Raw genomic sequence first — 57,671 nt, forward strand, 5'->3', positions numbered from 1 at the left:
GAGCAGGTGTGTTCCTCGTATCCTGGTCGTCCAGAACGTCCACCCGTGCGCACCGGGCCGCGAGGAGCGGACGGGGGGGCGGGGGCGGCGGGGGCGGGGGCGGGCGGGCGCTGGTCAGTCGGACACGGATTCGGCGTGCTGGATCTGGGCGGGCGGGATCTCTGTCGGCGGGATCTCTGCGGGCGGTCGGGGGCCGACGTAGCGCGCGACCGGTCGGATGATCTTCGGGTCGGCCGCCTGTTCCAGCACGTTGGCACTCCAGCCGACCACCCTGGCCGCGGCGAACGTGGGCGTGAACATCTCCCTCGGCAGCCCGCACAGCTCCATGACGACGCCCGCGTAGAACTCGACGTTGGTGTGCAGTTCCCGGCCGGGCTTCAACTCGGCCAGGATCGCGGTGACCTGACGTTCGACCTCGACGGCGAAGGCGACCCTCGGGCCGCCGAACCCCTCGGCGATCCCGCGCAGCATCCGGGAGCGGGGGTCCTCGGTGCGGTAGACGGCGTGCCCGAAGCCCATGATGCGTTCACCGGCCAGCACGCGTTCCCGGATCCACGGGTCGATGCGGTCGGGGGTGCCGATGGCGTCCAGCGTGTCGAGAGCGCGGCTCGGGGCTCCGCCGTGCAGCGGCCCCGACAGGGCACCGACGGCGCCGGAGAGGCAGGCGGCGACATCGGCTCCGGTGGAGGCGATGACGCGGGCGGTGAAGGTTGACGCGTTGAATCCGTGGTCAATGGTCGCAATCAAGTATTGCTCGACCGCACGGGCCTTGCGGGGGTCCGGCACCTCCCCCGTCAACATGTACAGATAGTTGGCCGCGTACGACAGATCAACCCTCGGCTCGACCGGGTCAAGTCCCTGCCCCAGCCGGTACAACGCGGTCAACAACGTCGGCACCGCAGCGCAGACGGCGACGGTGTCGGCCCGGCGCCGCCCGGCGTCGATGTCGTACACAGGCTGGAGCCCCTCGGCCGCACCGAGCAGCGACAGCGCGGTGCGCAGACCGGACAGCGGCCCGGAGACCCGGCTCGCCGCGGCGATCGCGGGCAGCGCCGCTCGGACCTCGTCGGGCAGGGCGCGCCGCGCGGCGGTCACGGCGGTGAACGCGGCCAGGCCGCGGGCGTCCGGGAGCGCGCCGTGCACGAGCAGGTGCCACACGTCCTCGAAGCCGCGGGTGCGGGCCAGGTCCACGGCGGAGTACTGCCGGTAGTGGTAGAAGCCCTCGGTCCCGCGGACATCACCGATCTCGGTGTCGGTGACGACGACCCCGGCGAGTCCTCGCGGTACGTCGATACGTGGTGCGGTCCTGTTGACAGTCATGGTGTGCCTCCTCGAACGTGACTCGACTGTCCATGATTGACTATTCCCGCGTCAATATTGATTGGATCAACTAACACGTTCAACGTGTACAGATGCCACTACGGTGACCCCCATGCGTGATCACGAGTCCTCTCCCGAACGTCCCGGACGCCCCGGCCAACGCCTGACCACCAGGGAGACCGCCGAACTGCTCGGTGTGAAACCGGAGACGGTGTACGCCTACGTCAGCCGGGGCCTGCTCGGCAGCAGACGCGAGCCCGGCGCCCGCAGCAGCAGCTTCGACGCCGGTGAGGTCGAGGCCCTCGCCCGCCGCAACCGCCGCGAGGCGGCGGGGGCTTCCGGCTCCGGCGGCGAACTCTCCGTCCGCACCCGCATCACCCTCATCGAGGACGACCGCTGCTACTTCCGCGGCGTCGATGCCACGGAACTCGCCGCACGCCACTCCTACGAGGAGGTCGCGGAGTGGCTGTGGACCGGCCGGATGACACCGGGCACGACCTTCACCGCCCCGGAGGCCACCGTCGAGGCCGCGCGGTACGCCGTGCACGCCCTGCCCGAGCACACCGCGCCCACCGACCGGCTGCGGGTCGCGGCGATCGCGGCAGCCGCCGGTGACCCGCTGCGCTTCGACCTCTCCGAGGAGGCGGTCCTGAACACCGGGCGGGCACTCATCCCCACGCTGGTCGCGGCCCTCCCCCCGGTGCTGCACGCACCGGAGGACGACGGCCCGCTGGCCCACCGGCTGTGGGGCAGGCTGACCGCCGCGCCGGAGGACGAGAAGGCGCTGCGCGTGCTGGACGCGGCGCTCGCCCTGCTGGTGGATCACGACCTGGCCGCCTCCACCCTCGCGGTCCGCGTCGCCGCCTCGGCCCGCGCGCACGCCTACGCCGCCGTCTCGGCCGGTCTGGGCGTCCTGGAGGGCCCGCTGCACGGTGCCGCCAGCGGCCTGGCGCACAGGATGCTGGCCGACGTGCTGGAAGAGGGCACCGCCGCCCCTGTGATCGCCGACGAACTGCGCGCCGGGCGCCGGGTCCCCGGCCTCGGCCACCGGATCTACACCGGCGAGGACCCGCGCGCCACCGCGCTGTTCGCGCTGCTGGAAGGGGTCCCCCGCGCCGAACCCGCCCTGCTCGCCGCGCGCGACATCGTCGCCACGACGGCCCGGCACACCCCGCTGCACGCCAACGTGGACCTGGCCCTCGCTGTGCTCACCGTGTCCTGCGGAATGCCGACGACGGCCGGTGAGACCGTGTTCGCGGTGGCCCGTACGGCGGGCTGGATCGCCCACGTCCTGGAGGAGTACGGCGAACGCCCCCTCCGCATGCGCCCCTCCGGCCATTACGTCGGCCCGCGTCCCCCGCAGCCGCTCCCGGCATAGGACACGGGACGGCCGGAAGTCGTCGCGGCCGGAGTCAGGTTAGGCTCACCTCTGTGAGTGCGTGCGCGACCGTCTCCAGCAGCCTTGACGAGCCCGTTTCCGGAACGGCGGCCAAGGCGCGGACATGGCTGCTGTTGGAACAGCCCGGCCCCTGGGGCGTCAAGGCGCTCACATCCAGCCACCTGGACCGGGCACTGGGCCGGGCCCTGGAGGCGGCGGCCGGGAACACCGGGGTGCGTGTCGCGCTGATCCGCCGCCCCGGCCCGCACGCGGACTCCCGTACGCCCGCCGAGCGCCAGGTGTACGTGGCCCACACCGTTCCCGGAAACGCGTGGCTGCACAGCACCGCCGTGGACGACCCCCGCCGCCTGCTCGACCTGGACTTCGCCGCGCTCGGTGCGGGCGACCCCCGTTCCTTCGCCTCGGCGCTCGGCGGCCGACCGCACACCGGCGACCCGCTCGCTCTGGTGTGCACCAACGGCAAACGCGATCGCTGCTGCGCTCTGCTGGGCCGCCCCCTCGCCACCGAACTGGTCGCGTCGGGGGAACAGGGCATCTGGGAGGTCACCCATCTGGGTGGTCATCGCTTCTCCCCCACCGTGCTCGTCCTGCCGTACGGCTACGCCTACGGCCGCGCGGACGCCCGCACGGTGCGGGAAGCCCTGCGCGGAGCGCGAGAGGGGCGGGTCGCGGTCGGGGGGTGCCGGGGCCGCTCGGCCTGGGACCGGCCGGGTCAGGCGGCGGAGCTGGCCATCCGCGACGCGGTGCGCGAGTACCGCGCGGACTCGCTGCGGGTCATCGCCACCGAGAGCCGGGGGCCGCGCTGGGAGGTCACGGTGGCGCACACCGACGGACGCCGCTGGCGCGTGACGGTGGCGCAGGGCGCCTCCCTGCCGCCCCGCCCGGAGAGCTGCGGCGCCTCGGTGCTCGGCGCCCCGGCCCGGATGGACGTGGTGGCGGTACGTGAGGACCGGACCCCGGCGCTGGCGGGCTGAACGGAGCGCGGCGCACCGGTGCCGCGGTACCGCTCGTGGCCGGGCACGGATCGTGGCGCGGCCGGAACAGCCGCGCCACGATCGGGCATTGACCCTCAGACCGCCCCGGCGCCGGTCAGCGACCGCACCTCGGTCTCCGCGTGCCGGGCCTCGTCGGCGGGTTCCGCCGAGGTGACCGTACCGAGCCACCCGGCGAGGAAGCCGAGCGGGATGGAGACGATGCCGGGGTTCTCCAGCGGGAAGTACTGGAAGTCGATCCCCGGGAAGAGCGAGCCGGGGCTGCCGGACACCACCGGGGAGAGCAGCACCAGGCCGATCGCCGGAACCAGTCCGCCGTACACGGCCCACACCGCGCCCCGTGTCGTGAACGAGCTCCAGAACAGCGAGTAGACCAGCGCGGGCAGGTTCGCCGACGCGGCCACCGCGAACGCGAGCCCGACCAGGAAGGCGACGTTCATGTCACGGGCGAGCAGCCCGAGTCCGATGGCGACGACACCGATCCCGACGGCGGCGACCCGCGCCACGGCGACCTCGCTGCGCGTCTTGCCGCCCGGCCGCCGCAGCGAGGCGTACAGGTCGTGCGCCACGGACGCCGACGAGGCCAGGGTGATCCCGGCGACGACGGCGAGGATGGTGGCGAACGCGATCGCCGCCACCACGGCGAAGAGCACGGTCCCGCCCGCGGAACCGGCTCCGCCGCCCAGGTCGAGGGCGAGCAGCGGTACGGCGGTGTTCCCGGCCGCGTTGGAGCGGCGTACCTCGTCGGGCCCGACCACGGCGGCGGCGCCGAAGCCGAGGACGATGGTCATCAGGTAGAAGCCGCCGATCAGGCCGATGGACCAGACCGTGGAGCGGCGGGCCGCCCGCGCGGTGGGCACGGTGTAGAAGCGGGACAGGATGTGCGGCAGGCCCGCCGTACCGAGGACGAGCGCGATGCCCAGGCTGATGAAGTCCAGCCGGGCCGTCCAGTCGCCGCCGTACTTCAGCCCCGGTGCGAGGAAGGCGTTCCCGTGCACGCTGCGCTCGGCGGCGGTGACCAGCAGTTGGTCGAAGTCGCCGTGGAAGCGCACCAGCACCATCACGGTCAGCGCGATCGTTCCCGCCAGCAGCAGGACCGCCTTGACGATCTGGATCCAGGTGGTGGCCCGCATGCCGCCCAGCGACACGTAGATCACCATCAGGGCGCCGACGCCGATGACCGTCCACGCCTGCGCCGCCCCGCTGGTCCCGCCGAGCAGCAGCGCGACCAGGCTGCCCGCGCCCACCATCTGCGCCACCAGGTACAGCACCGACACGGTGACGGAGGAGGTACCGGCGGCGATCCGCACCGGCCGCTCGCTCATCCGCGCGGCCACCACGTCGGCCAGTGTGAACCGCCCGCAGTTGCGGACGAGTTCCGCGACCAGCAGCAGCACCAGCAGCCAGGCTACGAGGAAGCCCACGGTGTAGAGCAGGCCGTCGTAGCCGAACAGGGAGATCAGTCCGGCGATACCCAGGAAGGACGCCGCCGACATGTAGTCACCGGCGATGGCGAAGCCGTTCTCCATCGGGGAGAACAGACGGCCGCCCGCGTAGAACTCCTCGGCGGAACCCTGCCGCTTGCGGCTCACCCAGGTGGTGATGCCGAGCGTGACGGCGAGGAAGGCGCTGAACAGCAGCACCGCCAGCATCTGGTGGTCGCCGCTCATGAGGCACCTCCCTGCGCACCGCGCGTCAGTTCCTGTGTGTCCCAGCGGAGTTGCAGCGCGGCACGGTCACGGCGCAGCCGCGCGTGCCGGGCGTAGGCCCAGGTGAGCAGGAAGGTGGTGAGGAACTGTCCGAGCCCGGCCACCATGCCCACGTTCACCGCGCCGCTCACCGGCCGCGCCATGAACCCCGGCGCGGTGGTCGCGGTGACCACGTACGCCACGTACCAGGCGAGGAATCCGATGACACCGGGGACCACGAACCTCCGGTACCTGCTGCGCACTTCCTGGAACGCGGCGCTGCGCTGGACCTCGACGTAGACGTTCCGCGCGCGGATCTCGGCACCGGTGGGACCGGTGCGTGCGGCCGGGACCGTGGTCCGCGCGGGCCCGCCGGGTCCGTCCGCCTCTCCCCAGCCCGTGGCCAGTGCGTCGTACCAGGGATCCTCGTACTTCATGTCGCGGGAGACCGTGCCGGCTTCCGACCGGTCCACGGAAGAACTCCCGGTTGCGTTCCCGGCGCCTTGGGAACGACCGTTGCTTGACTGCATGCTCCAGGATGGACAGATGTCAGGGGCTCCGGGCCCCATTCCGGGGGTCCTTCACTCCATTAAGTGACCTATTCCGTACGCAGCGTGACGAGACCTTTCGCGTAGGCGTAACGCACCGCCTGCGCGCGGTCCTTGAGCCCGGTCTTGGCGAAGAGGTTGTTGATGTGGGTCTTCACGGTCGCGGTGGAGACGTGCAGCCGCCGGGCGATCTCCTGGTTGCTCATCCCCTCGGCGATCAGGACCAGCACCTCCGTCTCGCGCAGGGTCAGCCCGTCGGGCGGCTCGGCCGGTCCGGTGCCCGGCGGGGGTGGTGAGGCGGCCGGTGCGGGCTCCGACAGCCGCTCCAGCAGTCTGCGCTGGATACTGGGCGAGAATCCCGCCTCTCCCGAGAGCACGCTGTGCACGGCCCGGACGATCTCCTCGCCGCCCGCGTCCTTGGTGAGGTAGCCGCGAGCGCCCGCGTGCAGCGCCGGGAACAGCGAGTCGTCGTCCGCGTAGGTGGTGAGCACCACGACCTGGGTCGCCGGGTACCGCTCACGGATGCGCCGGGTGGCCTCCACTCCGTCGCAGCGGGGCATCCGCAGGTCCATCAGGACCACGTCCGGGGCGAGTTCACCGGCGAGCCGGACGGCCTCCTCGCCGTCGCCCGCCGCGCCCACGACCTCCACACCGGGCAGCAGTCCGAGCAGCATCACGATGCCCTCCCGCACCACGGTCTGGTCGTCGGCGACGACCACGCGCGCGATTCTGCTCATCCCCTCCGTACCGTTCATACCGGCACCTTCAGTGTCACCGCGAACCCCTTCTCGTCCGGTCCGGCGTCGAGCGAACCGCCCAGCAGCTCGGCACGCTCCCGCATTCCCAGCAGACCGTATCCACCGCCGCTGCCCGTCAGTTCGCCCGGCGCGCCACCCGAGTCCCTCACGTCCAGGGTGACTTCGTGCGGCCCGTAGTCGAGCCGGACGCTCACCGCGGCGCCGGGCGCGTGCTTGCGCACGTTGGTGAGCGCCTCCTGGGCGACCCGGCGGACCGCCTGGGAGGCCTCGGCCGACAGCGGTCTGCGGTCGCCCGTCACCGCGATCTCGGCGCTGTGGGCCTCGCCGACCAGCCCGGCCAGGAAGTCCTCCAATGGGGTCATCTCGCCGCGCAGCGCGGAGAGCGCCTGCCGGGTCTCCGCGAGACCGTCGCGGGCCATGCCCCGGGCGGCGACCACCCGCTCCAGGATCTGCTCGCGCTCGGCACCGCGTTCGATCAGCAGCCGGGCCGCCTCCAGGTGGACGAGCTGCGCGGAGAGGCTGTGCGCGAGGACGTCGTGGATCTCCCGCGCGATCCTCGTCCGCTCGGCCAGTGCCGCCGACTCCGCCTCGGCGGCGTGGGCGGCCCGCTCCTGGGCGAGCAGCCGCTGCGCGCTGCCGCGCGCCTCGGCGTCCAGCCGCATCACGTATCCGGCGAGAGCCATTCCGGCCGCGGTGGCCGCAGTGGTCAGCCAGACGTCGTTGTTGAACGCCGCGAACGAGGCCAGCGCCACGGAGGTGGCCGGGACGGCCGCACCGAGGGGTAGCCGCTCCAGCGCCGAGATCCCGCAGCCGCACCAGAGGACCAAGGCGGGTCCGTCGAACCCGGTGGTCCGGGCGAGGACGGCGATACCGAGCAGCAGCGCCATCAGCGCGAGGGAGGGGATCAGCCGGTGGGCGTAGGTGGTGCGGTAGAAGCCCCAGGCGACCACGCCGGTGACCAGGACGACCGCGACGGCGGTGAGCGCGCCCGGCACCCCGAGGTGGTTGCGGTTCAGACCGGCCCACAGGAGCAGGACGACTGCCGCGCCCCGGACGGTCCAGGCGAGAACGCGCCGGGGCCGTGAGGTTCCCGTGCGACCGAGTGCCTCCCGCGAGGGCCAGCGTGTCCACGCGTTCTCGGTCATACGCTCTCCCCCTTCCGTACCGCTCGCATGCCGTCACCGTACGCCGGGACGCGGTTGGCCGCGGAGCCTGTGGATTGTGCCCTCAGGGCCAGCACTCCGGCGCGGACGAGCAGGGTGCAGGCGAGGCCGAGGATGAGGGCGCCGCTGTCCTGGTGCACCCCGGCCAGCGCGCCGAGGGCGTAGAGCCCGACGCGCAGGACTATGCCGCCGATCCAGACGAACGCGCTGGTCCGGCCGCTCCTCGTCCATACGACGCCGTCGGCCTCCGTCCACATGCGGCTGGTCCAGGCCCAACCGGCGCCGGTGGCGAGGGCCACGACCAGTTCGGCGGCGATCAGCGCGACGGACGCGGTGTGGTGGTGCGGGTCCACCAGGCCGCCTCCGCGCAGGGCGACGAACCCGAGGATCAGGGGCAGCAGCCACCAGCGCCGGTCGTTGGTGACCGGCCGGGCGCGGAACTGCCGCACGACCACCAGGACGACGACGGCGACGATCACCAGCGCGTTGACCAGCCCGGACATCAGAGCCTCCGTGTGTGGAGCGAAGCCGGGGGCGGGCGCCCGCCGACCCTTTCGAAGGTACGGAGACCGGCGGGCGGAAAGATCGGAGCAGGGGTGGATCAGGGGTGGATTCCGGAGCCGGGGCTTCTCCACCCACGGGTGGAGAAAGCCGCGTGGCCCGGCCGAACCCGCCCACCCGAGGGTGAAGCGAGGACGGTCGGGCCACGCGGCGCGGCCGGCGTTGGTCAGGCGTCGATGCGCGACCGGTCCAGCGTGGCGGCCGAGCTGGAGATGAACTCCTTGCGCGGCGCCACGTCGTTGCCCATCAGGAGGTCGAAGACCTGCTCGGCGGCCTCCAGGTCGGCGAGGTTGATCCGGCGCAGGGTGCGGTGGCGCGGGTCCATCGTGGTCTCGGCCAGCTGGTCGGCGTCCATCTCGCCGAGGCCCTTGTAGCGCTGGATGGACTCCTTGTAGCGGACGCCCTTGCTCTGGAACTCCATGAGCGTGTCCCGGAGTTCGCGGTCCGAGTACGTGTAGACGTACTTGTCCTGACCCTTCTTCGGCTGGGTCAGCTCGATGCGGTGCAGCGGCGGGACGGCGGCGAAGACCCGGCCGGCCTCGACCATCGGGCGCATGTAGCGCTGGAAGAGGGTGAGGAGGAGGCAGCGGATGTGGGAGCCGTCCACGTCGGCGTCCGTCATCATGATGATCTTGCCGTAGCGGGCCGCGTCGATGTCGAACGTACGACCCGATCCGGCTCCTATGACCTGGATGATCGCGCCGCACTCGGCGTTCTTGAGCATGTCGGTCACCGAGGACCGCTGCACGTTGAGGATCTTGCCGCGGATGGGCAGCAGCGCCTGGAACTCGGAGTTCCGGGCCAGCTTCGCCGTACCGAGCGCGGAGTCGCCCTCGACGATGAAGAGTTCGCTGCGGTCCACGTCGTCGCTGCGGCAGTCGGCCAGCTTGGCGGGCAACGACGAGGACTCCAGGGCCGTCTTGCGGCGCTGGGCGTCCTTGTGCTGGCGGGCGGCGACGCGGGTGCGGGCCGCCGCGACGACCTTCTCCATGACGACCCGCGCCTGGGCGGCGGCGTCGCGCTTGGCGCTGGTGAGGAACGCCTTGAGTTCCTTGGCGACCACGTTGTTCACGATGCGCCGGGCCGCCGAGGTGCCGAGGACCTCCTTGGTCTGGCCCTCGAACTGCGGTTCCGCCAGCCGCACGGTGACGACGGCCGTCAGACCCTCCAGGGCGTCGTCCTTGACGATGTTGTCCTCGGCGACGCGGAGCATCTTCTTGGCCCGCAGGACGTCGTTCAGGGTCTGTACGACGGCCTGCTCGTAGCCGGTGACATGGGTGCCGCCCTTGGGGGTGGCGATGATGTTGACGAAGGAGCGCAGCGTGGTGTCGTACCCGGTGCCCCAGCGCAGCGCGATGTCCACGCCGAGTTCGCGGGTGACCTCGGTCGGGGTCATCTGGCCGTGCTCGTCGAGGACCGGGACGGTCTCCTTGAAGGTGCCCTGGCCGGAGAAGCGGAGGGTGTCGCAGACGGGCCTGTCGCTCGCCAGGTACTCGCAGAACTCGCTGATGCCGCCGTCGAAGCGGAACGACTCCTCGCCCTTGCTGCCGCCCTCGCCGAGACCGAGTTCGTCGCGGACGACGATGGTCAGGCCGGGGACGAGGAAGGCGGTCTGCCGGGCGCGCTGGTGCAGGGTCTCCAGGGCGAGCTTGGCGTCCTTGAGGAAGATCTGCCGGTCGGCCCAGTAGCGCACGCGGGTGCCGGTGCGGTTCTTGGGGATCTTCTTGGCCCTGGTGAGTCTGCTGCCCGGCTCGAACCCGGCGTCCGGCCCGTTGCCCCGGAAGGCGCCGGGCACACCGCGCCGGAAACTGATGGCGTGGACGCTGCCGCCCCGGTCCACCTCGACGTCGAGGCGGGCGGAGAGGGCGTTCACCACGGAGGCGCCGACGCCGTGCAGACCGCCGGAGGCCGCGTAGGAGCCGCCGCCGAACTTGCCGCCCGCGTGCAGCTTGGTCATGACGACCTCGACGCCGGAGAGTCCGGTCTTGGGCTCGACGTCCACGGGGATGCCGCGTCCGTTGTCGCGGACCTCGACGGAGCCGTCGTCGTGCAGGACGACGTCGATGTGGTCGCAGTAGCCGCCGAGGGCCTCGTCCACGGCGTTGTCGATGATCTCCCACAGGCAGTGCATCAGGCCGCGGCTGTCGGTGGAGCCGATGTACATGCCGGGACGCTTGCGCACGGCTTCGAGGCCCTCAAGGACGAGCAGGTGCCGCGCGGTGTAGTTGGAGCCGTCCCGGTCTGCTCCTGCCAGCAGCGCTGTGGACGGCACGGACGTATCGGCGGTCACGCGGTTCGCTCCTCGCTGAATTTCAGATGACCCCCTTGTGGGTAAGGGGGCGGCTTCGGTCGCCGCTCAGAGGGTACCGAGGCCTGGTAGAGCCGTTGTAACGCCACCCTCGTCGGGAAAACAGCCTAGTCCAGACTCGTATACGCGTTCGATCACTCGATGGAGTGAAGCACACATCACGTTCCATTGGAGGCATGAACCATTTAGGCTCCGGGCACGTCCTCAACAACAAACCGGCAACCCGGCCGGCAGGACGTGAACCGAGACAGCGCGAACCCGTACGCACCAAGACGCACTACGGCACCTTCGCCGCCAACCGGCAGCAGACAGCCGCCCCGGAAAAATTCCTTCGAGGAAAAGCCACGAGCGGGAACGTTTTCGGACTGGTTGGATGTTGACCCTGGTACGACAGCTCGTCGAGCTAGAGAAGAGGCGACGTGACTACTGTTCTGACCCCCGCGAGCCCGCTGACGGCCGCCGACCGCTGCGACCGCTGCGGCGCCCAGGCATACCTGCGTGTCGTGCTGCTCAGCGGCGGAGAACTGCTCTTCTGCGCCCACCACGGTCGCAAGTTCGAGCCGGAACTCAAGAAGATCGCCGCTGAGATACAGGACGAGACCGAGCGGCTCACCGCCGTTCCGGACACGACGTCCGAAGATGAGCGCTGAACCTCGCACACACGACGAGCCAGCCCCGGCACAGGCCGGTGAACGGGCGGTCGCTCCCTTCTCGGGAGCGACCGCCCGTGCTCATGTCCGGGGCCCGCTCCGGGCCCCCTCGGGTCAGCCCTGCGGCACGTCCAGTGCGTGCAGCGCGTCGGAGACGCGGGTGTAGACGCCGGGGCTGCCCGCCCGGCCGCAGCCGCTGCCCCAGGACACCAGCCCGATGAGCTTCCCGGCGGCCACCAGCGGGCCCCCGCTGTCGCCCTGACAGGCGTCGGGGCCGCCCTGCTCCTCCCCGGCGCACAGCATGGAGGAGGCGCGGTAGGTGCCCTCGGGGCCGCCCGGGTAGGCGCGGGCGCACTCGTCGTCCGGCAGGACGTGCACATCGGCCGCGTGCAGGCGGCGCGCGTAGTCGCCGCCGCCCGTGAGGTCGCCCCAGCCGGAGACGCGGGCCTTGGTGCCCGGCGCGTAGGCGGGGTCGCCCGCCGCGGCCACCGGGACCACCGTGTCCTTCGGCAGCTCCCCCGCGAGGGTGAGCACGGCCCAGTCACCGGCGTTGGTGCCGGGGTCGTAGGCCGGGTTGACCTTGATGCTCCTGACGGCGATCTCGTGGCCGCCGCTGCCCAGCAGGTCCGTGCGGCCCGTGACGGCCTTGAGGTCGCGGGCCTGGTTCGGCGGCTTGCCGAGCACGTCGTCGCCCATGCAGTGGGCGGCGGTGAGCACGGTGGTCCGGGAGACCGCCACGCCACCGCAGAATTGCCCGGCCCGGGTACCCCCGAACCGGTCACGGCTGGTGAGCGCGACGGTCCAGGGGGCCTCGGAGATGTCGATCGGGAAGCCTCCGACCACCACGCTGTCGGCGGTCGCGGGCGCCGCTCCCACCAGGGGTATGGCGGACAGCGCGGCCGTCAGGACAAGCGGTGCGGCCACTGCGCGGACAGGGATGCGGCGCATGCGTACTCCTCACTCCGGGTCGTATCGGAACACCCACAGTGATCCAGGGCCGCGAGGCGCGCAGCGCGAAGGCCCGGCCCCGCGCGGGGTTCCGGGCCTTCGTGTCACTCGAACGGACTAGTCGAGGTAGTCGCGCAGGACCTGCGAACGCGACGGGTGGCGCAGCTTCGACATCGTCTTGGACTCGATCTGGCGAATCCGCTCACGCGTGACGCCGTAGACCTTGCCGATCTCGTCCAGGGTCTTCGGCTGGCCGTCGGTCAGGCCGAAGCGCATGGAGACCACGCCCGCCTCACGCTCGGACAGGGTGTCCAGGACGGAGTGGAGCTGCTCCTGCAGCAGCGTGAAGCTGACCGCGTCGGCGGGCACGACGGCCTCGGAGTCCTCGATGAGGTCACCGAACTCGCTGTCACCGTCCTCGCCCAGCGGGGTGTGCAGCGAGATGGGCTCGCGGCCGTACTTCTGGACCTCGATGACCTTCTCCGGGGTCATGTCGAGTTCCTTGGCCAGCTCCTCCGGGGTGGGCTCGCGGCCCAGGTCCTGGAGCATCTGGCGCTGCACGCGGGCGAGCTTGTTGATGACCTCGACCATGTGCACCGGGATACGGATGGTGCGGGCCTGGTCGGCCATCGCGCGGGTGATCGCCTGCCGGATCCACCAGGTGGCGTACGTGGAGAACTTGTAGCCCTTGGTGTAGTCGAACTTCTCGACGGCGCGGATCAGACCGAGGTTGCCCTCCTGGATGAGGTCCAGGAACAGCATGCCGCGGCCGGTGTAGCGCTTGGCCAGCGAGACCACGAGGCGGAGGTTGGCCTCCAGCAGGTGGTTCTTGGCACGGCGGCCGTCCTCGGCGATGATCTCCAGCTCGCGCTTGAGCTTGGGGGCAAGCTTGTCCTCGGTGGACAGCTTGTCCTCGGCGAAGAGACCGGCCTCGATGCGCTTGGCGAGTTCGACCTCCTGCTCGGCGTTGAGGAGGGGGACCTTGCCGATCTGCTTCAGGTAGTCCTTGACCGGGTCGGCGGTGGCACCGGCCGCGGCGACCTGCTGCGCGGGCGCGTCGTCCTCGTCCTCGTCGGACAGGACGAAGCCCGCGTTCTCGGTGGTGCCCTCCGGCTCGTCGGAGGCCTTGGTGTCCTCGAGGACCTCTTCCTCAAGGACCTCGGCGTCGTCCTTCTTGCCGGTGGTCTTCTTGGCCGCCGTCTTCTTGGCGACGGTCTTCTTCGCGACCGTCTTCTTCGCGGCGGTCTTCTTGGCCGCTGCCGCCTTCTTGGCGGGGGTGGCCTCGTCGGTGGCGTCGTCGTCGGCCAGGTCGGCGGAGACGGACGGGGCCGCCGTGGTGGCGGTGGCCTTCCGGGTCGTCACCGTCTTGGCCGCGACCGTCTTGGTGGCGGTGCGCTTGGCGGGACTCTTCGCTGCGACGCTCTTGCGGGTGCGCTTGGGCTCTGCTGCACTGACCATCAGCGTCACACCCTCTTCCTCGAGGATCTGGTTGAGGCTGCGCAGTACGTTCTTCCACTGAGTGGCCGGAATCTGGTCAGCTTCGAAGGCCCGACGCACGTCGTCGCCGGCGATCTGCCCCTCAGCCTTTCCCCGCTCAATGAGCGCCATGACAGAGACGGACTCGGCGATCTCAGGCGGGAGCGTACGGGATGTGCTGGCCGACACGAACAACCTCTCGGAACGTTGGAAAGCGGCTTCCGGCCCCGTCCACAGTGGACCGGAGCCGACCACCGGCCTGGGGATGGGCCGACGGAGCGGGCGGGAGCCGGGAGGATGCACAGCGCCTGTGACGGCGTCCGTATTCCCTCCGCGACTGTCACCTCTTAGGTCATCGCACTGCTTCCGGGAGCGTTACGCCCAATCTGCGTGGCCCGAGTCACACCGCGTAGGCGATCAAAAAAGAGCAGACACGGACAAAGAGCCATCGCCGCACTGTCGATCATGATCGTCCGGCATACGGCCCCAGCCACCGCCGGACCGATCACCCCACACGGGACCGATCACCGCGGGGGCCGATCGGCGCGGGGCCAATCACCGCGGGGCCGGTCGCCACCGGGGCGGCCACCGCCGGGCCGATCGCCGCGCCGCCGGACCCGTCGGACTCCCCCGCTGCCCGACGCCGCCCGGCGGCGGCCGGTTCCCTCTCCCGCCGCCACCGGAGGACCGGGGCCGCGGGGTACCGGCGACCGCTCCGCCCGCCGCGGGTGTCAGTGCTCGCGCGGGGCGGGGACGACGCGCTCCACCTCGGGGTGGACGATCAGCAGCTGGCGCATCGCGGTCTCGGCGGCGGTACCGTCGCCGGTGCCGAGCGCGTCCACGATCCGCGCGTGCACCGCGAGGCAGGACTCGTTGGGGCGGTCGCACGCGGTGACCGGGCCGCCGGAGACCTGCAGCGCGGCGGAGACGATGCCCGACAGGTGCTCCAGCATGCGGTTGCCCGCGACCTGGATGAGCAGCCCGTGGAACTCGTTGTCGGCACGGGAGAAGGTGAGGGCGTCGCCCTGCGCCATCGCGTGGCCCATGATCTCCACCATGTCGGACAGGCGCTGCTGCACCTCCTCGCGGCCGTGGCCCGCGGCGAGACGCGCGGCGAGCGGCTCGATCGTCAGGCGCAGCTCACTCAGCTCACGGCGCTGGTCGTCGCGCTGCGGCCCGAACGCCCGCCATTCGATGATGTCCGGGTCGAGCAGATTCCAGTCGCTGACCGGGCGCACCCGGGTGCCGACGTTGGGGCGAGCGCTGACCAGCCCCTTCGCCTCCAGCACGCGGAGGGACTCGCGGACGACGGTCCGGGACACCTCGAAACGCTGGCCGATCTCCTCGGGGACCAGCGGGCGGTCGGCCCCGAGGTCGCCCGAGACGATCATCTGACCGAGCTGCTGGACGAGCTGGCCGTGCAGGCCGCGGCCACGGCTCCCGGCGGTACGGCGGCCGACACGGCCCAGTTCGGTGTCGCCCCCGTCCCACACGGGTGCGGCGACGCGGTCGGCCATCGCGGCGTCGGCGTAGGGGTAGCGGTCGAGTTCGCCCGGTCCGGTCAGACCCGAGTCTGCGGAGCGGGCGGCGGTCATCATGGTGTGCGCAAGGGTACTCACGGAACCTTTGTCGGCTCCGGTTCCAACTCCCTTGAGGTCTTTGGTGAAAAGCACACGAAAGGGTGATCGCTCACCCCGTCGTAATTGACGCCTTATCGGAAAGAAGCGTGCGTTCTCCGGGGAGTTGTGCGCAGACCCGGGCGGGAAGCGACCGACGGGCGGTCACCCGACCCTGGTGCGCAGCGTGCCGAACAGGTACGCGCCGAGCAGTCCGGCGAGCGACAACGACATGGCCCAGCCGACGGGTTGGGCGACGACGCGGAGCAGCGCGAGCAGGTAGCGCTCGCCGCCGAAGGGCCACTGGAGCAGCATGAGTTCGCGCATGCGTTCCGGCAGTCCGGCGGCCATCCGCACCGCCGGTTCGCGCAGCGTCCAGTGCACGGCGGGAACGACGACCACGGGTACGGCGAGCACGGCGGCGAGTCCGGCGGTGGTGGAGCGGAAGACCCCGGCGGCGAGGACACCGGCCCAGGCGCAGCCGGTCACCAGCGCGAACCAACTCGTGGTCGCGGAGAGCCAGTCGGCGGGGATACGGGTCATCTCGCCGCCGTGCAGGAGGTAGAGCACCTCGGCGTCGCAGCCGAGGGTGAGGAACGCGAGCAGGACGGCGGTGGCGCCGGAGACCAGGAGTTTCGCGGCGAGCAGTCCGAGGCGCCGGGGCACGGTGCCCCGGTCGGCGGCGAGCGCCGGGTGCCGGAACTCGTCGCCGAAGGCCAGCGCGCCGAGCAGTCCGGCGGCGAACGCGGCGGGCGGCAGCGGGAACCCGGCGGGCCAGGCCGCGAACAGCCGCGCCTGCGGGGTGTGTCCGAGCCGGGCGAGCAGAACGGCGGTGAGCACGGAGGCGATCAGCGCGGCGCCGCAGACCAGGAAGCCGGTGCCGATGCCGGAGACGCGCCGCAGCTCGTAGCGCAGGGGGCGCAGCGGGCTGCGCGCGGGGCGGACGTCGATCGGGGGCGGGAGCGGGGAGGCGGGGTCGAGGGCGAAGGCGGCCACGGCGGGCGCGGGGGGCCGCGGCGCTTCCCCGTCCGGGGCGCCGTCGCCGTCGCCCCGCGCGTTCTGGTCGGCGGGCGCGGGGGGTGCGGTGGTGCCTCCGGTGGCGCGGTTGCGGGCACCGGGGACCGTCGCAGGGGCGGGCAGGGTGTCCACGGCGGTGGTGCTCCGGGGAGCGGTCCCGGTGCCGGGTTCGGGTGCGGTGGTAGGTGCGGAGGCGGCCCGGTCGGTCTCGGGGCGGGTGATCCTGCCCGCGCCGGTGTCCGCGGTGTCGGTCGCGCCGACGACCCCGGCCTCGGCCTCGGCTTCGATTCCGGCGGTGTGGCGCTCGGCGTCCGCGGAAGATCGTTTCGCTTCCGGCGCGAGTGCTCCGGCTCCGGTGGTCGTTCGCGCCTGGTCGTCGCGGGGGTGTTCACCGCTGCCGGTCCGGGGGTCCCGCCGGTCGCGGGAGCCCGCGTCGCCCACCTCGTCCGCGAGCTGGTGTACGAGGATGCCGTGCCGGTACGCGGTGTCGCCCACGTCGGCGGTCGTACTGCCGTACACCGAGAGGCGGTTGCCGCCCTCGCTGATCACCTCGACGGAACGGCGGCCGACGCGCGCCTCCTTGGTGAGCAGTGCGGCGAGCCGGGCGGCGTGCGGGCTGCGGACGGCGACGCGGGGGCGCAGCCGGGTGCGCGCGAAGTCCCCCGCCTCCTGGTCGGCGACCAGCCGACCGGCGTCGAGGCTGACGACCCGGTCGGCGTTGCGCGCGGCCTCCTTGGAGTCGGCGGTCGTGCAGAGCACGGTGCCGCCCTGGGCGGCATGGGCGCGCAACATGCCGTGCAGCCAGCGGGCCTCTCGGGGGGACAGCCCCTCGGTGGGGGCGTCCAGGACGAGTGTGTGCGGGTCGGTGAGCAGGGCGCAGGCCAGTCCGAGGCGGCGGTCCAGGCCGCGCGCGAGGGTGCCGAGCCGCTCCTCGCGGAAGCTGACCAGCCCGACCGCTTCGAGCATCTCGTCCGCGCGCCGGGCGGACACTCCGGCCGCCGCGCACAGCATCCGCAGATGGCCCCGGACCGAGCGGGCGGGGTGTCCGGGCACGTCACCGAGGAGTACGCCGACCTCGTGGGCGGGGTGGGGCATGTGGTGCAGGGGGCGGCCCCTGAAGTGCGTGACACCCCGGCCCTGCTGGAGTTCGAGCATCAGCCGGAGCGCGGTCGTCTTGCCCGCGCCGGACGCCCCGAGCAGTACGGTCACCTGGCCCGCGCGCGCCTCGAAGGAGAGGTCGTCCAGGGCGGACAGGTGCGCCTTGCGGGGGATGCTGGTCAGTCCGAAGGCCTCGATCACCTTCAGGAAGATAGTGCCCTTTGTCCTGTTTTCCGGGTATCGCCCGATCTGTTGTTTCGGTGGCGCGCAAGTCGGGGGGCCGTCACCTGCGCCGGACGGGTGAACGGGCGTGGGCCCACACCCGCCGTTCGGGTTTCGGGCCCCTCAGACCTCGGGACGGAGCATCGGCGGGTTGAGCAGGGTGGCCCCGCCCGCCCGGAACAGCTGCGCAGGACGGCCGCCCTGGCGGGTGGTCGTACCGCCCGTCGGGACGAGGAAGCCAGGGGTGCCGGTCACCTTGCGGTGGAAGTTGCGCGGGTCGAGGGCCACGCCCCAGACCGCTTCGTAGACGCGGCGCAGCTCGCCGACCGTGAACTCGGGCGGGCAGAACGCCGTGGCCAGCGACGAGTATTCAATCTTGGAGCGGGCCCGCTCCACGCCGTCCGCGAGGATGCGGGCGTGGTCGAAGGCGAGCGGGGCCGCCGGTTCGCCGTCCCGGCCGTAACCGGCCCGGTCGAGCAGTTCCTCGACCGGCGCCCACCGGGCGTTGCTCGCGTCTCCGCCCGCCCGGGGTGCGGGCAGGTCGGGCGCGAGGGCGAGGTGGGCGACGCTGACGACCCGCATCCGGGGGTCACGGTCCGGGTCGCCGTAGGTGGCGAGCTGTTCCAGGTGCGCGCCGTTGTCCTGGGCCTCGGCCTCCGGATCGTGGGCGCACAGCCCGGTCTCCTCGGCCAGCTCGCGGGCCGCCGCCTGGGCCAGATCCTCGTCGTCCCGCACGAAACCGCCGGGCAGCGCCCAGCGCCCCTGGAAGGGAGCCTCCCCCCTGCGTACCGCCAGCGCGCACAGCGCGTGACGGCGCACGGTCAGTACGACCAGATCCACGGTGACGGCGAAGGGCGGGAAGGCTGACGGGTCGTAGGACATGCGGCGATCATAGTCGTCTTCCTGACGATAAACACTCCGTTCGTCGGGCTCTCACCTGGGCGCCGCCCTGCGGACTTCGGGGCGGGGGCGAGGGGGCGGGCGCCGGGGCGCGGGCAGGGCGGCGGGTCCGAGAGGGCAGGGGGCCGCGGGGGCGCGGGCAGGGCGGCGGGTCCGAGAAGGCAGGGGGGCTGCGACGGCGCGGGCAGGGCCGACAGCAGGGTGACAGACCGGCAGGCGGGTCCGGGCGGGCCTCGGGGCGCCTACAGGGCGGCGGAACTCGGCGCGTCAAGGCGGTCGCACCTCCGCGTGTTTCGGTGACTCCGCCGCCCCCGCTCTCAGCTCTCCGTGCACGCCTCCTCCGTGCCGTCCGCCTTCGCCCCGGCCTCCGGGTCCGCCTTGGCCATAGTCGGGCGGGAACGGGCGCTCCCTTCGCTCTGGGGGCGCGGGTGCGGGGGTCGGCGGCGGGCGGTCTCGGTGCGCGGGGCGCTGTCGCCGGACTCCAGGGTCCGGGGGCGACGGCGGCGCCGGGTGCTGGTGGACGGGGGCCGGGATTCGGTGGTGGCGTTGGTCGGCATCGGGGGCGTCTCGGGCGCCGTGGACGCCTGGAGTGCCGTGGGCTGGCGGGGAATGGAAACGTGTTCCGGCACGGCTGTCCGGGCGGCGTGTGCCAGGCCGTCTCCGCGCGGCCCCGAGGGACGTCGCCCGCCCTTCGGGTCGGCGCGTTCGGCGCGCAGGCAGCGGCGGACGGACTCCGGGTCGAGACCCTCGTTGCAGGCTTGGTGGAGCAGGCGGGCGAAGAGGTAGTCCGGGTCGGCGCCCAGGGCCATCGCCAGGGCTTCGCGGGCCTCCAGTTCGTCGCCGCTGGACCAGGCGACCCAGCCCGCGAGGGTGAGCGGCGCGGCGGCGTGTTCGCGGTACGGGCCGACGCAGCGGCGGGCCAGAGCACGCCAGAGCCTGAGCGCGGGGGCGGCCTCGTCGCCCTCCATCCAGCCTGCCGCGCGGTCGCGGGTGGTGCGGTCCTGGAGGCCGAGGATGAGCGTGGCGGCCTCGTCGTGGGCGAGGATCTCGTCGTCGCGCCGGTCGGCCGCGAGGGTGCCGGGCACCGGTGTAGCGGCGGCGAACCTGCGGATGACGCGTTCGGCGAGGCCGAGGGTCTGCTCGGCCACCTCCTCGCGGGCGGCGTCGTCCAGGATGCGCGGCACCAGGGACATCCCGGCCGCGTCGAGCGCCACCTCCTGGGCGAGGGCGGCGCTCGTCTCCCAGGGCTGGAGCCGGGCGCGCAGTTCGCTCAGAGTGCCGCGCACCTGGATACCGGCGTAGGTGGCCGCCGCCGCGAGCACCGAGGTGCCGGGCAGGCCCATCGGGGTGCCCTCGCCGGGGCAGCAGCTCTCGTTGACGCAGCAGTACGACCAGAAGCGGCCGTCGGAGACGCAGAGCGCCTCGATCACCGGGACGCCGAGCTCGCCGCACTCGGTGCGCAGCAGGCCGATCAGCGGCTCCAGCCGGAGCTTGATGTCCCGGCCGGTCTCGGCGGGGCCGGGCTCCCGGCAGACGTAGGCCACCATGCGCTGCGGGCGGCGGCCCCGGCGTTCGCTGCCCCGGATCAGCCCGCGGGCCAGTTGCCGCGCGGCCTCCGGCCAGTCGTCCGGGCCCGCCGGAATGCCGAGGCGTGCCCGTCCGCCGAACCGGCCGCGTCCGTCCCGGTCGCTCAGGGCGACCAGTACGACGCTGTCCTCCGGGCGGTATCCGAGGAGGTAGGGCAGCGCGTCGGCCAGTTCGGCCGGGGTGCGCAGGGTGACCTGGGTGTCGTGCGCGGCCGTCTCGTCCAGCGGGTCCGGGAGCGGACCGGCGTCCACTCCCGTGGTCACGCCCGCGCCCGCGTTCCCTCCTCCGCCCTCCGGTCCGTCCGGCCCCTCCGGGCGGTCGTTCCCCGGTGGCTGGTGGAGGCCGTAGAAGTCGTCTGGGAAGGGCGAGTTGTGCGGGTTCTCGGAGTTGTCGAACGGTTCGGTCGTTTCGCTGTGATTCGTCATGCCCAGACGATCTCGCAGATCAAGAAATCCTGCTCGACCCTGTGGATAACTCAGGTCAGGCACACGACAAGCGACCTCCGAGGCCGACTCGCCACGACCCCGGCCCAGGCACTTCGCCCCACCTGACCAGGCGCTTCACTCCACCCGGCCGAACGCGTCCCTTCCCCTGCCTGGGCGCCCTACCCCGCCGCCGCCAGCACCAGCGGAAGCACCTCCCCGCTCCCCGCCCGCCGCAGCAACCGTGCCGCGACCGCCAGCGTCCAGCCCGAGTCGGTCCGGTCGTCCACCAGCAGCACCGGCCCCGGCGTCCTGGCCAGTTCCCCCGTCAGCCCTGCGGGCACGGTGAACGTGTCGGCCAGCGCCCGCAGCCGCTGGGCCGAGTTGCTGCGCCGGGCCGCGAGGGCGCCGTCCGGCGCGGTGTACTCCAGCGCGCCGAGATAGGGAAGGCGGCCGACGGAGGCGACGCCGCGGGCCAGCGAGTCCACCAGGGCGGGCCGGGTCAGGGACGGCACCGCGACCACACCCACCGGGCGGGGTCCCGCGTCCGGCACGCTCGGCGCCCAGCCGCCCGGCGAGCGGGCCCAGTCCGCGAGGACGGCCACGGCCGCGCGCAGCACGTCGTCCGGCACCGGTCCGTCCGGGGCGTTGTCGGCGAGCAGCGGACGCAGCCGGTTGCCCCAGCCGATGTCCGAGAGGCGGCCGAGCGCCCGCCCGGTCGCGCACAGCTCACCGGCGGGGATGCGGCCCTTGAGGTCGAGACCGAGCGCGGGCAGCCCGGTCGGCCACATCCGGCGGGGCTCGACCTCGACACCCGGCCGGTCCAGTTCCTTCGCGGCGCCGGTCAGGACGTCCTCCGAGACCGAGGAGTCGGCCCAGGCACCGGCGCAGTTGTCGCACCGGCCGCACCGGACCGCGCCCTCGTCGTCCAGGCGGCGGCGCAGGAACTCCATACGGCAGTCGCCGGTGTTCACGTAGTCCCGCATGGCCTGCTGCTCGGCCGCGCGCTGGCGGGCGACCCAGGCGTACCGCTCGGCGTCGTACGTCCAGGGTTCGCCGGTGGCGGTCCAGCCGCCCTTGACGCGGCGGACCGCGCCGTCCACGTCGAGGACCTTGAGCATGCTCTCCAGCCGGGTGCGCCGCAGATCGACCAGCGCCTCCAGCGCGGGTACGGACAGTGGCCGTCCGGCGTCCGCGAGGGCGGCGAGGGTCTGGCGGACCTGCGCCTCGGGCGGGAAGGCGGTGTCCGCGAAGTAGCGCCAGATCGCCTCGTCCTCCTGGCCCGGCAGGAGCAGCACGTCGGCGTGGGCGACCCCGCGTCCGGCGCGTCCCACCTGCTGGTAGTAGGCGATCGGGGAGGACGGCGAGCCGAGGTGGACGACGAATCCGAGGTCGGGCTTGTCGAAGCCCATGCCGAGCGCCGAGGTGGCGACGAGCGCCTTGACCCGGTTGCCGAGCAGGTCGGACTCGGCCTGCAGCCGGTCGGCGTTCTCGGTGCGGCCGGTGTAGGAGGCGACCCGGAAGCCGCGCCCGCGCAGGAAGGCGGTGGCCTCCTCGGCGGCGGCGACGGTGAGGGCGTAGACGATGCCGGAACCCGGCAGTTCGTCGAGGTGTTCGGCGAGCCAGGCCAGCCGGTGCGCGGCGTCGGGGAGCCGGACCACGCCGAGCCTGAGGCTCTCCCGGTCCAGCGGGCCGCGCAGCACCAGGGCCTCGCCGGTGCCGGTGCCGAGTTGTTCGGCCACATCGGCGGTGACGCGGGCGTTGGCGGTGGCGGTGGTCGCCAGCACGGGGACTCCAGCGGGGAGTTCGGCCAGCATGGAACGGAGACGGCGGTAGTCGGGGCGGAAGTCGTGGCCCCAGTCGGAGATGCAGTGCGCCTCGTCCACCACGAGCAGTCCGGTGGTGGCGGCGAGCCGGGGCAGCAGGTTCTCCCGGAAATCGACCGAGTTGAGGCGCTCGGGGCTGACCAAAAGGACATCGGTCTCGCCCCGGCCGACCTCCTCGTGGATGGTCTGCCACTCCTCCGGATTGGCCGAGTTGATGGTGCGCGCGCGGATACCGGCCCGCTCGGCGGCCTCGACCTGGTTGCGCATGAGGGCGAGCAGCGGCGAGACGATCACTGTGGGCCCGGAGCCCCGGCGGCGCAGCAGCGCGGTCGCAACGAAGTAGACCGCCGACTTGCCCCAGCCGGTGCGCTGCACCACGAGCGCCCGCCGGTGGTCGCGCACCAGTGCGGCCACCGCCTGCCACTGGTCCTCGCGCAGCCGGGCCGTGCCACCCGGATCACCGACCAGCTCGGCGAGGATGGCATCGGCCTCGGTACGCAGTTCCGGATCGTCCATGTCCCCATGCAACCCGATGGCACTGACAATCGGCCATCTCACGCAGCGTGACCGCCGCAGGTCGGGATGGTACGGGGGCGCTCGCCGGGTACGCGGTACGCGCCCCTGTCAGGGCTGTTCCAGGGCTGTCCCGGGGTCGCTCAGGCGTCGAACGGCGAGCTCGGGGTAGGGATATAAGCCTCGCACCACCTGATAAGCACCGGTGGTCCCAATTGCTCGTTGCCGCATCCGAGTTCGACAGGAAGAATTGGAGTCCGCTCCCCGCACGGTCGATCCGTGATCCGGTTGGGCCCTGCTGTGGTGCGCCCCCCGAATCCGACCCTGCCCGCAGTGTGGGCGCGTAGCCGAAGGGAGGAACGTGACCTTCGGATTCGCCTCGTCCTCGGCGGCCCCGGTGCCGGCCTCCGCCTCCGACGCCTCCGCCGGCCGTCTGCTCGAACCCGCGGAATGGGCGGCTGCCGGAATTCCCCTGCTGAGCAACCCCCGTGAGGTCGTCAGCGGGCTGCACGCCCGGCATGTGCCACGTCCGTCCACGGCGGTCGTGGCGGTGCTCGACCATGAGGAACGGCTCTGCGCCAGCGCCTCGTTCACCCGGCGCGCGGCGACCGCCGACGGCTGGATGTTCCGCAACGCCCTGCTCGACCAGTTGCGCCGGATCATCCCGCACGACCTGCGGCGCCGTACCCCGGTCCGTACCGCCGTCCTGCTCTACTGCCGTGACGGCCAGTCGGGTTGGACGGCGGAGGACGGTGCCTGGATGTGGGGGCTGCGGGACGCCTGCACGCTGCATGGGCTGCGCTGTGGGGCGTACATCACCCTCACGGAGGACGGCTGGCAGGTGCTGGGCGAGGGGCGTGGCGGGCGCCGCCCGAACGCGCACTCCCGGCCGGAGCCGTTCGCTTTGTCGGAGGCCCCGCCACTGGCACCCCGCACCGGCGGACCGGTCTCGGAAGTGCTGCGGCGGGCCGCCGCACGGTGAACCGCCGTGGCGGCCGGGCGCGTTCGACGGCCCCGCGCAGCCCGGTCCGGGCCGGTCGGTACGGGGCGGCACGCGCGGTACGCCCCCGGGGCACACCGCGCGAACGGCCTCCGGCGACGGGAACTCCGCCGCCGCATGGTTCGTTCACCCTCCGGACGAACGATTGACCAGCCCGATAGAGCAACCCGGTCGGCCGACCTGTCGGCCAACCCCGCCGACCATCAGTCGAACCAACCGAACACCGGCCGGAGGACCGACCGGCCACCGATCAACGAACCAGACGGACACCGACCGACGTACCCGCCGGGGACCGACCGTGGACCGGCCGGTCAACCGGCCGGTGTGCCGGGCCGGGGACCGTTCAGACCCCGGCGCCCAGCACCGAGTTGATGATCTGCGGGTCGCCGCAGACGATCAGCAGGGCACCGGCCCGCGTGTGGGCCGCCGAGAGGGCGGTCACGGCGGCCTCGGCCGGGCCGCCGTTGACGGCGACGACGACCACCGGGCGGGTCGCGGCACGGGAGGCGACGGCGGCGTCCGCGTAGAAGACGTCGTCACCGCCGTCGTGCTGCGCCCAGTAGGACGCGTCACCGAAGGACAGCTCGTGCTCGGCCCACGGGTGCAGGGCGCCGGTGGTGATCACCAGCACCTCTCCGGGGGCGCGACCGGTGTCGAGCAGCAGGTCGAGCGCCTCCTCGGCGGCGTCGAGGGCACCCTCGGCCGACGCGGGGACGAGCTGGATCTGCGGGGCCGCCGGGGCGGCGACGGCCGGACCCGAGGGGCCCGGCTGGGCCGGGACCGTGTCGCGCTGCGCACGCTGCGCCGGAGGCGTCGGCCGGGCGGGGCCGGGGCGTCCGGGGCGCGGCGGAGCCGCGGGACGGGGACCGGGTACGGGGCGAGGGGTCGGTGCGGTGCGGCCGTTGGACGGCGCGGTGCGGGGACCCTGGGCACTCTCGTGAATCTGAGGCTCCTCGGGAATGAGAGGCATGAGCTGATTTTTATCAAACATTGGTGCGGTACGGATGACCGGGTGGCACATCAGTCCGAACGGGACGGTCAGAAATCGAAGCCGAGTTGGCCCTCGATCACCGGAACGTTTCCCTCCGCCGGATCACGGACCTTCTTGAGATGCCGCCACCGGGGCAGCGCATCAAGATACGCCCATGACAGGCGGTGGTAGGGGGTGGGGCCCCGCTCCAGGAGCGCGGCCTTGTGCACGGGCGACGGATACCCGGCGTTGTCGGCGAATCCGAAGTCGGTGTGGTCGGCGCCCAGTTCGGCCATCATCCCGTCGCGGTGGACCTTGGCGATCACCGAGGCGGCGGCCACGGCCACGCACGACTGGTCGCCCTTGATGACCGTGCGGACCTGCCAGGGGGCGCCGAGGTAGTCGTGCTTGCCGTCGAGGATCACCGCGTCGGGCCGCTCAGGCAGCGCCTCCAGGGCGCGTACGGCGGCGAGCCGCAGGGCGGCGGTCATGCCCAGGGCGTCGATCTCCTCGTGCGAGGCGTGCCCCAGGGCGTAGGCCGTCACCCATGAGCGCAGTGTTCCCGCGAGTTGGGTACGCCGCTTGACGGTGATGAGTTTCGAGTCGGTGAGGCCCTCGGGGGGCCGACGCAGTCCGGTGACGGCCGCGCAGACGGTGACGGGTCCGGCCCAGGCTCCCCGCCCCACCTCGTCAACACCGGCAATTATCTTCGCCCCGGTCGTGGCGCGCAGGGAGCGCTCCACGGTGTGGGTGGGTGGTTCGTACGGCATGGCGGGTCTAGGTTACGCCGCTCGGACGGCCGCGCGACACCCCGGTCCGGGATGTTTGCCGCGGCACGGCCGCAGAAGGCGCGTGTCGGCTCGCGGAGGGCGCTTCCGGCACGGTCGGAGGCGCCTCGGCGGAGGTCAGCGCGGGGTGTCCGGGAGCGTCCAGTCCGGCAGCGCCTCGGTGCGCGCGGTCCAGGACTGCGGGGGTGCTCCGGCCGGGCTCCCCGCGAGGATGCCGCCGACGATGGCGCAGGTGGTGTCCACGTCGCCGCCCGCCCGCGCGGTCGTCCAGAACGCCGTCTCGTAGTCGCCGAGGGAGCGCGCGGCGGACCACAGGGCGAAGGGGACGGTGTCGTGGGCGCTGGTGCGGCGGCCGTTGCCGAGGACGGCGGCGACAGTGCTGGTGTCGTCGTAGTCGAGCATGTCGCGGGCGCGGCGCAGGCCCGCGCCGACGGCGCTCCTGGGGACGAGGGCGACGACGCCGTCGAGCAGCGCCCGCGGGGTGGGCGGTCCGCCGGGTGCGGCGGCGAGCGCGGCAGCGGCGGCGACGGCCATCGCGCCGACCACGGCCTCGCGGTGCTGGTGGGTGGGGTAGGCGGAGATCTCGGCCTGGTGGGTGGCCTGTTCGGGGTCGTCGGCGTACCAGGCGCCGAGCGGGGCGATGCGCATGGCGGCGCCGTTGCCCCAGGAGCCCTGGCCGTGGAACAGGGCTGCGGAGAGTTCGCGCCAGTCGCCGCCCTCGCGGACCAGGCGGAGCAGCCGGTTGACCGCCGGGCCGTAGCCCCGGTCGAAGTCGTGGCGCACGGCGAAGGAGCGGGCCAGCGCGTCCTGGTCGATCCGGTGGTGCGTGGCGAGGACGGCCACGACCGAGCAGGCCATCTCGGTGTCGTCGGTCCACTGCCAGGTGCCCTCGGGCAGTTCGCGGCGCCTGAGCAGCGGGAGGTTGGCGGGGACGAAGAACTGGGAGCCGAGGGCGTCCCCGACGGAGAGGCCGCGAAGGGCGGCGAGGGCGCGCTCCAGGCGGCCGGTGAGGGCCCCGGAGGAGGGGCCGGAGGAAGCGGGATCGGTGGTCATCGCGGGCAGCCTATCCACCCGTCCAGTGCGGAACCGGGTCCCGCCAGCTGGCGAAGGGCCGGTCCAGGGTGTATCGGTCGTCGTCGCCGAGGACGAGCATCCGCATCTCGGCGTTGTCCGGGTTGGACAGCGACTCGAACTCCGCGACCGTCCAGTGGAACCAGCGCATGCAGAACAGGCGCATGGCGAGGCCGTGGGTGACGATCAGGACGTTCGGCGGGTGGTCGGGGTCCTCGAAGCTGCGGAACAGGCTCTCCAGGAAGCCCCCGACGCGGTCGTACACATCGGCGCCCGACTCGCCCTGCGGGAAGCGGAAGAAGAAGTGCCCGTACGCGTCCCGGTACGCCTTCTGGAGCCGTACGTCGTCGCGGTCCTGCCAGTTGCCCCAGTCCTGCTCGCGCAGCCGGGGTTCCTCACGGACCCGTATCCGGTCGGCGTCGAGCCCGAAGGCGTCCAGGGTCTCGTGGGTGCGCCGGTACGGGGAGACGTAGACGCTGACCCGTTCCCGGCCGAAGACCTCGCGGAGTGTCTTCCCGGTCTCCTCGGCCTGCCTCCGCCCGAGGTCGGTGAGGGCGAGAGCGTGGTCGGGCTCCCGTTCGTACACGGTGTCGTCGATGTTTCCCGTGGATTCGCCGTGCCGGACGAGGACGATGCGCCGAGGTCGTGCCATGCCGAAACCCTAGATCGAGCGGGGCCGGATCGAGCACTCGTACGGGCCCCATACGGCGTAGGTCACACAAATCCGCCACCGGAAGGCCCCGGCGGGACTGCCGGGCCGGTCGCGGTCGCCGCGCCGACCGGGGTGCCTTCTCAGACGGTCCAGGAGGGCTCCAGCTCCACGATGTCCCCGGAGAGGGCGGCGACGTCCGCCTCGGTCTGGGCGCGCAGCGCGAGCCGTTCTATCCGCTCGGTGCGGTATTTGCCGTGTTCGGCGGCCGAGCGCCACATGGACAGCACCATGAACTCGTGCGCGGGCGCCTCGGCGAACATGCCCCGGATCATGCCGGGCGACCCGGCCATCGCGGGGTTCCAGACCTTCTCCTGCATGAGGGTGAAGTGCTCGACGCGCTCCTCGTGCACCCGGCACAGGGCGACGCGGACGAGGTCGGAGTCGGTGAACCTCGGTTCGAATCCGGTCTTCACGTCGAAGCGGTACTCGAACAGCTTGACCTGCGCGTCCTTGAACGTACCGGCCTGGGTGGCGGCGAGCCGGTCGTGCGAGCGGGCCATGAAGGAGTCGTAGAAGGCGCGGCTCTCCCAGAAGGCGAAGACGTGCGCGACACCGGGGCGCTGTCGGCTCCAGCCGCCGCCCTGCCCCCGGAATCCGGGCTCCCCCGGAAGCCCCGCCCATTTCCGCTGCCCCCGCTCGAAACCGCGGCGGTCCACCACGGTGCAGCGAATCCACTTGACCAGCACCGCGCCATCGTAAGGCCCCGCGACGCGGCGGGGTCACGCTCGGCGCCGACGGCCCGCGCATGCGCACACCTGTACGTGACACGATGGCCAAGGAGGGCCAGCTCACACGGAGTTGGGCGTTCACTAGGGGTAAGGGGAAAGCCCGGTGGCCGGTGTCAGCAAGGGAATACGCAAGGTCGAGGCGTCCCTGAAGTGGGACCCGAGTCCGGTGGGCGGTCCGCCCACCGACCTCGATCTGGTGGCGGGCACGTACCTGGCGTCCGATCCGTACGGCGCCCCGGACTATCTGGTGCACTTCGACAGCCGTTCCCCGGACGGCACGATCTTCCTCAACCGGGACAGCACCGACGGCAAGGGCTTCGGCTGGGACGAGGTGATGACGCTGGAGCTGGAGCGGCTCGCGGAGCGGTACGCACGTGTGGTGGTCGGTGCGGTGATCCAGCAGCAGTCGGCGCCGCGTACGTTCTCCGGAGTGCTGAATCCGGCCATGCGGGTCCGCGAGGGCTACACGGTGCTGGCCGAGGACGAGTTCGCCCAGGTCGCCGGTGCCACGGCAGCCGTACTCGCCCGCTTCGACCGCGACTCCACCGGTGCCTGGACGTTCCGGCCCGGAGTGCTGGGTTTCCAGGACGATCCGGCCACGTTCACGCGGGTGATGGGCGGGCTCGGCCGGGACTGACGCGCGGGGCCCGCCGCACCCGGGCGCGTGCCACCGGAACAGCGCGCCTCCGGAGCAGAGGGACGGGTGCATAGGGACAGGTAAGGGGCGTCGGCCATTGCCGACGCCCCTTACCTCACTTCAGCGTGCGATCAGCTGCAGCCGCTGGTGGAGCCGCAGCCCTCGCAGATGTAGCAGGAACCGGCCCGCTGCATCTTGGTCCCGCAGGAGAAGCAGAGCGGGGCGTCCGCCTGGATGCCGAGCTGCATCTCCACGAGTTCGGCGCTGGTGTGCGCCTGCTTCGGGGCGGGTGCGACGGCCTCGGCCTGGACCTTCGGCGTGATGACGGCCTTCAGTTCCTGGGTGCGCGGCGCCGACTGGGCGAGGCCCTCGACGTCCAGCTCGTCCTCGGACGGCTCGTAGGAACCGGTCTCCAGGTGCCGCTGGCGCTCCTCGGCGGAGTGGATGCCGAGCGCGGAGCGGGTCTCGAAGGGCAGGAAGTCCAGCGCCAGGCGGCGGAAGATGTAGTCCACGATGGACTGCGCGATCCGCACGTCCGGGTCGTCCGTCATACCGGCCGGCTCGAAGCGCATGTTGGTGAACTTCGAGACGTACGTCTCCAGGGGCACGCCGTACTGCAGGCCGACCGAGACGGCGATGGAGAAGGCGTCCATCATGCCCGCGAGCGTGGAGCCCTGCTTGGACATCTTCAGGAAGACCTCGCCGAGACCGTCGTCCGGGTAGGAGTTGGCGGTCATGTAGCCCTCGGCGCCGCCGACGGTGAAGGACGTGGTGATGCCGGGACGGCCCTTGGGCAGCCGCTTGCGGACCGGGCGGTACTCGACGACCTTCTCGACGGCCTCGCGGATCGTCGTCTCGGCCTTCTCGGTGACCTGGGTCTTCTCCGTCTCCTTCTTCTTGGCGGAGAGCGGCTGGCCGACCTTGCAGTTGTCGCGGTAGATGGCGAGCGCCTTGACGCCCAGCTTCCACGCCTCGAAGTAGATCTCCTCGACCTCTTCGACGGTCGCCGTCTCCGGCATGTTGACCGTCTTGGAGATGGCGCCCGAGATCCACGGCTGGATCGCGGCCATCATGCGGACGTGGCCCATCGGGGAGATGGCGCGCTCGCCCATCGCGCAGTCGAACACCTCGTAGTGCTCGGGCTTGAGGCCCGGGGCGTCGATCACGTTGCCGTTCTCGGCGATGTGGGCGACGACCGCCTCGATCTGCTCCTCCTGGTAGCCCAGGCGGCGCAGGGCCTGCGGGACGGTGCCGTTGACGATCTGCATCGAGCCGCCGCCGACCAGCTTCTTGAACTTGACCAGGGCGAGGTCGGGCTCGACACCGGTGGTGTCGCAGGACATCGCCAGGCCGATGGTGCCGGTCGGGGCGAGTACGGACGCCTGCGAGTTGCGGAAGCCGTTCTGCTCGCCGAGGCGGACCACGTCCTGCCACGCCTCGGTGGCGGCGGCCCACACCGGGTTGTCCAGGTCGTCCATGCGCACGGCGGTGCCGTTGGCGTCGGCGTGCTGCTTCATGACGCGCTGGTGGGCGTCGGCGTTGCGGGCGTAGCCGTCGTACGGGCCGACGACGGCGGCCAGCTCGGCGGAGCGGCGGTAGGCGGTGCCGGTCATCAGGGAGGTGATGGACCCGGCGAGCGCGCGACCGCCGTCGGAGTCGTACGCGTGGCCGGTGGCCATCAGCAGGGCGCCGAGGTTGGCGTAGCCGATGCCGAGCTGGCGGAAGGCGCGGGTGTTCTCGCCGATCTTCTGGGTGGGGAAGTCCGCGAAGCAGATCGAGATGTCCATCGCGGTGATGACCAGCTCGACGACCTTCTGGAAGCGCTCGGTCTCGAAGGACTGGGTGCCCTTGTCGTCGTCCTTCAGGAACTTCATCAGGTTCAGCGAGGCCAGGTTGCAGGACGTGTTGTCCAGGTGCATGTACTCGCTGCACGGGTTCGACGCGGTGATCCGGCCGGACTCGGGGCAGGTGTGCCAGTTGTTGATCACACCGTCGTACTGGATGCCGGGGTCGGCGCAGGCCCAGGCGGCCTCGGCGATGCGGCGGAACAGCGCCTTGGCGTCCACCTCCTCGATGACCTCACCGGTCATCCGGGCGCGGAGGCCGAACTTGCCGCCCTGCTGGACGGCCGTCATGAACTCGTCGTTCACACGGACGGAGTTGTTGGCGTTCTGGTACTGGACGGACGCGATGTCGTCGCCGCCCAGGTCCATGTCGAAGCCCGCGTCGCGCAGGACGCGGATCTTCTCCTCCTCGCTGACCTTGGTCTGGATGAAGTCCTCGATGTCGGGGTGATCGACGTCGAGCACGACCATCTTCGCGGCGCGGCGGGTGGCACCGCCGGACTTGATGGTCCCGGCGGAGGCGTCGGCGCCGCGCATGAAGGAGACCGGCCCGGAGGCGTTGCCGCCGGAGGAGAGCAGTTCCTTGGAGGAGCGGATGCGGGAGAGGTTCAGACCGGCACCGGAGCCGCCCTTGAAGATCATCCCCTCTTCCTTGTACCAGTCGAGGATCGACTCCATCGAGTCATCGACGGCCAGGATGAAGCAGGCGGAGACCTGCTGCGGCTGGGGGGTGCCGACGTTGAACCAGACCGGGCTGTTGAAGCTGAAGATCTGGTGCAGGAGGGCGTAGGCCAGCTCGTGCTCGAAGATCTCGGCGTCGGCGGGCGAGGCGAAGTACTTGTGGTCCTCACCGGCCTTCCGGTACGTGGTGACGATCCGGTCGATCAGCTGGCGGAGGCTGACCTCGCGCTGCGGGGTGCCGACGGCGCCGCGGAAGTACTTGCTGGTGACGATGTTGACCGCGTTCACCGACCAGAAGTCGGGGAACTCCACGCCGCGCTGCTCGAAGTTGACCGAGCCGTCGCGCCAGTTGGTCATCACGACGTCGCGGTGCTCCCACGCGACCTCGTCGTACGGGTGGACGCCGGGAGTCGTGTGGACGCGCTCGACGCGCAGTCCCTTGCCGGCCTTGGCGCCCTTGGAGCGGGAACCCCGTGCCGGACCGCTCGCCGTCTCTGTCATGCCGCCGCCTCCATGTACGGGCTAAAACGCCCTGAAATGCCACGATGTTCCGTGACATGTGATCTGTCATGCGTCACGGGCGCCCTCGGCTGTTGCCCGTGACAGGTCATTGGTGGCCGCTCACTGGCCAACTGGTCGGAATCCGGCCTTCCGGCCGGATTCCGGCTCGCCGGTCAGTCGGCGGCGCGCGCGGGCTCGGGGACCTCGGCGGTCCCTCCTGGCCCGTGCTCGTCCTGCCGGCTCGCCGTCGCGTCCGCGACGGGGTCGCCGGTCGTCTCCCTGAGCTCCGCGATGGCCGCCTCGAAGTCGTCGAGCGAGTCGAACGCCCGGTAGACGGAGGCGAACCGCAGGTAGGCGACGAGGTCGAGTTCCTGCAAGGGGCCGAGTATGGCCAGTCCCACGTCGTGGGTGGTCAGCTCGGCGCTCCCGGTGGCCCGCACCGCCTCCTCGACACGCTGCCCGAGCAGGGCGAGCGCGTCCTCGGTGACCGGTCGTCCCTGGCACGCCTTGCGCACGCCGTTGATGACCTTGGTGCGGCTGAACGGTTCGGTGACCCCGGACCGCTTGACCACCATGAGCGAGCACGTCTCCACGGTCGTGAAACGACGGGAGCAGTCGGGACACTGACGGCGCCTGCGGATCGACGTGCCGTCGTCAGTCGTACGGCTGTCCACCACGCGGCTGTCGGGGTGCCTGCAGAAGGGGCAGTGCATGATCTCCAACCCTCCTCACAGCAGACTCGATGGCCTCGCCGGACCACATGGGCCCCTCGAAGCAGCCCCCAGCATAGGGGATGACGGAGGTCCTGAAGACCCAGGGGGACCCCTATAAACACAACTTGTGGGCTGCTGTAGCCATCCAACCACTACATGTGGGGATCGGCTTATTCACCGAGGCAGACACGCGTGTCGCTGCCGGAGTACCGCCGAGCCCGTCCGCGAAACCGGCGGACACGCGGCCCCGGCGGGCCGGACGCGGGCTCCCGCGGGCGCGGGGATAGCGTGGTCACGGCACGGAGGCCGCGTGCGGCTCCTGCGGGGAGGCCTCCGGCGGCCCGTTCGAACGGACGGCCGGTGGCAGACTGGGGACCGGCCCGCGAGGCGGTCGGCTCCGGCGGTGAAGCGTACAGCAATGGCTGCATTTGTCCGGCCGGGAAATTCGCAGCTATACACCGCAGAGCGGCATCGCGGCAGGTGAAACACGCTTTTTCACTCGAACGTGTGTTTGGTGCAACCTTTCGAAAGCATCTACCGTTGTGCAGCAGGGAGACCATCGAGAGGGGCCGACGTGACCACCACCGCAGACAGCGCCGCCATCACTGCCCAGGACCGCTCACAGGGCCGTGCCGAGGCGGCGCATGCGATGAACGACGCCACGAATCCCGAGGGGCACAAACGCTCCCTGCCGGGCCGACCTCCCGGCATCCGGGCGGACAGCTCGGGGCTCACCGACCGGCAGCGCCGGGTGATCGAGGTCATCCGCGACTCCGTGCAGCGCCGGGGGTACCCGCCGTCGATGCGCGAGATCGGCCAGGCCGTCGGTCTCTCCAGCACTTCCTCCGTCGCGCACCAGCTCATGGCGCTGGAGCGCAAGGGCTTCCTGCGCCGCGATCCGCACCGCCCGCGCGCCTACGAGGTGCGCGGCTCGGACCAGGCGGTCAGCGTCCAGCCCACCGACACCGCGGGCAAACCGGCCGCGTCTTACGTCCCGCTGGTCGGCCGGATCGCGGCCGGTGGCCCGATCCTCGCCGAGGAGTCGGTCGAGGACGTGTTCCCGCTGCCGCGTCAGCTCGTCGGCGACGGTGAGCTGTTCGTGCTGAAGGTCGTCGGCGACTCGATGATCGAGGCCGCGATCTGTGACGGCGACTGGGTCACCGTGCGCCGTCAGCCGGTCGCGGAGAACGGTGACATCGTCGCGGCCATGCTCGACGGCGAGGCCACCGTGAAGCGCTTCAAGCGCGAGGACGGCCATGTCTGGCTCCTCCCCCACAACGCGGCCTACGAGCCGATCCCCGGTGACGACGCGACCATCCTCGGCAAGGTCGTCGCCGTGCTGCGGCGCGTCTGACGCCGCCCGGCGGGCCGCACCGGCCCGCTCCCCGACCGGGCCCCGGAACCTCTGCGCCGGTTCCGGGGTCCCGCGCGTTCCGGGACCCCGCCGCCTCCCCGCGACGCCCTACGACTCGGTCTTCCGCGCCGCCTCGTCGATGGCGGCCAGCGACCTGCGGACCTGGTTGCGGTCCGTGGTGTACCAGAAGTCCGGCAGGGACGCCTTGAGGTAGCTGCCGTAGCGGGCGGTGGCGAGGCGCTGGTCCAGGACGGCGACCACACCCCGGTCCCCGGAGGCGCGGACGAGACGGCCCGCGCCCTGGGCCATCAGCAGGGCCGCGTGGGTCGCGGCGACCGCCATGAAGCCGTTGCCGCCGTTCTCCTCGACCGCCTTCTGCCGGGCGCTCATGAGCGGGTCGTCGGGGCGCGGGAACGGGATCTTGTCCATGACGACGAGCTGGCAGCTCGGGCCGGGCACGTCCACGCCCTGCCAGAGCGACAGCGTGCCGAACAGGCAGGTCATCGGGTCGGCGGCGAAGTTCTTGATCAGCTCGCCGAGCGTCTCCTCGCCCTGGAGCAGGATGGGGAACTCGGGGAGGCGGGTGCGCAGTTCCTCGGCGGCGAGCTGGGCGGCCCGCATCGAGGAGAACAGGCCGAGCGTCCGGCCTCCGGCGGCCTGGACGAGTTCGGTCAGTTCGTCCAGCATGTCGGCGCGGTCCCCGTCGCGCGCCGGGCGGGCCAGGTGTTTGGCGACGTAGAGGATGCCCTGCTTGGGGTAGTCGAACGGGGAACCGACGTCGAGGCCCTTCCACTGCGGCATGTCGTCGCCCTCCACGCCCTCGGGGGCGAGGCCGAGGGAGGCGCCGACGCCGTTGAAGTCGCCGCCGAGCTTCAGGGTGGCGGAGGCGAGGACGACGCTGCGGTCGGTGAACAGCTTCTCGCGCAGCAGCCCGGAGACCGACATGGGGGCGACGCACAGGGAGGCGCCGAACCGGTCGTGCCGTTCGTACCAGACGACGTCCCACTCGGAACCGGCGACCACCCGCTCGGCCACGTCGTGCACCGACTCGACCGAGGCGAGGGCCTGCTTGCGGACGGCGTCCTCGTCCTGCACGGACTTGTCACGGGTGTTGCCGATCGCGGTGATCACCGTGCGGGCGGCGTCCCGCAGCGCCATCAGCGCGTAGCTCAGATCCTCCGGGATCTCCTCCAAGCGGCCGGGGAGCGCGAGTTCCATCACCCGCTCGAAGCCCTCGGCGGCGGTCTGGAGCTGGTCGGCGGCCTTCTCGTTGACGAGTTTCCCGGCGCGGCGGGCGGCCCGGTTGACCTGGCCGGGGGTGAGTTCGCCGGTGGCGACGCCGGTCACGCGGGAGACCAGTTCGTGCGCCTCGTCCACGATCAGCACCTCGTGCTGCGGGAGCACCGGGGCGCCCTCGATGGCGTCGATGGCGAGCAGCGCGTGGTTGGTGACGACGACCTCCGCGAGCTTGGCCCGCTCGCGTGCCTGCTCCGCGAAGCACTCGGCGCCGTAGGCGCACTTGGTGGCGCCGACGCACTCCCGCGAGGACACCGACACCTGCGCCCAGGCCCGGTCGGAGACGCCGGGAGTGAGGTTGTCGCGGTCGCCGGTCTCGGTGTCGTCGGCCCAGTCCCGCAGCCGGAGCAGGTCCTGGCCGAGCTTGCTGGTGGGTGCCGCCGCCTCGAACTGGTCGAAGAGACCGTCCTCCTCGTCCTGCGGCATGCCCTCGTGCAGCCGGTGCAGGCACAGATAGTTGGAGCGGCCCTTGAGCATGGCGAACTCGGGCCTGCGGCGCAGCAGCGGGTGCAGGGCGTCCACCGTGCGGGGCAGGTCGCGCTCGACGAGCTGGCGCTGCAGCGCCAGGGTGGCCGTGGCGACGACCACCCGCTCACCGTGGGCGAGCGCGGGCACCAGGTACCCCAGCGACTTGCCGGTGCCGGTACCGGCCTGGACCAGCAGATGCGTGCCGTCGTCGATCACCTCGGCGACGGATTCGGCCATCTGGACCTGGCCGGGGCGCTCCGTACCGCCGACGGCGGCGACGGCGGCGTGCAGGAGTTCGGGGAGTGAGGGCTTCGTCATAGCCCGACCACCCTACGGCCCACCACTGACAACGCGCCGCCCGCGCGGGACCGGGACGGCGGCCCCGGCCGGGCACGCGACTGCCCCGCACCCTCGTGACCCCGGTGTTTCCGGGCCCGGGGGTCGGGCCCGCGCCGGACGGCAACTCGATCAGGTGAAATCCGGCGGCGGTACGACTCCGGTGACAGCTCCCCTACGCCGCTGCCCGTGCCGCCCGCTCGCGGATCATCAGGGCGGCGCGCTTGCCGGGCAGGTCCACCTCGGCGGTCCGGCGGAACCCGGCCTTCCTGAACGCGGCGAGCGAGGGCGCGTTGCGCACGTCGGGTTCCGCGAGCACCCGGGCGCACGCCGGGCGCCGGGCGAGGACGAGGACGGCCACGGCGGCGAGCAGGGTGCTGCCCAGTCCCCGGCCGCGCTGTTCGGGGGCGCCGATCAGCAGGTGGATTCCGGTGTCGTGCGGACGGACGGGGCAGTGCCGGGCGAGCGGGTCGAGGTCGGCGCGGTAGATCTCCCAGTAGCTCATCGGGGTGCCGTCGAGCAGGCCCAGGCAGGGCACGCTGCGGCCGTCGCCGTCGAGCTGGGTCCGGAGGTGCCGTTCGGTCAGTTCGGGCGGGCCCGCGAGGTCCCAGAACTCCGCGACCGCCGGATCGTTCATCCAGCCGTGGATCAGGGCCAGGTCCCGTTCCGGGCTCACCGGTTCCAGCCGGAAGGACCCGGCGGGTGTGGTGACCGGGCCCCATTCCGGGAGCCCGTCGAGGAGTTCGGGGGTCTTGGGGCGGAAGAGGGCGAGGAACTCGGCGGGCAGATGCAGGTCGAGGGTGTCCTCGCTGTCCGCGTCGTCGTCCTCGGCGCCGAAGCCGGGGAAGGCGGGGAAACGCGTCTCCCCGGAGCCGGTGGGGCCGGGACGGACGGATGCGGCGCCGGGACCGGGGCCGGAGTGCGCGTCGGCGGGAGGCACGGTGCGCTCCTTAGGGGATGCGGGGCGGGATGTTCAGGGACGGGTCAGGGGTGGCTCAGGGGTGCGGGCCCGGGGTCCGGGGGCAGATCCAGGGTGTGGGTTCAGACATGGAGGGGGTTGGCGATGGTGACGTACACGGACTGGGTCTCGACGGGGCCGACGAGTTCGTCCATGCCGTTCAGCCGGGTCAGCAGGTTGGCCTTGCAGCGCAGTACGGGTGAGTCGAGGAGGAGGCGGGGCAGTGGGCTGCGGCGGAGGTTCCTTTTATGTGCGGGACCCATGTCCGGAGCGCCGCCGGTGCCGGTCGCCGCGCTCTCGCGCGTGTCCGCGCCCGCTTCCGTGTCCGCGTCGGCCAGGAACCGGCGGAACGCGGCGAGCAGCAGCCGCTCGTCCGCCAGCCCCTGGGAGCCGAACGCGCCGATCAGTCCGAGGACGTTGTTGAGGCCGAGGTAGTAGGCGAAGCGTTCGTCGGTGACCTCGTCCGGGACGAAGGTGTCGCTGTGCTCTCCGATGCCGGGCAGCAACGCGTCGAGTCCGGCCCGGCGGGATTCACGGAAGTAGTAGCCCTGGTTGTCCCGGTAGCGTGCGCCGGCCGGCCAGCCGTCCCGGTCGAGCAGCAGCAGGGTGTTCTGCTGGTGGGCCTCCAGCGCGATGCCCGCCTCGGCGTCCAGCCAGAGCAGCGGTCGTACGACCTGTTCCAGGTAGCGCAGGAACCACTCGGCGGCGACCGCGCCCGACGGGCGGCCGGTGCGGGCGGCGAGCCGGGCGACGAGCACGGCAAGCCGGGACCGGAAGCGCGTGCCGTCCTCGTCCTCGCCGGTCGCCCCGCCGGTGTCGTGCTGTGCCGCCATCGGCCGGGGCGAGACCAGTCCGGCGACGCAGGCCACGTCGTCGCCGGGCCTGAATGGGTTGTGCCTGATCATCACGTCCAGGCCGGGCAGCGGTTCGCCGTCGGTGCCGTCCACCGCGAGCCAGGCGGGATCGCGGACGATGTCGAAGCCGGGGTGCGCCGCCCGCCACCGCCCGGACAGTCCCGCCCGCAGCAGCCGGTGCACTTCGACACCCCGGTGGAGTTCCTTGCGCAGGTTCTCCCGGCGGGAGTTGGTGATGCGCAGCCCGAGGGAGAGCTTGAGCATCGCGGGCGCGCCGGTGCGGTGGACGGTGCGTACGGAGGAGGTGGGGTGCCAGGGCGGGCCGAGCGGCCCGAGGTCGCGCAGGGCACCGGAGTCGAACAGCGCGGCGACCGGGGCTCGGTGCCGGATCTCCCGCGCCTGCCAGGGGTGCAGGGGCAGCAGCCCGTACCCCTCGGGCAGGTCCGGCGCGGTTTCCGCGAACCGCCGGGTGAGGTAAGTGGCGGGCACCGGGCGTCCGCGTTCGGTCCAGGCCGAGTCCCCGGCGAGGAGGCCGGGGGCGACGGCCAGCCAGTGCAGCGGGAAGGCGCCCCGCAGTTCGGGCGCGTACAGCCGGGCCTCGGAATCGGTCAGGCCCTCGCGGCTCTTGGGCGTCGGGTGCAGCGGGTGGCCGAGGACGAGGGCCTGTTCGGCGGCGAGGAAGCGGTCGGTGCCGTCCTCGGGGCGGACGCGGCGTTCGCGGACGAAGTCGGCGGTGCGGCGCGCGGAGTCCGCGACTCTGGCGACGAGTTCACCGGTACCGGCGGAGGTGCTGCCGCTCCCGCCGTCCGCCGTGGAGGCGGGAGCGGGCGTCTCCCTGGCGAGCAGGGCGGCCAGCGTGACGGCGTCCAGTGGTGGCGCGGTGTCCGGCAGCGCGGCCGGGCGGGGTGCGCCGAACCGGTGCCAGCCGGTCGCCGACCAGTGCCGTACCGGTACGACGAGTGCGGTGCCGGAGGCCGGGAGGGGAATCCGGAGGACGCCTGTCGTGGGCGTGGGGAGGTCGCGTTCACGGACCCAGCAGCGGAGCAGGTTCTCGACGGCGGCGGCCTGGGCGGCGGCGTACGGATCGGGATGGTCCAGTGGGTCCGGGGTGTCCCGTGGGTCCGGGGCGTGCTGGGGTTCGGGGGCGTCCAACGGGTCGTGTCCGTCGCGCTGTTCGGGCGGGACGGGGCTGTCGGTGACGGCCGGACCGGTTGCCGACTGCCGGGTGCCGTCCGGTGTGCGGCGCTTCTGTGCCGGGACCGCCTCCGCGCGCGGGGCCTGGGCGGGCTGCCCGACGGTGGAGTCACCCTGGTCGTCGGGGCTGCCGGAACGGCCGTCGGGGGTGGGCGTGGCGGTCAAGACGACTCCTCCGGCTGTGCTGTCGTGTCGCGTGGACGTCTGCGGGGCGGTGCTCGCCGAAGCGGCTGCGGTGAAGAGGAGTTGATCCGGTCAGCGCGCACCGGGCCGCGCACCCGCGCCGCCCCGCCCGAGTTCCCCCGTCTCCCGCTGTCGCCAGGCCGCCCGTACCGCGTCGGCCAGGCGGTCCACCACGGCCGCCGCCTGCTCGTCGCTGATGGTGAGCGGGGGCAGCAGTCGTACGACGCTGTCGTGCCGACCGCCGAGTTCGACGATGAGTCCGCGGTGCAGGCACTCCCGCTGCACGGCGGCGGCGAGCGCAGGGTCGGCCGGGCGGGGGTCCCGTACGCGGCCGGTGCTCCCGGCCACGCCCGTCCCGCCGTCCGCGCCGACGGGGATCGGGAGTCCGGCGTCGGCAGCGGTGTCCGCGTCCACGTCCGCCTCGAACCGGGCGCCGGTGTCCCGCCCTTCGGGATCAACCAGTTCGACCCCGATCATCAGGCCGCGTCCCCGCACGTCTCCGATGCAGGGGAACTCGGCTGCCAGGCAGTGGAGTTGGCTCATCATCCGGGCGCCGAGGTCGGCGGCCCGTGCCGCGAGGCCGTTCTCGCGCACGTGGGCGAGGGTGGCCGTCCCGGCGGCCATCGCCAGTTGGTTGCCCCGGAAGGTGCCCGCGTGGGCGCCGGGCCGCCAGACGTCGAGGTCGTCGCGGTAGACGACGACGGCCAGCGGGAGGCTGCCGCCGATGGCCTTGGACAGCACCATCACATCGGGGGTCACCCCGCTGTGGCCGACGCCCCAGAAGGCGCCGGTGCGGCCGACGCCGGTCTGGACCTCGTCGGCGATGAGAGGGATGGAGCGTTCGGCGGTGATGCGGCGCATCCGGCGCAGCCAGTCGTCCGGGGCGGGGTGCACGCCGCCCTCGCCCTGGACGGGTTCGAGGATCATCCCGGCGGGCAGCGGGACGCCCGACTTGGGGTCGTCGAGCAGCGACTCGGTCCAGCGGGCGGCGAGTTCGGCCCCGCGCGGGCCGCCGACGCCGAACGGGCAGCGGTAGTCCTGCGGGTAGGGCAGCCGGGCGACCCGCAGGTCGGACGCGCCGCCGGAGACGGCCAGCGATCCGGCGGTCATGCCGTGGTAGGCGCCGGTGAAGGCGAGCATGCCGGTGCGTCCGGTGGCCAGGCGGACCAGTTTGAGGGCGGCCTCGACGGCGTCCGTACCGGCCGGGCCGCAGAACTGGACCCGCGCCCGGTCGGCCAGACCGGGCGGCAGGGTGGAGAACAGCTCGGTGGTGAACGCGTCCTTGACCGGGGTGGCCAGGTCCAGCACGGACAGCGGGGCACCGGAGTCGAGGACGCGGCGGATCGCCTCCAGCACCACTGGGTGGTTGTGGCCGAGTGCGAGGGTCCCGGCGCCGGACAGGCAGTCCAGGTAGCGGCGGCCGTCGGCGCCCTCGATGGTGAGGCCACGGGCGCGGACGGGGACGATGGGCAGGGATCGGGCGTAGGTGCGCGCGGCCGACTCGCGCGCCGACTGGCGGCGCAGGATGCCCTCGTGCGCGGTGGTCTCCGCCACCCGGACGTCTTCGGCCACCGGCTCGGTCATCGCCACGGCTCGCTGTCCTCCGCTGTTCTCAAATCCGTTCGGTCCCGCGGGGGTGCCGACGACAGGCAGCGGACCCCCCACCGCTACCAACCGAGATCCGGCCCACCGGTTACGGGTCGCACCGAGATCCACAGCCACGGGTGCCCGGCGGGTCCAAGTCCCCCGCGCCGGACGGGAGACGCGTCCCCGCCCGCTCGACTCCCCCGCTCCCGGACCCGCTCGTAGCGAAACCGTTGCCCTTCCGTCGGTGACCGCCCACAGCGAACGCTTAGGGTGAGATCCCGTTCATCAGCCGTGACACCCCGTGAACTCCCCTTGTTCCGAAGGGTGTCGGGCTCGTGGCGCCACCCACCCGAGCAGCAGGGGGAGTCAAGACCATGCGATCCATACGGCCGTCGTCCACCGTCCGCCGAGGAGGGCGTACCGCGCGCGGTACCGCCCGCGTCCCGGCGGCCGTAGCGCTCGCCGCGGCGCTGGCGCTGACCGCGACCGCGTGCGGCAGCGGCGGGGACGCCGAGACGGGCGCGGAGAGCAAGCCGTCCGCGCCCGTGACGGCGAGCAAGCCGTCCGCGCCGGTGACGGCGAGCGGGAACGGCGACGAGAAGATCCGCATCCCGCAGGACTTGAGGGACAAGCTCAAGAAGCACGGGATCGACATCGACAGGTGGAAGAACGGCGCCTGGAAGAAGTGGGACCGGGACGACTGGCTGCGCGAGGCGAACGACTTCGTCAACCCGATCATCAAGGGCCTGTGGGACCGGGACCGGATGCGGGGCGCGGACGACCCCGACAAGACCGTGAACGACAACGACCTCTCGGGTGACCAGGGCGTCACCGACCCGACGCCGACGCCGGTCGAGGCGCGTGCGGTGCGCCCGCCGTACCACTCCACCGCGGCCACCTCGGGCAAGGTGTTCTTCGACTCCCCCGAGGGCACGATGGTCTGCTCGGCCACCGTGGTGCGGGACCCGGCGCATCCGGGCAGGTCCAACATGATCTGGACGGCCGGGCACTGTGTGCACGCCGGGCAGAAGGGCGGCTGGTACCGGAACATCGCGTTCGTGCCGTCGTACAACAACGCGGGCAAGTCCTCGGCCGAGCTGCGCGACGCCTCGCGCGAGGAGATCGCGCCGTTCGGCGTGTGGTGGGCGGACGTGGCGAAGACCTCGCAGCAGTGGATCGACCAGGGTGGCGAGACCGGTGGCGACGGCGCGTCGTACGACTTCGCCGTGCTGCACGTGACGCCCGAGCAGGGTGGTGACGGCAGGTCGCTGGAGGAGACCGTCGGCGGGGCGCTGCCGGTGAACTTCAATGCCCCGGCTGTGCCGAAGGTGTCCGGCATCACCGCGAGCGGCTACCCGGCGGCGAGGCCGTACGACGGTCAGACCCTGTACCAGTGCGCGGACAAGCCCGGTCGGCTGTCGCTGAAGGCGTCCGACCCGACGATGTACCGCATCGGGTGCACCATGACCGGCGGTTCCTCCGGCGGCGGCTGGGTGGAGAACGGTGCGGACGGCGAACCCGCGCTGGTGTCCAACACCTCGATCGGCCCGGTGACTTCGGGATGGCTGGCGGGTCCGCGGCTGGGTCCGGTGGCGAAGGGTGTGTACGACTCGGTCAGCGCCAGGTTCGCGGGGCGGTAGAGACCGGCAGTTCCGGGAAACGTCCGGGCACCGGGGCGAACCCTCGGTGCCCGGACGTACGTGTCCCAGACGGGTACCCGTTCTCCGCCCGTTCTGCTTCCACGTCCTCACGGGGGTCACCGCACCATGCGTTCCGTTCCGGGTCCGGCGCCGCGCCGACGTCGTACCGCCCTGGCCGCGGCCGGTCTCACGACCGTGCTGGCCCTGATCGTCACGGCGTGCGGCGGCGCGTCGGACGACAAGGCGGGCACCGCCGCCGTCGCGGCCACCGCCCCGGCCTCCGTCACCGGTGCGCCCGCCGCCGCCACGGCCACGGCTCCGGCCGCCCGCTTCACGGTCCCCGCCGACCTCGCCGAGCGGCTGCGGAGGCAGGGCATCGACGTGGACGCCTGGCGGCGCGGCGGCTGGAAGGACTGGGACCGGGACAAGTGGCTCGCGCGGGCACGGGACTTCGTCAACCCGGTCATCGACGGTCTGTGGGAGCCGGAGCGGATGCGGGCGGCCGAGGAGGCCGACAAGACGGTGAGCACGAAGGACGCCGCCGCCGGCCAGGCGGCCGGTGATCCGGTGCCGCGCCCGATGCGGGCAGTGGCGGAACGGGCGCCGTACCACGAGCACGCGGCGCCGGTCGGCAAGGTGTTCTTCGACTCACCCGCCGGGGCGATGGTGTGCTCCGGCACGGTGATCAAGGACGTGAACCATCCCGGCCGGTCCAACCTCGTGTGGACGGCGGGCCACTGTGTGCACGCCGGGCGGGACGGCGGCTGGTACCGGAACCTCGCGTTCGTGCCCGCCTACAACGACCTGGGGCGGGCGGACACGCGCGGGGCGGGCGCCGCCGAGATCGCGCCGTACGGCACGTGGTGGGCCGACTGGGCGTCCACGTCGGACCAGTGGATCGAGGGCGGTTCGGAGCAGGGCGGCGCGGGCGCGGCGTACGACTTCGCGGTGCTGCACGTGAAGCCGTCGGCGGGCGGGAGGTCGCTGGAGGAGACGGTCGGCGCGGCCCTGGACGTGGACTTCTCCGAGCCGGGGACGGCGGGGGTGCCGAGCATGGGGGCCTGGGGCTATCCGGCGGCGGCGCCGTTCGACGGGCAGCGGATGTTCAAGTGCCTCGACCGGCCGGGCCGGTTGTCGCTGGGTCCGGCGCTGCCGACGATGTACCGGATCGGCTGCACGATGACCGGTGGTTCCTCCGGCGGCGGCTGGTTCCGGGTGCGGGACGGGCGGACGGTGCTGGTGTCGAACACCTCCATCGGCCCGGCCGACAACACCTGGCTGGCCGGACCGCGCCTGGGCGCGGAGGCGGAGGCGCTGTACCAGAACGTGAGCCGGACGTACGGCGGGCGGTGAACCCCGCACGAGTCGGCGGGCGGTGAGCCCCCCGCGCGGCACGGCGCGCCGGTTCGGCCGGGCGCCGTCACGGCGGAGGCCCGCCCCCTTCCGTGAGGGGACGGGCCCGCGCCATCTGCGTGCGGAACCGGTGCACGGCCCACTGATCGCGGCCGAGCGGCAGGCGAACGACCGTGCCGCCAAGTCGCCGGGCGGCCCGATGACCGAGCCGCCCGGCAACCGGTCGGGTCAGTTCAGCGGCGCGGGCGCGTACGGCGCCAGATCCGCGGCCAGTTCCTCGTGCACCCGGACCTTGAGCAGGGTGCCGTCCGCGGTGTGCTCCTCGGACAGCACCTCGCCCTCGGTGTGGGCGCGGGCGACGAGCTTGCCGTGGGTGTACGGCACCAGGGCCTCGATCTCGACCGAGGGACGGGGCAGTTCGTCGTCGATCAGGGCGAGCAGTTCCGCGATGCCCTGGCCGGTGCGGGCCGACACCGCGATGGAGCGCTTCTCGACCCGCATCAGCCGCTGGAGGACCAGCGGGTCCGCCGCGTCCGCCTTGTTGATGACGACGATCTCGGGCACGCCGGTGGCGCCGACGTCCCGGATCACCTCGCGCACGGCGGCGAGCTGCTCCTCGGGGACGGGGTGCGAACCGTCCACCACGTGCAGGATCAGGTCGGAGTCGCCGACCTCCTCCATCGTGGAGCGGAACGCCTCGACCAGGTGGTGCGGCAGGTGCCGGACGAAGCCGACGGTGTCGGCCAGGGTGTAGAGACGGCCGCTCGGGGTCTCTGCGCGCCGGACGGTCGGGTCCAGGGTGGCGAACAGGGCGTTCTCCACCAGGACACCGGCGCCGGTGAGCCGGTTGAGCAGCGAGGACTTGCCCGCGTTGGTGTAGCCCGCGATGGCGACGGACGGCACCTTGTTGCGCCGTCGTTCCTGGCGCTTGATCTCGCGGCCGGTCTTCATCTCCGCGATCTCCCGGCGCATCTTCGCCATCTTCTCGCGGATACGGCGCCGGTCCGTCTCGATCTTGGTCTCACCGGGACCACGGGTGGCGAGGCCGCCGCGGCCACCGCCCATCTGCCGGGACAGCGACTGACCCCAGCCGCGCAGCCTCGGCAGCATGTACTGCATCTGCGCGAGCGCGACCTGTGCCTTGCCCTCTCGGGACTTGGCGTGCTGGGCGAAGATGTCCAGGATCAGGGCCGTACGGTCGATGACCTTGACCTTGACGACGTCTTCGAGCTGGATGAGCTGGCCGGGGCTCAGCTCACCGTCGCAGATCACGGTGTCCGCGCCGGAGTCGGCGACGATGTCGCGCAGCTCCAGGGCCTTGCCCGATCCGATGTAGGTGGCCGCGTCGGGCTTGTCACGGCGCTGCACGACACCGTCGAGGACGAGGGCGCCCGCGGTCTCCGCGAGGGCCGCCAGCTCCGCAAGGGAGTTGTCGGCGTCCTGCACGGTGCCCGTGGTCCACACTCCGACGAGTACGACGCGCTCCAGACGGAGCTGCCGGTACTCGACCTCGGTGACGTCCTCCAGCTCGGTGGACAGACCCGCCACGCGGCGCAGCGCCGCGCGCTCGGACCGGTCGTACTGGGCGCCGTCCCGCTCGCTGTCGATCTCGTGGCTCCAGGCGACGTCCTCTTCCATCAGGGCATCGGCCCGAAGACCTTCGGGATAGTCGTGCGCGAGGCGCTTGGTCTCCTGGGAAGGGGAAGAAGAGGAGGTCATTTGATCCTTACGTCGATGGGAGGCGCCGGAATCCGGCGTGGGTTCCGGTGTCGGTGCCATTCTCCGACACTTCGAGAACGCGCGGACACCCCCTGTGGATTCCCGCCCGCCTGTGGACACGGCCGTCACCCGGAGGTGTCCCGTCCCGCGCCGGACGATCGTCGCACGGGACGGGACACTCCGTCATCGCGTTATTCCGCCCCGCACACCGGAACCCCGCACACCAAAACCCCGGACACCGGAACCCCGCGCATCCGCCGGGGCACCGGCACACCGGGCGGCCCGTCGGACCCCCGCGCGCCGGACCACCCGCGCGCCGGGCCACCGGTCCGCCCGCTATCCGGCGGTACGCCCCTTGGCCGCGTCCCCCGCCGGACGGCTCTTCCAGTCGGGGTGACCCGGCATCGGCGGGGTCTTCTCGCCGTACAGCCAGTCGCGGAAGAAGACGTCCAGGTTGCGGCCGGAGACGGCGGAGGCCAGGCGGACGAAGTTGCCGGTCGTCGCCGTGGAGTCGCGGTACCGCTTGACCCAGAGGCGTTCCAGGCGCTCGAAGGCGCGGGGGCCGATCTCCTCGCGGAGCGCGTAGAGGGCCAGGGCGGCGCCGTCGTAGATGTTGGGACGGAAGATGCCGATCTTCTGGCCGGGGGCGGGCTCCTTCGGCAGGGCGGGCGGTCCCCCGGCGGCGCGCCAGCCGTCGGAGGCGCCGTACGCGGCCTTCATCCGCGTCTCCATCGGCCGGTCGCCCTTCTCCTCGGCGTACAGCGACTCGTACCAGGTGGCGTGGCCCTCGTTCAGCCAGACGTCCGACCAGGTGCGGGGGCTGACGCTGTCGCCGAACCACTGGTGGGACAGCTCGTGCACCATGATCGACTCGATGTACCACTTCGGGTAGCCGGGCTCGGTGAACAGGTCCTTCTCGAACAGCGAGAGGGTCTGCGTCTCCAGCTCGAACCCGGTGGACGCCCGGGCCATCAGCACGCCGTACGTCTCGAACGGGAACGGGCCGACCTTGCCCTCCATCCAGGCGACCTGGTCGGGGGTGCGGGCCAGCCAGGGTTCGAGTGCCGCGCGGTCGGCGGTGGGCACCACGTCCCGGACCGGCATCCCGTGCGGGCCCTCGCGGCGCACCACGGTGGAGTGCCCGATGGAGACCTGCGCGAGTTCGGTGGCCATCGGGTGCTCGGTGCGGTACGTCCAGGTGGTGCCGTCACCGGCCTTGTCGCGGCCGGTCGGCAGCCCGTTCGCCACCACTGTGTACGCGTTCGGCGCGGTGACGTGGATGGTGAACATCGCCTTGTCGGACGGGTGGTCGTTGCACGGGAAGACCAGGTGGGCGGCGTTGGCCTGGTTGGCCATGACGAGCCCGTCGGCGGTACGCACCCAGCCGCCGTCCTGGTCCTCGCCGGTGACGGGGTCGCTGGTGTGCCGGACGGTGATCCGGGTCCAGCCACGCCCCGGCAGACGGTGGTCGGGAGTGACGACCAGATCCTCACCGGCCTGCTCGAAGGCGGCCGGGCGCCCGTCCACCTCGACGGAGCGGACCGTGCCGTGCGCGAAGTCCAGGTTGAGGCGGTCCAGCGCTTCGCTGGTCCGGGCCTCGATGGTGGTCACCGCCTCCAGCGGCTTGTCGTTGCGCCCGGAGTAGGTGAAGGAGAGGTCGTACGACGCCACGTCGTAGCCGGGGTTGCCGAGTTCGGGGTAGAGGCGGTCGCCGATGCCCAGGGGCTCGGCAGGGGCGGCGGCGGCGAGGAGGCAGACGGAGACGGCGGAGGCGAGCAGGACCGCGCCCCGGCGGCGGAGGGGCCGGCGCTGCGCGCGCGGGCGGACGATGTGCGGCATGCCCCACCGCTACCAGCGCGGGCGTACGACACGGCGGCGGCGCGCACCGGTCCCACCCGAACGGGTTGCCCCGGCGGGGGTTGGGACGTCGATGCGCGCAGAGCGGGCACGGAGCGGGGTGCGGGAACGCCCGCAGGGGCGGACACCCCGGGGCGCGCCGAAACGGGCACTGTGGGCACGCGTGCGCGCCGGGCGCGTGCGCCGCTCAGAACGCCGGTGCCGTCTGGTGCTGGGCGCGGCCCACGTCGTACACGCCGGGTACGTCCCGCATGGCGCGCATCAGGGCCTGGAGGCCGCCCGCGTCCGGGAGCTGGAGGGTGTACCGGTGCCGGACGCGCTGCTGGCTGGGGGGTTCGACGGTCGCGGAGACGATCTCGACGCCCTGGAGCGCGATGGCCTCCGTGAGATCGGCCAGCAGATGCGGGCGGCCGAACGATTCCGCGACCAGCGTCACTCGGCACTCGGTGGTGTCCCCCCAGCGCACCGTGATCTCCGGGCGCCCCCGGCCCTTCATGTGCGCCCCCGCCGTGCACTGCACGCGGTGCACGGTGACCACGCCGCCGCGCACCGCGAACCCGGTGATCTCGTCGGGGGGCACGGGCGTACAGCACCCGGCGAGCCGGGCGGCGGCGCCGGGCCGGTCCACCAGCACCTCGGCCCCGCGCGGGCGCCCCCCGGCGGCGGGCTCGGCCCCGGCGGTTCCGGACGCGGCCCCGGGGACGGCGGCGGCCTCGGCAGCGGCGACGCGCGCCGCCCGCACGCCCTCGGCCCCCGCCGTGCCGTCCGCCACCTCGGCGTCCCCACCCTCCGCCGTGCCCTCCTCCGGCGCCGGATGGGCCGCCAGCCAGCGCTGGATGGCGATGCGAGCGGCGGGGGTGTGGGCGTGCTCCAGCCACTCGCGCGAGGGCTCCGAGGCGGGGTCCTGGCCCATCAGCGGCTGCACCGTGTCGCCGTCCCGCAGCACGGTGCTCAGCGTGGCCAGGCGCCCGTTGACCCGCGCGCCGATGCAGGCGTGCGCGTCCTCGCCGTACTGCGCGTAGGCCGCGTCCACGCATGTGGCGCCCTCGGGCAGCCCGAGCGTGCCGCCGTCGGGGCGGTAGACGGTGATCTCGCGGTCCTGGGCGAGGTCCTCGCGCAGCGTGGACCAGAAGGTGTCCGGGTCGGGCGCGGCCCGCTGCCAGTCCAGGAGGCGGGAGAGCCAGCCGGGACGGGTGGGGTCGGCACGCTCGCCGTCGGCGCCGGACGCCACGGCCGCGCCCGCGTCCTCGGCCCCGGTCTGCTCGTCGGCGGAGGTCGCGTACGGGTTGCCGAGGGCGACCACGCCCGCCTCGGCCACCTTGTGCATCCGGTGGGTGCGGATGAGCACCTCGGCGACCTGGCCGTCCGCGCGGGCCACGGCGGTGTGCAGCGACTGGTAGAGGTTGAACTTGGGTACGGCGATGAAGTCCTTGAACTCGGAGACGACCGGCGTCATGCAGGTGTGGAGTTCACCGAGGACGCCGTAGCAGTCGGCGTCCTCGTTCACCAGGACCAGCAGGCGGCCGAAGTCGGCGCCGCGCAGGTCGCCGCGTTTGCGGGCGACACGGTGCACGGAGACGAAGTGCCGTGGCCGGATCAGGACCTCGGCCGGGATGTCCGCCTCGCGCAGCACGCCCCGCACCTCGTCGGCGACCTCCGCGAGCGGGTCGTCGGCACGGGCGGCGTTGGCGGCGACCATCTCCCTGGTGCGCGCGCACTCCTCGGGGTGCATGACGGCGAAGACCAGGTCCTCCAGCTCGGTCTTCAGCGCCTGTACGCCGAGCCGTTCCGCGAGCGGGATGAGCACGTCACGGGTGACCTTGGCGATGCGCTCCTGTTTCTCGCGGCGCATCACGCCGAGGGTGCGCATGTTGTGCAGGCGGTCCGCGAGCTTGATCGACATCACGCGTACGTCGCTGCCGGTGGCGACGAGCATCTTGCGGAAGGTCTCCGGTTCGGCGGCGGCGCCGTAGTCCACCTTCTCCAGCTTGGTGACGCCGTCCACCAGATACCGCACCTCCTCCCCGAACTCCGCGCGGACCTGGGCGAGGGTGACCTCGGTGTCCTCGACGGTGTCGTGGAGCAGGGAGGCGGTCAGCGTCGTGGTCTCGGCGCCGAGCTCGGCGAGGATAAGGGTGACGGCGAGCGGGTGGGTGATGAACGGCTCGCCGCTCTTGCGCTTCTGGCCCCGGTGCGAGGACTCCGCGAGGACGTAGGCCCGGCGCAGCGGTTCGAGGTCGGCGTCGGGGTGGTGGGCGCGGTGCGCCTCCACCACATGGCCGATGGCGTCCGGGAGCCGGTCGCGGGCCGTCGGTCCGAGCAGCGCGGCCCGGCCGAGCCGACGCAGGTCGATCCGGGCACGTGACTTCCTGCGGGCCCCCGCGGGCGCCGCGGGCGCCACCGGGACAGGCGTCGCGGGGTTCGTGGCCTCCGCGGTCATGGGCACCTCCGGCTCATCGACCGGTGGACGGAGCCCTGGGCGCGCGGCTCAGGGTCTGGCGACGTTCCCCCGTCCGTGCCGGTGCTTGATGCTACCGAGCCCATCACGCCCGGCCGACCGCCTCTCGCCGAGCGTGAAACGGATCACCCATTCGAGGGACGGGGAGGAGGTTTAGATTTCGCGCCACCCAGAGCGGAGTCGGCCGGGGATTCGAACCGTGCCACCCGCGGGGAACCCCTGTTCCCCGGCCGGAAAACCGCTGCGTGATACCCCGGTGCGGTCCGTCCCATCCCTGTACGACGAGGTCAGCGGGTGGCGCTTTCCAGCCAGTCGCCGTCGATCGTCCCCTCGGCGACGATCACGGCCGGGCCGGTCATCTCGATCTCGCCGTCCGGGCGTTCGGTGATCACCAGCCGTCCGCCGGGCACGTCCACGGTGTACGTCGCCGGGGTGCCGGTGACCGCCGGGTCGGCGCCGTCGCGGCGGGCGGCGGCCACGGCGACCGCACAGGCGCCGGTGCCGCAGGACCGGGTCTCGCCGGACCCCCGCTCGTGCACACGCAGGGCGACGTGCCGAGGTCCCCGGTCCACCACGAACTCCACGTTGACCCCGTCCGGGTACGCCCCTGCGGGCGCGACCGGCGGGGGCACGAGAAGGTCTCCGGCGTGCGCGAGGTCGGCCACGAAGGCGACGGCGTGCGGGTTGCCCATGTTCACGTTGCGCGCGGGCCAGCTCCGCTCCCCCACGCTCACCGTGATCCGAGCGTCGTCCTCACCGTCGGGGAACCGGGCGCGGCCCATGCCGACGGTGACGTCCCCGTCCTTGGCGATGTGCACGGCCCTGACACCCGCGCGGGTAGCGACGGCGAGGTCACCCTCGGTGACGTGCCCGGCGTGCTGGAGGTAGCGCGCGAAGACGCGGACGCCGTTGCCGCACATCTCCGCGATCGAGCCGTCCCCGTTGCGGTAGTCCATGAACCACTCCGCCTCGGCGGCCATCGCGCGCGCCTCCGGGTGCGCCGCGGACCGTACGACGTGCAGCACCCCGTCCCCGCCGAGTCCGGCCCGGCGGTCGCACAGGGCGGCGACGGCGGCCGGGGCGAGGTCGAGGGCGTTCTCCGGGTCCGGGACGATCACGAAGTCGTTCTCGGTGCCGTGGCCCTTGAGGAAGGCGATCCGCGTGCTCATGCCTCGATCGTACGGGGAGGCGGTCACGGAACGCGACGACGAGCGGGCTCGGGTGGACCGGGAGCGGGGCGGACCGGAGGCGTCCGGGGTGGCGGGTGGTCGGAGGGGTCGGAGCGGTCGGCGGTCGGGCACCGGCGCGGACAGCAGACCGTGTGCGACAGGCGATACGCGCCCGCTCGCCACCACCCCACAGCCGATCATCGGCCCGGCGAGCGGCCCAGCAGCCCCACGCCCTGCCACCCACGGCCGTACAGCCGAGCGCAACAGCAACGCCCAGCGCTCACCTCCCAGCGCCCAGCCCTCAGCGCAACCGCGCCACGCGCCACACCGCGAGGACGACCACCACGGCCACCAGCAGGACGTACGCGAGGACGACCCGCCAGTCCGGGCGGCGACCGGTGCCACGGGCGGGCAGTCCGGGCCAGGTGTGGCCGACGCGGCGGGCGGCCATCATGCCCCACCCGGCCGCGCAGAAGCAGATGAGCAGACCCAGCATGGCGATGACGGCACCGCTGTCGCCGAAGTCGAAGGCGAGCGGGAAGGCGAACATCAGCGAGCCCCCCGCGGCCAGCGCGACGATGGGGGCGAGTTGCCAGATGCGCAGGCGTCGCTGGGGGCGGAGTTCGACCTCGACCTCGGGGCCGCCCGCGTACATCTCCTCGGGCGTCGGGCCGTCGGCGGTCACGCCGTCGGACACCGTGTCAGGGCCGTCGTCGGCGAGGTCCACGAGCCGGTCCGCGCCTGGTTCCGGCGCGCCGTCGTCGGCGGTGACGCGCTCGGCATCGCGTGCGGAGTCACGAGGGCCGGCCTCCATCGCCACGCGCCCTCCCCACTAGGACTAGGTCGATCGGAGCTCGATGATGGCACGGTGGCGGAGCCCCCGATGACCGGCGGCGCATCCCGATGCCATCACGTGATCAGGCTGTTACAGCCGGGATTTGAGGTTTGTGCAGGTCAGACGCGTAACGATGATCGGCAGGTCAGCAAGTGGTCAGCAATAACCCCAGGTCAGCGCCTGATTACGCGGCTCCGGCCACCGAGGAGACAGAACCATGTCGAACAAGCCAGTGCCGCGTCAGGCAACGTTTGCCCTCTGGGATGTGACCCGCCGCTCGGGCGGCGTCGGGCCGTCAAGCTATGCGGGTGGCAGAACGAGTACGCGTGTGCGAGATCGACGATGACGAAGGCAGACGGCTTCTGCGGATCATCCGCCGGGGAACCGCATCGGTGGTGACCTGGCGGCGGGCCCAGATGGTGTTGTTGTCCGCGCAGGGCATGCCGGTGGCGAAGATCGCCGAGGTGTCGTTCACCAACCCGGACCGGGTGGGGGACGTGATCCACAACTTTCAACACCGATGGCTTCGACTCCCTGTATCCGAAGTACAAGGGCGGCCGGCCGAAGACCTTCACCCTGCCCGAGCGGCGCGAGATCAAGAAGATCGCGAAGTCCAAGCCGACTGAGCACGACCTGCCGTTCTCGACGTGGAGTCTGACCAAGCTGGCGGACTTTCTGGTCGCCGAGGGGGTGCTCGATGACATCAGCCACGAGGGCCTGCGCATCCTGCTCCGCGAGGAAGGCGTTTCCTTTCACCGCCTGAAGACCTGGAAGATCTCCCGTGATCCTGACTACGCGGCCAAGAAGGCCCGCGTCGAACACCTCTACGCGATCGCTGACGGGGAGGTCATATCCGAGGAAGGCGAGCCCAAAGTCATCTTCTGCATGGACGAGTTCGGGCCGCTCAACCTCATGCCCCACCCTGGCCGGCAGTGGGCCGAACGCGGCGGCACACACAAGGACCCCGAGCGGGAACCACGCCGCAGACGGCGGGCGACCCACAACCGCTACGACGGAGTGCGGCACCTGTTCGCCGCTCTGGACCTGGGCAAGGACAAGCTCTACGGCCACATCAAGCCGGTCAAGAAGCGCACCCAGTTCCTGGAGTTCTGCCGCTACCTGCGCACCCCCTACCTGCCATCGGTATGGATCGCGATCGTCTGTGACAATTTCTCCCCGCACCGGACCACGAAGAGGTGCCAGCGGGTCGGCACCTGGGCCGCGGCGAACAACGTCGAGATCGCCTACACGCCCACCAATAGCTCCTGGCTCAACCGCATCGAGGCCCAGTTCAGCGCCTTGCGCTACTTCACCCTCGATGGCACCGACCACGCCAGCCACAAGGAACAGGGCAGCATGATCCGCCGCTAGATCATCTGGCGAAACCACCACGCCGACGACCAGCGCCTACGCGAGGTCGTGAACAAGGCGAACGTTGCCTGAATCAGATGATGGACCGGCGATAGACCTGCCGTGAACCGCCTTCCGGGCCCGGATCGGCGGCCCCGGCCGGGCTGAAACCGAGGCACTCGTAGAAGACACGTGCACCACTGGCGACTGCGCCCGGGTGGTCGGCCCCGAAGGTGATCACCTCAATGCTGCCCGGACCGCGTCCAAACCTACGTGTCGCGTCAGCCATCAACGCACGACCGACGCCCTTCCCGCGTTCCTTCTCCGAGACGACGAGCCAGTGGACGTGGTAGATCGGGGCCTTGCTGCCAAACAGCAGGCCGCCGAGGACATCCGATCCCGAGTGGGCGACGAGCGCCGTGGACCGGCGAATGTGCTTGTCCACGGCGCTTTGGAAACCAGGGGTCCCAACCATCGGACCGAACCAGTGCTCGACCTGAGCTGCCAAGCCAAAAAGGCCGCCGCTGCGCTCGCTCATGTACACCCCGGCCTCATCAGCCGCCATTGAGTGGAGAACCGACCGCGGACGGTTGGCAAGAAGTCCCGTGTGTGTAGGCAACTCGCTTCACACACAGCGAAAGTGGTCGCCGTACCCGCCTTTGACGGGGACATGCCTGTCAGGGACATCACATGCTCCTGGCGAGAAGTAAAAGTGCAGGTTGAAGCAAATTTCAACCTTACAATCGTCGGCGAAGTTCAATATTGATCTTTTTAGTGAAGGTCGGGAGTCCAAAATTTCATCGCGCCACGCTGCGTACCACCAGTCACTGTGCGTGTTTTCGTTCATGGAATACGCCACTCCCTTGCGCAGTGTGATGAAGATGTGACGGCGCACCAGCTGGTGCGCCGTTAATCGGCGCAAGCCTCCATGAATCGCTCACGCGGTTGCTTCGGGCTGCGCTTCTGTCGCTGAGGGGGATGCACGTGAAGCGTGCATGGATGGCGATCGTGGCGACGGTGGCTGCGGCCGCCTTGTCGCTGCTGGGGACAGGCGTGGCGGCGGCGGGCACGGGTCCCATTCCGAGAGGGACTTCGTCCACGTCCGCCGGCAAGGCGGGTACGGAAGCGGGTAACCCTTCCAGCACCGCGGCGCAGACAGCCGGCGTCTGCTCGGACGCCTACCAGATCGGCACCACGTCTTACGTCTACCGGGGCACGGATCAGATCGCCTCGGTCAAGCAGTTCTACTCGCCCAGTTGCAAGCAGAACTACGGCTACGTGTGGGTGTGGCAGTCCTTCCTGGACAAGAACATCACCTTCGACCTCACCGTCGGGGTGTGGTCCTACGACCGCAACTCATTGGTCGGCAAGCGTACCGTCTTCGGCACCCACTCCCAGGAGTTCTGGGGCAATGCCGCCAACACGATCACCGAGTGCACCTCCGGATACGGCCAGATCTACATCACAAACGAGCCGAACTACGAGGTGCGCACGGACAAACGCTGCGCCTAGCCAGGTCAGCACTACCGGCTCGGCGAGCATGGTGCGCCGAGTCGACTCCTTCACGCAGGGCGGGGTGGCACCCCGGCATGGGTGCCACCCCCGACGGGCCCTGCTTCCAGCTGCTTTCCCGAGCATTGGAGAGACCGTCTTGACATCCCGCATGCCCGCATCGGCGCGGCGTACACGATGGCTTCCGCTGTCGATCGTGGCCGCCGCCACCGCGACCGCCACGATCACTGCGGCCCTCCCGGCCGCCGCTCAGCCGCACCGCATCGCCTCTTCTACACCCACCGCGCACGCCGCTCGCACGCCCCTGGGCGTCACCAAGGCACCGACCAGCACTCCGGTGAAGGCGGCCGACAAGCGCGGCCCGCTGCGCAAGTTGGCCGCGGCGGCCACCAGCGTCGTCCCGGTGGGGGTCGGCCAGGTGCCGTGGTCGGAGTTTTCCACCGCCCAGCTCTCCGACACCATCAGCGCGCAGGTCAACTACGACAACGGCAACCTACTGGTCACTGCGACCGGCTTCGACATCGCCGATGCCGGGCCCGGCTTGTCCTGGGGCAACACCTTCAACAGCTTGGGCCAGGCGGGCTGGAACACTACCTCCGGTGCCGACTACCGCGTCACCGAGCCCACGTCGGACGCCGTCGTCGTCCGGGGGCCGAGCGGGACGATGGCCGTGTTCACCCGCGACGGATCCGGCTTCACCCCGGCCAAGGGCTACAAGCAGGACCTGACCGAGGCCAGTGACAGCAAGTCCTTCACCCTCACCAGCCGTCGCACGGGTGAGAAGACCACCTTCACCCGCTCCGGTACCACCGGGGACGCGCGGGTATCGAAGGTGACGGACAAGAACGGCAACGCCACCACCCTCACCTACTCAGGCGCCTTCCCATCCAAGATCACCGCCGCGTCGGGCCGAACCCTGACCATCACCAACGACGGCAGCCACATCACCAAGGTCACCGACGACACCGGCCGCTCCGTGACCTACACCTACACCGGCAACCTGATCAAGACGATCACGGACACCGACAACAAGACCACCGTCTTCGACTACGACGCCTCCCAACGTCTGTCGAAGGTCACCACGGCGGAGGGACGGCAGACCACCTTCACCTGGGACAGCACCCGGGCGGCCTCCCTGACCCGCGTAGTCGACAATGCCACCGGCAGCGGGAACACCACCGCCTTCCGCTGGCTGCTGGGCCAGGACCAGACCGACACCGAGGGCACCGTGCGGATCACCGACCCGCGCGGCAAGAACACCCTCAAGACCGTCGACGGCTACTGGCACACCAAGAGCACCGAAGACCCCCTCGGCCACACCCGCTCCAAGACCTGGGGCCCGGACAACGACGTCGCCACCGCCACCGACGCCATGGGTGCCACCCCCGACGACGGCAACATAGTCAAGTACGACTACGACAGTGCCTTCAACCCCTCCGGCGCCACCCTGCCCACGGGCGCGCAGGCGACGGCGACCTGGGCGAAGAAGGGCAGCGGCTACTTCCCCGCCACCCTCACCTCCGCTACAGCAGACAAGACCACCAACGCCTACGACACCTCCGGTAACCTACTGACCTCCACCGACACCACCACCGGCGGCACCGGGGCGGTGTGGACCTACACCTACAACCCCACCTCCGGGACCATGGACTGCGGCGGCCTGCCCGGCCAGCGCTGCACCGCCACCGACCCGCGGGGCAAGAAGACCAGCTACACCTACGACTCAGCCGGCAACCAGACCAAGGTCACCCCGCCCAGCCCGCTCAAGCCGATCACCTACACCTTCGACGCCCTGGGCCGGCAGAAGACCGTCACCGACGGCCGCGGCATTACCACCACCTACACCTACGACAACCGCGACCGCATCAAGACCCAAGCGTCCGGCAGCAGCACCGCCACCAACACCTACGACGGTGACGGCAACCTCAAGACCCGCGCCACCCCCGCCGGCACCTCCACGTTCACCTACGACGAGCAGAACCGCGAACGCCTCCGCACCCTGCCCGGCACGGGAACAACGTCCATCACCTACGACCCGACCGGCAACGTGGACAGCGCCACCGACTCCTCTGGCACCGTCACCTACGGCTACGACGACGCCAACGAGCTGACCTCGGTCACCGAACCCGGCGGCGCTAAAACCTCGTTCGACTACAACAACGACGGCGAGCGCACCAAGACGACCTTCCCCGGCGGCACCACCCAGACCGTCACCCCCGACAACGACAGCCGCCCCAGCAAGATCGAGGTGAAGTCCGGCTCCACCACGCTGTCGTCGATCTCCTACGACTACAGCAACGGCGGCAAGGACACCGACAAGATCTACAAGCGCACCACCGACGGCGCCGCCACCACCTTCAGCTACGACACCCGCGGCCGACTCACCAAGGCCGTCGAGACCAAGAGCGGCTCCACCACCGCGGGTTGGGCCTACTGCTACGACAAGGCAGGCAACCGCACCGCCAGCTCCACCGGCACCTCCCTCTCGGCCTGCAGCAGCGCCCAGCACACCTACACCTACGACGACGCCGGCGAACTCACCGGCTACGACTCCTCCACCGCCTTCACCTCCGACGGCGCCGGAAACGAAACCAGCGCGGCCAGCCCCACCGGCACCCGCACCGCCGAATCCTGGACGCCGTTCACCCAGCTCGGGGCCTACACCCAGTCCGGCACGACCACCAACCAGACCTACGCCGGCGTCGACAACACCCAACGCCTCACCCGCGACAGCGCCACTTTCACCAACGCCGCCACCGGCCTCACCGGCCAGAGCGTGTCCGGCACCGCCACCGGTTTCGTCCGCGAACCCTCGGGCACCCTGGTGGGCATGAGGAGCGGCGGGAGCAGCCAGTACTACCTCACCGACGCCCAAAACTCCGTCATCGGCT

General features: G+C 71.8%; 41 protein-coding genes and 1 pseudogene (1 of these 42 running past the window's edge). 11 read left to right on the top strand and 31 right to left on the bottom strand.

Annotated features, from left to right (window positions below; genetic code table 11):
• Positions 1-114: 114 nt before the first annotated feature.
• On the bottom strand, positions 115-1,320 hold the full coding sequence (locus KUM39_RS22010) for a citrate synthase/methylcitrate synthase (RefSeq protein WP_217787473.1): 1,206 nt from the start codon (positions 1,318-1,320) through the stop codon (positions 115-117).
• Between the two features lie 112 nt (positions 1,321-1,432).
• Between KUM39_RS22010 and KUM39_RS22015 the strand changes: the two genes are divergently transcribed.
• Together KUM39_RS22015 and KUM39_RS22020 are read left to right on the top strand one after the other, a co-directional pair.
• A complete protein-coding gene (locus KUM39_RS22015; RefSeq protein ID WP_217787474.1) occupies positions 1,433-2,698 on the top strand; it encodes a citrate synthase in 1,266 nt (421 codons plus the stop codon).
• Between the two features lie 53 nt (positions 2,699-2,751).
• Positions 2,752-3,693: a ferredoxin family protein gene (locus KUM39_RS22020; RefSeq protein WP_217787475.1), complete on the top strand. Its 942-nt coding sequence runs from the start codon at positions 2,752-2,754 to the stop codon at positions 3,691-3,693.
• Positions 3,694-3,788: 95 nt separating this feature from the next.
• Here the strand turns inward: KUM39_RS22020 and KUM39_RS22025 are convergent, their stop codons facing one another.
• From KUM39_RS22025 to KUM39_RS22050, 6 genes are all read right to left on the bottom strand, one after another.
• Entirely contained in the window at positions 3,789-5,381 is a 1,593-nt protein-coding gene (locus KUM39_RS22025) for a monocarboxylic acid transporter (protein WP_217787476.1), read from the bottom strand.
• On the bottom strand, positions 5,378-5,929 hold the full coding sequence (locus KUM39_RS22030; protein ID WP_217787477.1) for a DUF485 domain-containing protein: 552 nt from the start codon (positions 5,927-5,929) through the stop codon (positions 5,378-5,380). The genes KUM39_RS22025 and KUM39_RS22030 overlap by 4 nt, the downstream gene beginning before the upstream one ends.
• 68 nt (positions 5,930-5,997) lie before the next feature.
• Positions 5,998-6,702: a response regulator transcription factor gene (locus tag KUM39_RS22035; RefSeq protein ID WP_217787478.1), complete on the bottom strand. Its 705-nt coding sequence runs from the start codon at positions 6,700-6,702 to the stop codon at positions 5,998-6,000.
• Positions 6,699-7,850: a sensor histidine kinase gene (locus tag KUM39_RS22040; protein WP_217787479.1), complete on the bottom strand. Its 1,152-nt coding sequence runs from the start codon at positions 7,848-7,850 to the stop codon at positions 6,699-6,701. The genes KUM39_RS22035 and KUM39_RS22040 overlap by 4 nt, the downstream gene beginning before the upstream one ends.
• The gene (locus KUM39_RS22045) at positions 7,847-8,371 is read right to left on the bottom strand and encodes a DUF1453 family protein (protein ID WP_217787480.1); all 525 of its coding nucleotides are present in this window, start codon (positions 8,369-8,371) and stop codon (positions 7,847-7,849) included. Before KUM39_RS22045 ends, KUM39_RS22040 begins: the two co-directional genes overlap by 4 nt.
• Before the next feature lie 224 nt (positions 8,372-8,595).
• The gene (locus KUM39_RS22050; RefSeq protein ID WP_217787481.1) at positions 8,596-10,719 is read right to left on the bottom strand and encodes a DNA gyrase/topoisomerase IV subunit B; all 2,124 of its coding nucleotides are present in this window, start codon (positions 10,717-10,719) and stop codon (positions 8,596-8,598) included.
• Positions 10,720-11,156: 437 nt separating this feature from the next.
• Here KUM39_RS22050 and KUM39_RS22055 point away from each other — a divergent pair, with 437 nt between their 5' ends.
• Complete coding sequence (locus tag KUM39_RS22055; protein ID WP_217787482.1) at positions 11,157-11,387, top strand: DUF7455 domain-containing protein; 231 nt, start codon at positions 11,157-11,159, stop codon at positions 11,385-11,387.
• Between the two features lie 114 nt (positions 11,388-11,501).
• Here the strand turns inward: KUM39_RS22055 and KUM39_RS22060 are convergent, their stop codons facing one another.
• From KUM39_RS22060 to KUM39_RS22090, 7 genes are all read right to left on the bottom strand, one after another.
• Complete coding sequence (locus KUM39_RS22060) at positions 11,502-12,335, bottom strand: serine protease (protein WP_217787483.1); 834 nt, start codon at positions 12,333-12,335, stop codon at positions 11,502-11,504.
• 117 nt (positions 12,336-12,452) lie between these two features.
• Positions 12,453-14,000, bottom strand: coding sequence for an RNA polymerase sigma factor (locus KUM39_RS22065; RefSeq protein ID WP_217787484.1), 1,548 nt, complete (start codon positions 13,998-14,000; stop codon positions 12,453-12,455).
• Between the two features lie 542 nt (positions 14,001-14,542).
• Complete coding sequence (locus tag KUM39_RS22070; protein ID WP_217787485.1) at positions 14,543-15,430, bottom strand: FadR/GntR family transcriptional regulator; 888 nt, start codon at positions 15,428-15,430, stop codon at positions 14,543-14,545.
• Positions 15,431-15,592: 162 nt separating this feature from the next.
• The gene (locus KUM39_RS22075) at positions 15,593-17,743 is read right to left on the bottom strand and encodes an ATP-binding cassette domain-containing protein (RefSeq protein WP_217787486.1); all 2,151 of its coding nucleotides are present in this window, start codon (positions 17,741-17,743) and stop codon (positions 15,593-15,595) included.
• Between the two features lie 144 nt (positions 17,744-17,887).
• On the bottom strand, positions 17,888-18,646 hold the full coding sequence (locus KUM39_RS22080) for an NUDIX hydrolase (RefSeq protein WP_217787487.1): 759 nt from the start codon (positions 18,644-18,646) through the stop codon (positions 17,888-17,890).
• Between the two features lie 335 nt (positions 18,647-18,981).
• A complete protein-coding gene (locus KUM39_RS22085; protein ID WP_246620554.1) occupies positions 18,982-20,676 on the bottom strand; it encodes a DUF4192 domain-containing protein in 1,695 nt (564 codons plus the stop codon).
• A 179-nt stretch (positions 20,677-20,855) separates the two neighbouring features.
• Positions 20,856-23,015: a RecQ family ATP-dependent DNA helicase gene (locus tag KUM39_RS22090; RefSeq protein ID WP_217787488.1), complete on the bottom strand. Its 2,160-nt coding sequence runs from the start codon at positions 23,013-23,015 to the stop codon at positions 20,856-20,858.
• A gap of 358 nt (positions 23,016-23,373) precedes the next feature.
• On the opposite strand from KUM39_RS22090, the gene KUM39_RS22095 reads away from it, so the two are divergent.
• Positions 23,374-23,994, top strand: coding sequence for a hypothetical protein (locus KUM39_RS22095; protein WP_217787489.1), 621 nt, complete (start codon positions 23,374-23,376; stop codon positions 23,992-23,994).
• 361 nt (positions 23,995-24,355) lie between these two features.
• On the opposite strand, the gene KUM39_RS22100 is transcribed toward KUM39_RS22095, so the two are convergent.
• From KUM39_RS22100 to KUM39_RS22120, 5 genes are all read right to left on the bottom strand, one after another.
• Positions 24,356-24,982 (bottom strand): hypothetical protein, encoded by a 627-nt coding sequence (locus KUM39_RS22100; protein WP_217787490.1) that lies wholly within the window; start codon positions 24,980-24,982, stop codon positions 24,356-24,358.
• Positions 24,983-25,050: 68 nt separating this feature from the next.
• Positions 25,051-25,752 carry a ribonuclease HII gene (gene rnhB, locus KUM39_RS22105; protein ID WP_217787491.1) on the bottom strand — a complete coding sequence of 234 codons (702 nt, stop codon included), beginning with the start codon at positions 25,750-25,752 and terminating at the stop codon, positions 25,051-25,053.
• A gap of 135 nt (positions 25,753-25,887) precedes the next feature.
• Positions 25,888-26,823: an ADP-ribosylglycohydrolase family protein gene (locus KUM39_RS22110; protein WP_217787492.1), complete on the bottom strand. Its 936-nt coding sequence runs from the start codon at positions 26,821-26,823 to the stop codon at positions 25,888-25,890.
• 10 nt (positions 26,824-26,833) lie between these two features.
• Positions 26,834-27,493 (bottom strand): histidine phosphatase family protein, encoded by a 660-nt coding sequence (locus tag KUM39_RS22115; RefSeq protein WP_217787493.1) that lies wholly within the window; start codon positions 27,491-27,493, stop codon positions 26,834-26,836.
• Between the two features lie 140 nt (positions 27,494-27,633).
• Positions 27,634-28,239, bottom strand: coding sequence for a YdbC family protein (locus KUM39_RS22120; RefSeq protein WP_217787494.1), 606 nt, complete (start codon positions 28,237-28,239; stop codon positions 27,634-27,636).
• 145 nt (positions 28,240-28,384) lie between these two features.
• Here KUM39_RS22120 and KUM39_RS22125 point away from each other — a divergent pair, with 145 nt between their 5' ends.
• Entirely contained in the window at positions 28,385-28,918 is a 534-nt protein-coding gene (locus tag KUM39_RS22125) for a TerD family protein (RefSeq protein WP_217787495.1), read from the top strand.
• A gap of 131 nt (positions 28,919-29,049) precedes the next feature.
• Here the strand turns inward: KUM39_RS22125 and KUM39_RS22130 are convergent, their stop codons facing one another.
• Positions 29,050-31,944, bottom strand: coding sequence for a vitamin B12-dependent ribonucleotide reductase (locus KUM39_RS22130; protein ID WP_217787496.1), 2,895 nt, complete (start codon positions 31,942-31,944; stop codon positions 29,050-29,052).
• A gap of 173 nt (positions 31,945-32,117) precedes the next feature.
• Complete coding sequence (gene nrdR / locus KUM39_RS22135; protein WP_217787497.1) at positions 32,118-32,657, bottom strand: transcriptional regulator NrdR; 540 nt, start codon at positions 32,655-32,657, stop codon at positions 32,118-32,120.
• 574 nt (positions 32,658-33,231) lie between these two features.
• On the opposite strand from nrdR, the gene lexA reads away from it, so the two are divergent.
• Entirely contained in the window at positions 33,232-34,011 is a 780-nt protein-coding gene (gene lexA / locus KUM39_RS22140) for a transcriptional repressor LexA (protein WP_217787498.1), read from the top strand.
• Between the two features lie 108 nt (positions 34,012-34,119).
• On the opposite strand, the gene KUM39_RS22145 is transcribed toward lexA, so the two are convergent.
• The 4 genes from KUM39_RS22145 to KUM39_RS22160 form a co-directional block, all read right to left on the bottom strand.
• Complete coding sequence (locus KUM39_RS22145; RefSeq protein WP_217787499.1) at positions 34,120-36,093, bottom strand: ATP-dependent DNA helicase; 1,974 nt, start codon at positions 36,091-36,093, stop codon at positions 34,120-34,122.
• 193 nt (positions 36,094-36,286) lie between these two features.
• A complete protein-coding gene (locus tag KUM39_RS22150) occupies positions 36,287-37,051 on the bottom strand; it encodes a GNAT family N-acetyltransferase (protein ID WP_217787500.1) in 765 nt (254 codons plus the stop codon).
• A 101-nt stretch (positions 37,052-37,152) separates the two neighbouring features.
• Positions 37,153-39,282, bottom strand: coding sequence for an IucA/IucC family protein (locus tag KUM39_RS22155; protein WP_217787501.1), 2,130 nt, complete (start codon positions 39,280-39,282; stop codon positions 37,153-37,155).
• A gap of 90 nt (positions 39,283-39,372) precedes the next feature.
• On the bottom strand, positions 39,373-40,884 hold the full coding sequence (locus KUM39_RS22160; RefSeq protein ID WP_217787512.1) for a diaminobutyrate--2-oxoglutarate transaminase family protein: 1,512 nt from the start codon (positions 40,882-40,884) through the stop codon (positions 39,373-39,375).
• Positions 40,885-41,261: 377 nt separating this feature from the next.
• Between KUM39_RS22160 and KUM39_RS22165 the strand changes: the two genes are divergently transcribed.
• Together KUM39_RS22165 and KUM39_RS22170 are read left to right on the top strand one after the other, a co-directional pair.
• Positions 41,262-42,527 carry a trypsin-like serine peptidase gene (locus KUM39_RS22165; protein WP_217787502.1) on the top strand — a complete coding sequence of 422 codons (1,266 nt, stop codon included), beginning with the start codon at positions 41,262-41,264 and terminating at the stop codon, positions 42,525-42,527.
• 126 nt (positions 42,528-42,653) lie between these two features.
• Complete coding sequence (locus KUM39_RS22170; RefSeq protein WP_217787503.1) at positions 42,654-43,880, top strand: trypsin-like serine peptidase; 1,227 nt, start codon at positions 42,654-42,656, stop codon at positions 43,878-43,880.
• A gap of 228 nt (positions 43,881-44,108) precedes the next feature.
• On the opposite strand, the gene hflX is transcribed toward KUM39_RS22170, so the two are convergent.
• The 5 genes from hflX to KUM39_RS22195 form a co-directional block, all read right to left on the bottom strand.
• Positions 44,109-45,599, bottom strand: coding sequence for a GTPase HflX (gene hflX, locus KUM39_RS22175; RefSeq protein WP_217787504.1), 1,491 nt, complete (start codon positions 45,597-45,599; stop codon positions 44,109-44,111).
• Positions 45,600-45,935: 336 nt separating this feature from the next.
• Positions 45,936-47,438 (bottom strand): M1 family metallopeptidase, encoded by a 1,503-nt coding sequence (locus KUM39_RS22180; RefSeq protein WP_217787505.1) that lies wholly within the window; start codon positions 47,436-47,438, stop codon positions 45,936-45,938.
• A 205-nt stretch (positions 47,439-47,643) separates the two neighbouring features.
• Positions 47,644-49,896, bottom strand: a complete 2,253-nt coding sequence (locus KUM39_RS22185; protein ID WP_217787506.1) for a RelA/SpoT family protein — start codon at positions 49,894-49,896, stop codon at positions 47,644-47,646.
• A gap of 305 nt (positions 49,897-50,201) precedes the next feature.
• Positions 50,202-51,083, bottom strand: a complete 882-nt coding sequence (gene dapF / locus KUM39_RS22190) for a diaminopimelate epimerase (protein WP_217787507.1) — start codon at positions 51,081-51,083, stop codon at positions 50,202-50,204.
• 301 nt (positions 51,084-51,384) lie between these two features.
• Entirely contained in the window at positions 51,385-51,897 is a 513-nt protein-coding gene (locus tag KUM39_RS22195; RefSeq protein WP_217787513.1) for a hypothetical protein, read from the bottom strand.
• Between the two features lie 329 nt (positions 51,898-52,226).
• Between KUM39_RS22195 and KUM39_RS22200 the strand changes: the two are divergent.
• A pseudogene (locus KUM39_RS22200) lies at positions 52,227-53,361 on the top strand (IS630 family transposase).
• A 1-nt stretch (position 53,362) separates the two neighbouring features.
• Here KUM39_RS22200 and KUM39_RS22205 read toward each other — a convergent pair.
• Positions 53,363-53,806 (bottom strand): GNAT family N-acetyltransferase, encoded by a 444-nt coding sequence (locus KUM39_RS22205; protein WP_217787508.1) that lies wholly within the window; start codon positions 53,804-53,806, stop codon positions 53,363-53,365.
• Between the two features lie 461 nt (positions 53,807-54,267).
• Between KUM39_RS22205 and KUM39_RS22210 the strand changes: the two genes are divergently transcribed.
• A complete protein-coding gene (locus KUM39_RS22210; protein ID WP_217787509.1) occupies positions 54,268-54,780 on the top strand; it encodes a hypothetical protein in 513 nt (170 codons plus the stop codon).
• 196 nt (positions 54,781-54,976) lie between these two features.
• Positions 54,977-57,671: the 5' portion of an RHS repeat-associated core domain-containing protein gene (locus KUM39_RS22215; protein ID WP_308288202.1), read on the top strand. It continues 503 nt past the right edge of the window; 2,695 of the gene's 3,198 nt are visible here — the first part of the coding sequence; the start codon lies at positions 54,977-54,979; its stop codon lies off the right edge, out of view.

This window comes from Streptomyces corallincola (assembly GCF_019104725.1).
Classification (GTDB): domain Bacteria; phylum Actinomycetota; class Actinomycetes; order Streptomycetales; family Streptomycetaceae; genus Streptomyces; species Streptomyces corallincola.

Bases quoted from the DNA above. Each gene is read 5' to 3' on its own strand.
- KUM39_RS22165 (WP_217787502.1), top strand. From the start codon at position 41,262: ATGCGATCCATACGGCCGTCGTCCACCGTCCGCCGAGGAGGGCGTACC.
- KUM39_RS22015 (WP_217787474.1), top strand. From the start codon at position 1,433: ATGCGTGATCACGAGTCCTCTCCCGAACGTCCCGGACGCCCCGGCCAA.
- KUM39_RS22100 (WP_217787490.1), bottom strand. From the start codon at position 24,982: ATGCCTCTCATTCCCGAGGAGCCTCAGATTCACGAGAGTGCCCAGGGT.
- KUM39_RS22185 (WP_217787506.1), bottom strand. From the start codon at position 49,896: ATGACCGCGGAGGCCACGAACCCCGCGACGCCTGTCCCGGTGGCGCCC.
- KUM39_RS22130 (WP_217787496.1), bottom strand. From the start codon at position 31,944: ATGACAGAGACGGCGAGCGGTCCGGCACGGGGTTCCCGCTCCAAGGGC.
- hflX (WP_217787504.1), bottom strand. From the start codon at position 45,599: ATGACCTCCTCTTCTTCCCCTTCCCAGGAGACCAAGCGCCTCGCGCAC.
- KUM39_RS22060 (WP_217787483.1), bottom strand. From the start codon at position 12,335: ATGCGCCGCATCCCTGTCCGCGCAGTGGCCGCACCGCTTGTCCTGACG.
- KUM39_RS22195 (WP_217787513.1), bottom strand. From the start codon at position 51,897: ATGGAGGCCGGCCCTCGTGACTCCGCACGCGATGCCGAGCGCGTCACC.
- KUM39_RS22110 (WP_217787492.1), bottom strand. From the start codon at position 26,823: ATGACCACCGATCCCGCTTCCTCCGGCCCCTCCTCCGGGGCCCTCACC.
- KUM39_RS22025 (WP_217787476.1), bottom strand. From the start codon at position 5,381: ATGAGCGGCGACCACCAGATGCTGGCGGTGCTGCTGTTCAGCGCCTTC.
- KUM39_RS22145 (WP_217787499.1), bottom strand. From the start codon at position 36,093: ATGACGAAGCCCTCACTCCCCGAACTCCTGCACGCCGCCGTCGCCGCC.
- KUM39_RS22045 (WP_217787480.1), bottom strand. From the start codon at position 8,371: ATGTCCGGGCTGGTCAACGCGCTGGTGATCGTCGCCGTCGTCGTCCTG.
- rnhB (WP_217787491.1), bottom strand. From the start codon at position 25,752: ATGCCGTACGAACCACCCACCCACACCGTGGAGCGCTCCCTGCGCGCC.
- KUM39_RS22160 (WP_217787512.1), bottom strand. From the start codon at position 40,884: ATGACCGAGCCGGTGGCCGAAGACGTCCGGGTGGCGGAGACCACCGCG.
- KUM39_RS22170 (WP_217787503.1), top strand. From the start codon at position 42,654: ATGCGTTCCGTTCCGGGTCCGGCGCCGCGCCGACGTCGTACCGCCCTG.
- KUM39_RS22205 (WP_217787508.1), bottom strand. From the start codon at position 53,806: ATGAGCGAGCGCAGCGGCGGCCTTTTTGGCTTGGCAGCTCAGGTCGAG.
- KUM39_RS22090 (WP_217787488.1), bottom strand. From the start codon at position 23,015: ATGGACGATCCGGAACTGCGTACCGAGGCCGATGCCATCCTCGCCGAG.
- KUM39_RS22010 (WP_217787473.1), bottom strand. From the start codon at position 1,320: ATGACTGTCAACAGGACCGCACCACGTATCGACGTACCGCGAGGACTC.
- KUM39_RS22035 (WP_217787478.1), bottom strand. From the start codon at position 6,702: ATGAACGGTACGGAGGGGATGAGCAGAATCGCGCGCGTGGTCGTCGCC.
- KUM39_RS22080 (WP_217787487.1), bottom strand. From the start codon at position 18,646: ATGTCCTACGACCCGTCAGCCTTCCCGCCCTTCGCCGTCACCGTGGAT.
- KUM39_RS22210 (WP_217787509.1), top strand. From the start codon at position 54,268: ATGGCGATCGTGGCGACGGTGGCTGCGGCCGCCTTGTCGCTGCTGGGG.
- KUM39_RS22180 (WP_217787505.1), bottom strand. From the start codon at position 47,438: ATGCCGCACATCGTCCGCCCGCGCGCGCAGCGCCGGCCCCTCCGCCGC.
- KUM39_RS22085 (WP_246620554.1), bottom strand. From the start codon at position 20,676: ATGACGAATCACAGCGAAACGACCGAACCGTTCGACAACTCCGAGAAC.
- KUM39_RS22040 (WP_217787479.1), bottom strand. From the start codon at position 7,850: ATGACCGAGAACGCGTGGACACGCTGGCCCTCGCGGGAGGCACTCGGT.
- KUM39_RS22030 (WP_217787477.1), bottom strand. From the start codon at position 5,929: ATGCAGTCAAGCAACGGTCGTTCCCAAGGCGCCGGGAACGCAACCGGG.
- nrdR (WP_217787497.1), bottom strand. From the start codon at position 32,657: ATGCACTGCCCCTTCTGCAGGCACCCCGACAGCCGCGTGGTGGACAGC.
- dapF (WP_217787507.1), bottom strand. From the start codon at position 51,083: ATGAGCACGCGGATCGCCTTCCTCAAGGGCCACGGCACCGAGAACGAC.
- KUM39_RS22115 (WP_217787493.1), bottom strand. From the start codon at position 27,493: ATGGCACGACCTCGGCGCATCGTCCTCGTCCGGCACGGCGAATCCACG.